The sequence below is a fragment of the Delftia sp. DS1230 genome, from assembly GCF_040112715.1.
Classification (GTDB): Bacteria; Pseudomonadota; Gammaproteobacteria; order Burkholderiales; family Burkholderiaceae_C; genus Comamonas; species Comamonas tsuruhatensis.
On record NZ_CP157763.1, the window covers coordinates 687501 to 744300 of the forward strand.

Consider the following 56800-nt stretch of genomic DNA (forward strand, 5'->3'; position numbering starts at 1 on the left):
TAAGTGGGAAACGAAGTGGGAAGGCTAAAACAGTCAGGATGTTGGCTTAGAAGCAGCCATCATTTAAAGAAAGCGTAATAGCTCACTGATCGAGTCGTCCTGCGCGGAAGATGTAACGGGGCTAAGCCAGTTACCGAAGCTGCGGATTTGCAATTTATTGCAAGTGGTAGGAGAGCGTTCTGTAAGCCTGTGAAGGTGCCTGGTAACGGGTGCTGGAGGTATCAGAAGTGCGAATGCTGACATGAGTAGCGTTAAAGGGGGTGAAAAGCCCCCTCGCCGTAAGCGCAAGGTTTCCTACGCAACGTTCATCGGCGTAGGGTGAGTCGGCCCCTAAGGCGAGGCAGAGATGCGTAGCTGATGGGAAACAGGTCAATATTCCTGTACCGATGTGTAGTGCGATGTGGGGACGGAGAAGGTTAGCTCAGCCAACTGTTGGATATGTTGGTTCAAGCCTGTAGTCGTGCCTGGTAGGCAAATCCGCCGGGCTTAGATGAGGGGTGATAACGAGTCTGCTTGCAGACGAAGTGAGTGATACCCTGCTTCCAGGAAAAGCCACTAAGCTTCAGCTACACACGACCGTACCGCAAACCGACACTGGTGCGCGAGATGAGTATTCTAAGGCGCTTGAGAGAACTCTGGAGAAGGAACTCGGCAAATTGATACCGTAACTTCGGGAGAAGGTATGCCGCAAGTAGGTGAACTTGAACAAAGGGAGCCCAAAGCGGTTGCAAAAAATCGGTGGCTGCGACTGTTTAATAAAAACACAGCACTCTGCAAACACGAAAGTGGACGTATAGGGTGTGACGCCTGCCCGGTGCTGGAAGATTAAATGATGGGGTGCAAGCTCTTGATTGAAGTCCCAGTAAACGGCGGCCGTAACTATAACGGTCCTAAGGTAGCGAAATTCCTTGTCGGGTAAGTTCCGACCTGCACGAATGGCGTAACGATGGCCACACTGTCTCCTCCAGAGACTCAGCGAAGTTGAAATGTTTGTGATGATGCAATCTCCCCGCGGAAAGACGGAAAGACCCCATGAACCTTTACTGTAGCTTTGTATTGGATTTTGAACGGATCTGTGTAGGATAGGTGGGAGGCTTTGAAGTGAGGACGCTAGTTCTCATGGAGCCGACGTTGAAATACCACCCTGGTGCGTTTGAGGTTCTAACCCAGGTCCCTTATCGGGATCGGGGACAGTGCATGGTAGGCAGTTTGACTGGGGCGGTCTCCTCCCAAAGCGTAACGGAGGAGTTCGAAGGTACGCTAGTTACGGTCGGACATCGTGACGATAGTGCAATGGCATAAGCGTGCTTAACTGCGAGACTGACAAGTCGAGCAGATGCGAAAGCAGGACATAGTGATCCGGTGGTTCTGTATGGAAGGGCCATCGCTCAACGGATAAAAGGTACTCTGGGGATAACAGGCTGATACCGCCCAAGAGTTCATATCGACGGCGGTGTTTGGCACCTCGATGTCGGCTCATCTCATCCTGGGGCTGTAGTCGGTCCCAAGGGTATGGCTGTTCGCCATTTAAAGAGGTACGTGAGCTGGGTTTAAAACGTCGTGAGACAGTTTGGTCCCTATCTTCCGTGGGCGCTGCAGATTTGAGGAAGCCTGCTCCTAGTACGAGAGGACCGGAGTGGACACACCTCTGGTGTATCGGTTGTCACGCCAGTGGCATTGCCGAGTAGCTAAGTGTGGAAGAGATAACCGCTGAAAGCATCTAAGCGGGAAACTCGTTTCAAGATGAGATCTGCCGGGGCCTTGAGCCCCCTGAAGAGTCGTTCAAGACCAGGACGTTGATAGGCTGGGTGTGGAAGCGCAGTAATGCGTTAAGCTAACCAGTACTAATTGCTCGTGAGGCTTGACCCTATAACTTTGATGACGTTGATCATCAAGGTGGTTATGCCAAGTAAGGCGCAGTCAAAATACAAAGCTGATTACAGACTCTATGAATTCGTTGTACTGCTCACAAGAGCAGCATGACAACAAGTTATGCCTGATGACCATAGCAAGTTGGTACCACTCCTTCCCATCCCGAACAGGACAGTGAAACGACTTTGCGCCGATGATAGTGCGGGTTCCCGTGTGAAAGTAGGTCATCGTCAGGCTCTTACAGCCCAAGAAACCCCGTAGCCCAAAGCTACGGGGTTTTTTGCATTGGGGTGCAGGAAACGGGGAAACAGGCTGAACCGCCAAAACGGACGGCTCAACGGAACATCCGAAAATGGACAACCCAAAAAAAGAGAGCGCTGACGCGCTCTCTTTTTATTCCTGCCAGGCTTCTTCGTCGCACCCGGATGCAACATCCGGCGCAGTTTCCTGCGGACAATTCCGCTAGCATTGACGTTAACGTCAACGTCGCATTCCCATGGCCGCCGGCTGTGGATGCCGGCGGACTCTCCAGCCATGTCGACCACCTACACCATCAGCGATCTTGCCAAGGAGTTCGATCTCACGACCCGGGCCATCCGCTTCTATGAGGACATGGGCCTGCTTGAGCCCGAGCGTGCCGGGCCTGGCGGACGCAATCGCGTCTACAGCGCGCGTGATCGCACACGTCTTCGCCTGACCTTGCGGGCCAAGCGGCTGGGACTGTCTCTGAACGAAGCCAAGGAGATCATCGATCTCTACGACAGCCCCCGTGACACGGGCGTGCAACTGCGCAAATTCCTGGAGGTGCTGGCTGTGCACCGCCGCCAGCTCGAGGACCGCCTGGCCGATCTGCAGGCCAACCTGGCCGAGGTGCGAGAGCAGGAATCCGAGGCCCGCACTTTGTTGAAACACCTGGATGGGAAAAATGCTTCATAATTGACGTTTACGTAAACGTAATTTGTGAGGCTTGCCTTGACCGTGCTCCGCCTGGAACCTGCCAACAGCGACTTTGCCCGCCGTGTGCAAGACAGTTTTGCACGCCAGGGCGCGATGCACACCCTGGGCGCCGAGCTGTCCTTGCTGGAGCCCGGTGCCGTCAATGTCTGCCTGGACTGGGCGCCCGGGCTGACGCAGCAGCATGGCTTTTTGCATGCCGGCATGGTTTCCGCGGCGCTGGATTCCGCTTGCGGCTACGCAGGGCTGACCCTGATGCCGGCCGATGCTGCCGTGCTCACCATTGAATTCAAGATCAACTTGCTGGCCCCTGCCAAGGGCCAGCGCTTTCGCATGGAAGGCCGTGTGCTCAAGCCGGGCCGCACCATCACCGTGACCGAAGGGCGCGCCTACGCCATCGACGAAGGCCGCGAGAAACTGATTGCCACCATGGGCTGCACGCTGATGTGCGTGCAGGGCCGCGATCTGGCCGATTGAGCCGGGCGGCGTTCTTTCCCCCAATTTCCACAGGAGACATGAGATGAGCCTTTCCAACCTGCCGGGCCTGAACTTCCAACTGGGCGAGGACATCGACGCGCTGCGCGATGCCGTGCGCGAGTTCGCACAGGCCGAGATTGCACCGCGCGCCGGCGAGATCGACCGCGACGACCAGTTCCCCATGGACCTGTGGCGCAAGTTCGGCGACCTGGGCGTGCTGGGCATCACCGTGTCCGAGCAGTACGGCGGTGCCGACATGGGCTACCTGGCCCACATGGTGGCGATGGAGGAAATCTCGCGTGCCAGCGCATCGGTGGGCCTGTCCTACGGCGCGCACAGCAATCTCTGCGTGAACCAGATCAACCGCAACGGCAATGAAGCGCAAAAGGCCAAGTACCTGCCCAAGCTGATCAGCGGCGAGCATGTGGGCGCGCTGGCCATGAGCGAGCCCGGCGCCGGCTCGGACGTGATCAGCATGAAGCTCAAGGCCGAGGACAAGGGCGGCTACTTCCTGCTCAACGGCACCAAGATGTGGATCACCAATGGTCCCGATGCCGACACCCTGGTGGTCTACGCCAAGACCGAGCCCGAGCTGAACGCCCGCGGCGTGACTGCCTTCCTGATCGAGAAGGGCATGAAGGGCTTTTCCATTGCCCAGAAGCTGGACAAGCTGGGCATGCGTGGCAGCCACACGGGCGAGCTGGTGTTCGAGAACGTCGAGGTGCCGGCCGAGAACGTGCTGGGCGGCTTGAACAACGGCGCCAAGGTGCTGATGAGCGGCCTGGACTATGAGCGCGCCGTGCTGACCGGCGGGCCGCTGGGCATCATGCAGTCGGTGATGGACAACGTAGTGCCCTACATCCATGACCGCAAGCAGTTCGGCCAGAGCATCGGCGAGTTCCAGCTCATCCAGGGCAAGGTGGCCGACATGTACACCGTGCTGCAAGCGGGCCGCTCCTTTGCCTATACGGTCGCCAAAAACCTCGATCTGCTGGGAACCGAGCATGTTCGCCAAGTTCGCAAGGATTGCGCCAGCGTCATCCTGTGGTGCGCCGAGAAGGCGACATGGATGGCCGGCGAAGGCGTTCAAATCTATGGGGGTAATGGGTATATCAACGAATACCCACTGGGTCGCCTCTGGCGGGATGCGAAACTCTATGAGATCGGCGCCGGCACCAGCGAGATCCGTCGCATGCTGATCGGCCGCGAGCTGTTCGCAGAGACCTGCTGACCTTTCGCCTGCCTGCTGCGCCGTTCTTGAGTTTGACCCCAACAAAAGGATTGTTTATGAGCACAACCTCCATCGAAGAGCTGTTTGTCCACAACCGCGAATGGGCCCAGCAGGTGGAGCGTGACCGGCCCGGTTTCTTCACTGGGCTGATGGCGCAGCAAAAACCCCGCTACATGTGGATCGGCTGTTCCGACAGCCGTGTGCCCGCGAACCAGATCACGGGCCTGGAGCCCGGCGAGGTGTTCGTGCACCGCAACGTGGCCAACGTGGTCGTGCCCAGCGACCTGAACTGCCTGTCCACCATCCAGTACGCGGTGGACCAGCTCAAGGTCGAGCACCTGATGGTCGTCGGCCACTATGGCTGCGGCGGCGTGCTGGCGGCACTGGAGGATGTGCGCGTGGGCCTGGCCGACAACTGGATCCGCCACGTGAAGGACGTGCGCGACAAGCACCAGGCGCTGCTGGCCAGCCTGTCGCCGCAATGGCGCCATGACGCGCTGTGCGAGCTCAATGCCATCGAGCAGGTGATCAATGTGGCGCAGAGCACGGTGATGCAGGATGCCTGGGCGCGCGGCCAGAAGGTCACGCTGCACGGCTGGTGCTATGGCCTGAAGGACGGCCTGATCACCAATCTGCAGATGACCGTGCCCGGCGTCGGCGGCATCGCCAACATCCATGCCGAGGCTGTCGAGCTGGTCGCCAGCCGCCAGCGCGACTGAGCGGCCATGGCAGGCGGGACCCCGGGAGACTTCATGCCGATGCCTGCCCAGGACACCCTGCTTGCCCATGACATCGCGCGGGCGATGATGGATGGCTTCAACCGCCATTACCGCCTGTTCCGCGCCGAATCGGCCCGCGCCAAGCACCGCTTCGAGACGGCCGACTGGCTGGGCCAGCAGCGCGCGCAGCGCGAGCGCATCGAGTTCTACGACCTGCGCGTGCGCGAATGCGTGCGCCGGCTTGAAAAGGAGTTTTCGGCCGGCGCCCAGCCCATGCCGGTCTGGCAGCAGATCAAGCGCCACTACATCGGGCTCATGGTCAACCACCTGCAGCCGGAGCTGGCCGAGACCTTCTTCAACTCGGTCACCACCAAGATCCTGCACCGTACGCACTTCCACAACGACTTCATCTTCGTGCGGCCGGCCGTCAGTACGGAATACATAGAGAACCAGGAGCCGGCCGCACGCCCGGCCTACCTGGCCTTCTACCCCACGCGCGAGACACTGTCGCAGACGCTGCGCGAAGTCGTGGAGCAGTTCGCGCTGCAGCGCCCCTTTGAAGACCTGGAGCGCGACATCGCCCGCCTGGCCGAGCGCCTGGAGCCCCAGCTGCAGGCCATGCGCCTGTACGCCAACTTCCAGATCCAGGTGCTGTCCAGCCTGTTTTTCCGCAACAAGGGCGCCTACATCGTCGGCAAGATCATCAACGGCTTTGCCGAGCTGTCCTGGGCCGTGCCCATCCTGCATGGGGACAACGGCCGGCTGGTGCTGCATGCGGCCCTGTTCGGCGAGAAGGACCTGCACGGCCTCTTCAGCTTTGCGCGTGCCTACTTCATGGTCGACACCGACGTGCCCAGCGCCTACGTGCAGTTCCTGCGCAGCCTCATGCCGCGCAAGCCGCGCGCCGAGCTGTACAACGCCCTGGGCCTGGCCAAGCAGGGCAAGACGCTGTTCTACCGCGACTTCCTGCACCACCTGCGCCATTCGCGCGACCAGTTCCGCATCGCGCCCGGCATCAAGGGCATGGTCATGCTGGTGTTCGACCTGCCCAGCTTTCCCTATGTGTTCAAGCTCATCAAGGACCGGTTCGCCGCGCCCAAGGAGATCACCCGCGAGCAGGTCAAGGCCAAGTACCGCCTGGTCAAGCAGCACGACCGCGTGGGGCGCATGGCCGACACGCTGGAGTACAGCCTGGTGGCCTTCCCGCGCGAGCGCTTCTCGGAGGCGCTGATCGCCGAGATCCTGGAGCACGCGCCCAGCCAGGTCGAGATCAGCGACCGCGACGGCGATGGCCGGCAGGAGGTCATCATCTCCCACCTCTACATAGAGCGGCGCATGGTGCCGCTGAACCTGCTGCTGCAGGAGTGCTTCGATGACGGGCTGGACCTGCCGGGACCGCGGCAGCGGCTGGAGAGCGCCGTGATCGAATACGGAAATGCCATCAAGGACCTGGTGGCCGCCAACATCTTCCCGGGCGACATGCTGTGGAAGAACTTCGGCATCACGCGCGGCGGCAAGGTGGTGTTCTACGACTACGACGAGATCGAATACCTGACCGACTGCCATTTCCGCCAGGTGCCTGCGCCGCGCAACGAGGAAGACGAGCTCAGCGGCGAGGTCTGGTATCCCGTGGGCCCGCGCGATGTGTTCCCGGAAACCTTCGCGCCCTTTTTGCTGGGCAATCCGGCCGTGCGCGAAGTTTTCATGCGCCACCATGCCGACCTGCTCGATCCCGCCTTCTGGCAGGGGCACCAGCAGCGCATCCGCGAAGGCCACGTGCACGACGTCTATCCCTACGAGCGCAGCCGCTGGCTGGCCTGACCCGTTTGTTTTCCCCTCACCATCACCACATCCAGGAGATAAGCATGCAAGACCCCATCGTCATCGTCGGCGCAGCCCGCACCCCCATGGGCGCATTCCAGGGCGACTTCGCCGATCTCGCGGCCCACGATCTGGGCGGCGCCGCCATCAAGGCCGCCGTGCAGCGTGCCGGCGTGGCGCCGGAGAAGGTGGACGAAGTGCTGTTCGGCAACTGCCTGATGGCGGGCCAGGGACAGGCGCCTGCGCGCCAGGCAGGCTTCAAGGGTGGCCTGCCGCGCAGCACGGGCGCCGTGACCCTGTCCAAGATGTGCGGCGCCGGCATGGAGGCCACCATTCTGGCCCATGACCAGCTGGTGGCGGGCAGCCGCGATGTGGTGGTCTCCGGCGGCATGGAGAGCATGACCAATGCGCCCTACCTGCTCAAGAAGGGCCGTGGCGGCTACCGCATGGGCCACGACAAGGTCTATGACCACATGATGCTCGACGGTCTGGAGGACGCCTACGAGCCGGGCCGCTCCATGGGCACCTTTGGCGAGGACTGCGCCGCCAAATACCACTTCACGCGCGAGCAGCAGGACGCCTACGCCATCGAAAGCGTCAAGCGCGCCCAGGCCGCCACGGAAAGCGGCGCCTTCGCGGCCGAGATCACGCCCGTCACCGTCTCCACGCGCAAGGGCGATGTCACGGTCAGCATCGACGAAGGCCCGGCCAAGGCCAAGCTGGACAAGATCGCCAGCCTCAAGCCCGCCTTCAAGAAGGACGGCACGATCACGGCGGCATCGAGCTCCAGCATCAACGACGGCGCCGCCGCCCTGGTGCTGATGCGCGAGTCCACGGCCAAGGAGCTGGGCTGCAAGCCGCTGGCGCGCATCGTCGCCCATGCCACGCATGCCCAGGAGCCCGAATGGTTCACCACGGCCCCCGTGGGCGCCACGCAGAAGGCCCTCAAGAAGGCCGGCTGGACGGCGGCGGATGTGGACCTGTGGGAAGTCAACGAAGCCTTTGCCGTCGTGCCCATGGCCCTGATGGCCGAGCTGGGCGTGCCGCGCGACAAGGTCAACGTCAACGGCGGCGCCTGCGCGCTGGGCCACCCCATCGGCGCCAGCGGTGCGCGCATCCTGGTCACGCTGCTGCACGCCCTGCAGGCGCGTGGCGGCAAGCGCGGCCTGGCCACGCTGTGCATAGGCGGCGGCGAGGGAACAGCCATGGCGATAGAAATGGTCACCCCCTGAGGCGCTGCGCGCCCTCCCCCTGAAAGGGGGACAACACCCTCGGTGCGGGGCGGCGCGGCCGGCGTAGGCCCTTCCTCGGTGTCTCTGATTTGCATTGCGCCAGTTTTATGGGCAGCGCCACAGACGTCCAGAGAGCTAGACTTGGATCGGCCGATCCGCTATTACTTTGACCTCTCGACCATGATCACCAGCGAAGAACAGTTGCGCAGCCTGTATGCCATGCCGGCCGAAAGGGCCTTGCTCAAGCAGCAGGTGGACCTGGACCGGCATTGCCTGCGCTTCATCGCGCTGTCGCCGCTGTGCATCGTGGCCACGGGGGGCGCAGCGGGCTCGCTGATGGATGCCTCGCCGCGCGGCGGAAAGCCGGGCTTCATCAAGGCGCCCGACAACCAGACGCTGCTGATCCCCGACTCGGGCGGCAACAACCGCCTGGACAGCTTCAGCAACCTGATCGCCGATCCGCGCATCGGCCTGCTGTTCATGGTGCCGGGCTTCGACGAGACGCTGCGCGTCAACGGCGTGGCCAGGCTGCGCGACGAGGCCCACTACACGGCGCTGTTCGCCAACGAAGGCTTCCGGCCCAAGATCGTTCTGGAGATCCAGGTGCAGGAGGCCTATCTGCACTGCGCCAAGGCCCTCATGCGCGCCCGGCTCTGGAAGCCCGAGTCCCAGGTGCCGCGCAACGTCATGCCGTCGGTGAACCAGATGGTCCACCAGCAGATCGGCCTGCCTGCGCCCACCGAGACGCAGGAGGCCATGGTCGAGCGCTACGAAAAACAGATCGCGGGCGAACAGGGCCTCTGACCGCATTCCATTTGAAAGGTCGAAAGACATGGCAGTCACTCTGGTGTTGGGAGCCTCGCGCGGGCTCGGTTTTGCCTTGGTAGAGGCCTATGCGGCCCAGGGCCGCAGCGTGGTCGCCACGGTGCGCAGCGAGGCCGATCGCGAGCGCGTCGAAGCCACGGGCGCCAAGGTGCTGCTGGTGGATGTGGCCGATCCGGCCAGCGTCAGCGGCCTGGCCTGGCAGCTCGATGGCGAGAAGATCGAGCTGGCGCTGTACGTGGCCGGAGTGTGGGATGCCCACAGCTCGGCCACGCCGCCCACGCGCGAGCAGTTCGACCGCGTCATGCACACCAATGTGCTGGGCGCCATGCAGGTGCTGCCCCAGGTGGCGCCGATGGTCGAGGCGGCGGGCGGCGTGTTCGGCCTGTTCTCCAGCGAGATGTCGCTGCTGGCCGGCGCCGAATCCGACGCCTGGCTCTACCGCGTCAGCAAGGCCGCGCTCAACATGGTCGTGGCCAGCGCCCAGCCGCAATGGCCCGGCGCCACCGTGGTCGCGCTGGACCCGGGCTGGGTGCAGACCGACATGGGCGGCGAGTCCGCCACCTTCACCGTGGAGCAAAGCGTGCAGGGTCTGGTCCGCACCCTGGCCGGCGTCACGCCGGCTGATCGGGGCCGCATGCTGCGCCACGACGGGCAGCGCATCGCCTGGTAGCTGCGGCCGGGACAACGAACAACGAAACAATAATCAGGAGACAAGACATGCTGCTCAACGCAGACCAGGAAATGATCCGTGACGCGGTGCGCGACTTCGTGCGCACCGAAATCACGCCCCATGCCGCACGCTGGGACAAGGAACACCACTTTCCCAAGAACGTGCACCAGGGCCTGGCGGCGCTGGGTGCCTACGGCATCTGCGTGCCCGAGGAATACGGCGGCGCCGGCCTTGACTACCTGAGCCTGGCCCTGGTGCTGGAGGAAATCGCAGCCGGCGACGGCGGCACCAGCACGGTGATCAGCGTCACCAACTGCCCCGTCAACGCCATCCTCATGCGCTACGGCAGCGAGGCGCAAAAGCAGCAATGGCTGGCGCCGCTGGCGCGCGGCGAGATGCTGGGCGCCTTCTGCCTGACCGAGCCGCATGTGGGCTCGGACGCCTCGGCGCTGCGCACCACGGCCACCCGCGACGGCAACGACTACGTGATCAACGGCGTCAAGCAGTTCATCACCAGCGGCAAGAACGGCGACGTGGCCATCGTCATCGCCGTCACCGACAAGGCGGCCGGCAAGCGCGGCATGAGCGCCTTCATCGTGCCCACCTCCGCGCCCGGCTACCAGGTGCTGCGGCTGGAGGACAAGCTGGGCCAGCACAGCTCGGACACGGCCCAGATCCAGTTCGAGGGCTGCCGCATCCCCGCCGCCAACCTCATCGGTGCCGAGGGCGAGGGCTACAAGATTGCGCTGTCGGCGCTGGAGGGCGGGCGCATCGGCATTGCCGCGCAAAGCGTGGGCATGGCGCGTGCGGCCTTCGATTGCGCGCTGCAGTACTCCAAGGAGCGCGAGAGCTTCGGCCAGCCCATCTTCAACCACCAGGCCGTGGGCTTTCGCCTGGCCGACTGCGCCACGCAGATCGAGGCTGCGCGCCAGCTGATCTGGCATGCGGCCAGCCTGCGCGATGCCGGCCTGCCCTGCCTCAAGGAAGCGGCCATGGCCAAGCTGTTCGCCAGCGAAATGGCCGAGCGCGTGTGCAGCGCAGCCATCCAGACCCTGGGCGGCTATGGCGTGGTCAACGATTTTCCCGTCGAGCGCATCTACCGCGACGTGCGCGTGTGCCAGATCTACGAGGGAACGAGCGACGTGCAGAAAATTCTCATCCAGCGCGCCCTGGCCTGAGGCCCATCACTATGCTGCGGGTCGGGCCGGATGGCCCCGTCACCCGCAGGGCTTAGCATGGAGCGTCGCCGGGACGGCGCCCGGGAGAGGCGGGCACCGGACTCCGGCAGGTTTGTGACCACCTTCGCAGGAGATCCCGACATGCCCATTGCTTCCGTCAACGGCCAGAACCTTTACTACGAGGACACGGGCGGGCGCGGCCCGGTCCTGGTGTTTTCGCATGGACTGCTCATGGACCACACCATGTTCGTTCCCCAGGTCCAGGCGCTGCAGGATCGCTATCGCTGCATCAGCTGGGACGAGCGTGGCCATGGCCAGACGGCGGACCCCGCGCATTGCGCTCCCTTCGACTACTACGACTCGGCCGACGACCTGGCCGCCCTGCTGGCGCACCTGGGCGTGGAGCGCGCGGTGCTGGTGGGCATGTCGCAGGGCGGCTATCTGTCGCTGCGCTGTGCGCTCATCCATCCCGAGGTCGTGCGTGCGCTGGTGCTGATCGACACCCAGGCCATGCTGGAAGACCCCGAGCAGATGCCCCACCACGAGGCGTTGCTGCGCGCCTGGATGGAGCATGGCCTCAGCGACGACATGGCGGCCACGGTGGAGCGCACCATCCTGGGCCAGGGCTGGAGCGGCGCGGCCGCCTGGCGCGCCAAATGGAAGAAGGCCACGCCCATCAACCTGGGGCAGAGCTTTCTGGCGCTGGCCCAGCGCGATGACATCAGCCCGCGACTGCCCGACATCCACGTACCGGCACTGGTCATCCATGGTACGGAAGACATCGCCATCACGCTCGACCGTGCACGCGCCATGGCCAAGGCCTTGCCCAGGGCGCAGTGGGTGGAGGTGCCGGGGGCCGGCCATGCGGCCAACCTCACGCATCCGCAGCCCGTGAACCTGGCCATCGAGCGCTTCCTGGAGCAGCTCGACTAGGCTCAGACCGGCGGATCGCCGTCGTTCTCGCTGTCGCGGCGGCGCAGGACGACGGTGATGCTGCCGTCGGTCTCCAGCGTGGCGCGCTCCACCTCTCTGAGGTGCAGGCAGCCGCCCGCACGCAGCGCGGCCTCGATATCGTCGCGCGTGATGCGTTCCTCGCGCATCAGATCCTTGTTCAGGTGGCCGTCCGTGATCAGGGCCTGGGCCTTGCCGTCGATGAGCCGCTCCAGCGCGGGAAAACGGAAAGTCAGCCAGGACAGCAGCAGATGGCACAGGATCAGCGTGGAAGCCGAGATCATGCCGCCGATCAGCGAGTTGTCCCCGGCATTCATGGAGTTCTGAACGGCATTCGACAGGATGAGCAGCAGCACCAGGTCAAAGGGCGCGTACTGCCCCGTCTGGCGCCGCCCCGTCAGCCGAAGGAACACCAGCAAGAACAGGTAGACGGCCACGCCGCGCACCACGAACTCCCACCACGGGACCGACATTGAAAACATGGGCTCTCCTTACAGGCCCGAAGGCCCGCGGTCAGTATCATGGCCCGCCTGTCCTCCATCAAGAACCCGGTCGCAGCAAGGCGGCCGTGACTGACATGCACTCCTGCTCCCCCGCCGTCCTCTCCCAGGTTCCGCAAGTTCCGCAGGGCCAGCCGCTATGAGCGCTGCCGCCACCTCCCCGGCCTGTCCCTGTGGCCAGCACGATGCCAAGGGCCGGTCCCTGGCCTTCGATGCCTGCTGCGGCCGCTACCTGGACCATTTCGACGACTGCCCCGCACCCGATGCCCAGGCCTTGATGCGCTCGCGCTACAGCGCCTTCGTGCGTGAGGACGCCGCCTACCTGCTGGCCACCTGGCACGCCAGCCAGCGGCCCGCCACGCTGGACTTCGAGCCCTCGGCGCGCTGGCTGGGGCTGGCGGTCAGGGACTTCCGAAGCACCGGCGAGGACCGCGCCGAGGTGGAATTCGTCGCGCGCTACCGCGTGGCGGGCCGCGCCGTGCGCCTGCATGAGCGCAGCCGCTTCGTGCGCGAAGGCGGGCGCTGGTTCTACGTGGATGGCGACCAGTTCTGAACACGACGGCGGCCCTGCGGAGCCGCTGTGGAAGCTGCAGCAGCGCCAGCGGCTGCTGCTGTCCATCGCATCGCGGGGCTCGTCCGAGGCGGCGGCCCTCATCATCCCCGGCATCGTGGTCTGGCTGCAGCGGCACGAAACGGGTGCCTTCCAGGCGCCGCTGCTGCTGTGGTGGCTGGGCATGGCGCTCATGGCCTGCGTCTTCGTTGGTTTGCGGCGCCAGTTGCGTCGGGACCTGGGCGCTGCCGTGCCCTCGGCCGAGTTGCCAACGCGGCTGCAGCGCTGGGAGCGCGTGATGGGCCGCATGGCCTTGCTCAACGCCGGTTCCTGGGCGCTGGCCATACCGCTGACCCATGGCAGCGGCCATGAATTCCGGCTTTTCATCTACCTGGTGCTGTGCGGCGTCGTGGCCTCGGCCGCCACCTTCCTGGCGCCGGCGGCTGCCGTGTTCAAGCGCTTTTTCGGCGTGCTGTACGGCGCCATGCTGCTGGCCGTGGTCTGGTACTTCCCGAACAGGGGCCTGTACCTGCTGCCTCTGCTCATGCTGTATGGCGCCACCATCGCGCGCCATGCCTGGGGGGCGCGCCAGCTCATGCAGCAGCAATGGGCGCAGGAGCGTGACCGCCAGCTGCTGGCCGAGCGCTACCTGGCGGCCAAGGAGCAGGCCGAACAGGCGCTGGAGGCCAAGAGCCGCTTCCTGTCGGCTGCCAGCCATGACCTGCGCCAGCCCCTGCATGCCCTGGGCCTGCTGGTGGAGACCGCCCGCCAGCGCAATGCCGACGGCGCGCTGGCAGGCGTGCTTGACGATGCCCAGGCCTGTGCCCAGTCGCTGGGCACCATGTGCAACGACCTGCTGGACCTGTCGCGGCTGGAGAACGGCACCTGGGAGCTGCGCGCCCAGGTGATGGACCTGCGCATTCTGCTGGGCGATGCCACGCGCCTGTTCGCGGCCGAGGCCCGCCAGCGTGGGCTGGTGCTGCGCTGGCGCGTGGCGCGCGGCATGGATAGCCTGGTGCGTGCCGACGAGGCCCTGCTGCGCCAGATGGTGTTCAACCTGCTGCACAACGCCCTGCGCTACACCCAGCGCGGCGGCGTGCTGCTGGCCGCCCGCGTGCACGGCGGGGGCTGGCGCATCGAGGTCTGGGATACCGGCCTGGGCATTGCGGCCGAAGACCGGCCCCATGTCTTCGCACCGCACATTCGCGCGCGTTCCGGCCAGGCGGCCCGGCGCGCGGCCCAGCCTGCGGCCGAGCACCTGCCCGGCGTGAGCAGCCAGGGCCTGGGCCTGGCCGTGGTGGCCGCAGCGGCGCGCCGCATGGGCGTGGAGCATGGTCTGCTGTCCACGCCGGGACGGGGTTCGTGCTTCTGGCTGCAGCTGTCGCCCAGCCTGAGCGTGCAAGCGGACCTGCCTCTGGGGCACGCGCAGGCGCAGGCAGGGGCCGAGGCTGCCGCGAATCCGCCAGGCCGCCCCCTGCTGCAGGGCAGGTGCTGGGTGGTCGATGACGATGTGCAGGTGGCACAGGCCCTGGCCGGCCTGCTGCGCGGCTGGGGGCTGACCGTGGACGTGGCGGCTTCGGGCCGCGAGGCGCAGGCCTGGCTGGCGGCGGGGCAGCATCCCGATTTCGTGCTGTGCGACCACCAGCTGGCCCAGGGCGAGAACGGCTTTGCGCTGCTGCAGAACGTGCTGGCGCAATCGCCGCAGGCGGCCGGTGCCCTGCTCAGCGGCGACCCTTCCGCTGCGCTGGAGCAGCAGGCGCAGGAACTGGGCTATCTGCTGCTGCGCAAGCCCGTGGATCCGCTGGCGCTGCTGGCCCTGCTTCAGCGCAGGCTGGCCGTGGCCGGCGCCTGAACCGTATCGGTCGGCGGTACGGAGGGCGGCAGCTCCAGCGCAATGCCCTGCATGCGCGTGATGGCGTCGATGCGGCTGTGCACGCCCAGGCGCTGCAGGGCGCCTGCCACATGCTCCTTGACCGTGTGGGGCGACAGGTGCAGCAACCGGGCAATGCTGGGATTGGGCAGGCCGCGCAGCACCAGGTCCAGCACCTGGGCCTGGCGCGGGGTGAGGCCCAGCTCGGCCGCCGTCATGCGGATGGCATGGGCGCCGCCCGGCGGCTGCGGCGCCAGCGGGGCGGCGGGGAACCAGGTCTCGCCGCGCAGCAGGGCCGCCACGGCCTGCTGCAGCACCTGCGGCGGCTGCGACTTGAGCACAAAGCCATGGGCCCCGGCCGCGCGTGCCTTCAGGGCAATCGCGCCATGCGTGTCGCCGCTGGTCATGAGCACGCGGCAGGCGGGCGCCAGCGTGCGGATTTCGCGCACCACGTCCGTGCCTGCGCTGGCACCCAGCCAGAAATCCACGATGGCCAGATGCGGCGATCCCCTGCCGGCCATGCACTGCAGGCCTTCGCCCGCATCGGCCACGGCATGGACTTCGGACAGGCCGAATTGTTTCAGGAACTCGGACACGCCCATGGCCGTCAGCGGGTGGTCGTCGATCACCAGGGCATAGCGCCCCGATTGGAGACAGGAGGAATCGGTCAGGAGGGAATGGCTGTGCATGGTCCGCGCGAAGGCATGTCGAAAGGGCTGGAGCGCCAGGGCGCGCCCGGATACACCTTGCGCACATCGTAACGATTACCCCCCGGCCGGGGGGTGACCGGATGTCGGCCAACTCCCCAAAATCGCCGCCGATGCCCTGAGATTCCGCATGGAACGGGCATGTATTCAACGAGAAGGGGAGATAGTCATGAAGATGGTACAGCTCACGCGCCGCAGTGCGGCATTGATGCTTCTGGGAACCCTGGCCGCCTGTGGCGGCGGCGGTGGTGGTGGATTGGGAGAGCCGGGCGGCGGAGATCCCGGCAATGGCGGAAATCCTGGCAACCCCGGTACGCCCGGCAACCCCGGCAACCCCGGCGGCACGCCCACGCCGGTGACCGGCCAGTACCGCATGGAGACCGGTGCGGAGAACTTCGACGCGGCCCTGTCCATCATGAACGCGCTGGGGGCGCAGGGCTATGCCTTCACCTACAGCCTGGCCTCGGGCGGTACCGCCTTCCCCGTTCCCATCGGTGACTTCTACGTCACCGACACGGCCCACACCGGCACGCGCCTGGACTACCGCATGGTGCCGGACGTGGCGGGCGTCTCGGCCCTGGTGGCCCAGCTCAACGCACAGGGTGCGCAAGGCTACCTGTACAAGTCGGGCATGGCGTTCCCCAGCAGCACGCAGGACCTGCGCAACCTCTATGTGCGCAGCAGCAGCGCCGCCGCCACCTACAGCTACGAGACGCGCCCCGCCGTGGGTGCGCTGGACACGTCCGGCTTCACGCAGCAACTGGCCGAGATGAGCGGCCGGGGTTTCCGCTACATGGGCCCGCTGATCTCGGGCAACGAGATGTTCAACCTCTACGTCAAGGACTCCAAGGCGCCGGCCTTCGAGTACGCGGTGTTCGCATTGGCCGCGCCCTTCGGCATGGCCAACGGCACGGCGCTGAAGCAGCGCCTGGACGAGATGGGTGCCAAGGGCCACCTGCTGCGTGGCGCCCTGGTGCTGCGCGGCAATACCGAAGGCGTGCAGCTGTACGAAAAGAGCGGCGACCAGCAGGGCGCCATCGAGTACCGCGTCGAACCGGTGTCCCAAAGCGCCAGCCTCGCGCAGCGCCTGGAGCAGTTCAACCGCAATGCGGCCGAAGGCTTCTTCGCCTTCGGCGACGTGGTCACCGACGATGGCCGGTTCCATTCCATCTCGGTGCGCAACGTCCGCCGCATGGTGCATCCGCTGGCCGGTGCCTCCTTCCCCTGAGCAGGGCACAGGCATGCGCGGCCGGCGCATAATCCGGCCATTTTCCGCAGCAAGGGCGCCCCAGGGCGCCCTTGCTCAGTTTGTTTCGAGAATCCATCCATGACTGCTTTCGAGGCCGTGCTCTTCGACTGTGACGGCGTGCTCGTCGACAGTGAATCCATCACCAACCGCGTGCTGTGCACCATGCTCAATGAATCGGGCTGGCCCATCAGCACCGAGGAATGCCTGCGCGAATTCATCGGCAAGACCGTGCGCAGCCAGGCCGCGCTGATCGAGGCGCGCACCGGCAAGCCGCTGACCGACGCATGGATGGCCGCCTTCTACGAGCGCCGCAACGCCGCGCTGCGCGCCGAGCTGGTGGCCATTGACGGCGCGCTGTCCGCCGTCAGCCAATCCCATGCGCTGTGCGCTGGCCGCATCGCCTGCGCCTCGGGCGCGGACCGCGCCAAGGTGGAGATGCAGCTGGCCCAGGTCGGCATGGCCCCCTATTTCGAGGGCCGCGTCTTCAGCGGCCATGAGCTGCCGCGCAGCAAGCCCTTTCCCGATGTGTACCTGGCAGCCGCCGCTGCCCTGGGCGTGGAGCCGGCGCGCTGCCTGGTCATCGAGGACACGGTGACCGGCGTCACCGCCGGCGTGGCCGCAGGCGCCACGGTCTGGGGCTACTTCCCGGCCGACCAGGGCCACGCATCGGCCGAGCAACTGCTCGAGGCCGGCGCCAGCTGCGTATTCGGCGACATGGGCGAGCTGCCCGCCATGCTGCGCGCCATCGGGCAGGCCAGCGTCAGCGCTTGAGCTTGAGCCGGCCCTAGCGCAGCCGCGGCGAAGGCGTCTCGTCCACGGCCTGCGCACGCGCGGCCTGCTGCTCGGCCTGCAGCGCCCGCTGGAAGGCGGGCCGCTGCTGCAGGCGCTGCCAGTAGGCCTGGGTGGCAGGCCCCCATTGCGGCTCCATCTCCAGGTGCGCCGACAGCATCAGCGCATAGCCCACGGCTACGTCGGCAGCGGTGAAGCGGTCTGCCGCGAGCCAGTGGCGCTGCTCCACGGCCTGCTCCACGGCGCGCAGCCGCGCGAGGAACCAGCGCTGGTAGTCCTGGGCCACCTGGGGCTGGCGCCGTTCGGCTGGCTCGAAGTGCGCATAGCGCAGCACCAGGGTCTGCGGGAAGGTCAGCGTGGCATCGCTCATGTGCAGCCAGTTGAGGTAGGCCGCAAAGCCCGCCTCCTGCGGCTGCACGCACAGGCCCGCCCCGGGGTGCAGGGCGGCCAGGTATTCGCAGATGGCGGCTGACTCGGTCAGCCTGGCCTCGCCGTGGCGCAGCAGCGGCACCGTGCCCAGCGGGTTGAGCTCCAGGTAGCTGCGCTGCAGCACGCGCGGCGGAAACGGCAGCATGTGCAGCGTGTAGGGAAGCTGCAGTTCTTCGAGCATCCACAGCGCGCGGAAGGAGCGCGCGCTGACGCAGTGGTGGAGATGGTGCATGCGCAAAGCCTAGGCCAGATGCGCGGACGGCGGCAGTCGCGCAGGATGCAAATCGCGCCAGGATGCGCGCGGCCCTCACTCGGGCCGGGCTCGTGCGCTCTTGCGGAATTCGGAGGGTGACAGCCCCGTCCACAGCCGGAAGGCGCGGATGAAGCTCTTGTCGTTGAGAAACCCGCAGGACTGGGCGATGCGCTTGATGGGCCGGCTGGTGCGCAGCAGCAGGGCCACGGCACGCTCGCGCCGCACCTCGTCCTTGAGCGCCTGCAGCGAGGCGCCTTCTTCCTTGAGCTGGCGGTGCAGGCTGCGCTGGGACAGGTGCAGCTGGCGGGCCAGCGTGTCGGCCGTCTGCAGGCATTCGGCGTCGGCCGCCAGCAGCTGGCGCACGCGCTGCACCAGCTGGCGCTCGCGCCGGTAGGGGCGCACCTGCAGCGGCAGGGCGCGCTGCAGCATGCGCTGCAGCGCGGGCTCGTCGCGCGTCAGCGGCATATCCAGAAAACGCGCGTCGAACTGGAGGCAGGCCCGGGCCGCGCCAAACTCCACCTCGCCCGGCGGGAACAGCAGCGCATACACGCCCGCATGCGGCGGGGGATCGAAGGGAAAGCAGGCGCGCCGCAGCGGCAGCGGCTCGTCGATGAACCAGCTGGCCAGGCCGTGGATATTGCGCAGCACCGACAGCAGGCAGAACTCGCGCATGGCGCCCAGCGTGGACAGCTCCTCGATGGCCAGCGTGGCCAAGCCGTCTTCCTGCGTCAGCGTGAGGCGGATGTCGTCGGCCAGCAGGCCATGGTGGCGGCACCAGCGCGCCAGTGCCAGGCCCAGCTGCTCGCTGCCCATGCTGGCGCGCGCCAGCATGCCGTAGCTGCCCCAGGGCAGGCGCCGGGAGAACCAGCCCAGGGCCTCGTCGTCGAGTTCGCGCATGGCGGCATCGGACAGTGCCTCCATCTGCAGCGCCGTGATGCACTCGTTGCGCTCTTTGACGGAGTCTGGCGCAATTTGTGCCTTCTCCAGGGCGGACAGGGCGCTGATACCCCGGCGTTCGTAGGCCAGCATAATGGCCTGCACAAAGGCCATGGGCGTGACTGCAGGGTGTGCGGAGGCCATGGTGGCGGCCGCCTGGGGCAGGGGGGTCTTGACCAGCGAGGGGGTGAACATGCTGGCAATTATTGCAACCTTCGTGGCCTGTTCTGCTCGGGGTTGGCCCTTATGCTGCCACGCAATAGCTGCCGTGACGGGGCAGGCCACTGCATTTGCCCGTCCCAGGCGCCGCCGACGACACAGGAGACAACGCATGCCCGCCCAGAACGCCCCGCTCGCTTCCAGCCATGCCCAAGGCCGCACCGATGTGCCGCTGATCGAGCAGACCATCGGCGATTTCTTTGCCGACATGGCGGCCCGCCAGCCCGATCGCGAGGCCCTGGTCAGCCGCCATCAGGGCCTGCGCTACAGCTATGCCGGCCTGCACACCGAGGCGCGCCGCCTGGCCAGCGCGCTGCTGGGCCTGGGGCTGGACAAGGGCGACCGCGTCGGCATCTGGTCGCACAACAACGCCGAATGGGTGCTGATGCAGCTGGCCACGGCCCAGGTCGGCCTGGTGCTGGTCAACATCAACCCGGCCTACCGCACCTCCGAGGTGGAGTACGCGCTCAACAAGGTCGGCTGCAAGGCCCTGGTGACCATGGCGCAGTTCAAGACCAGCGACTACCTGGGCATGCTGCGCGAACTGGCCCCCGAGCTGGCCACGGCCGAGCCCGGCCGCCTGCATTGCGCGCGCCTGCCCCAGCTGCGCAGCGTGGTCTGGATCGACGTGGCAGGGCAGGGCGAAGAGCAGCCCGGCATGCTGCGCTTTTCCAGCCTGCTGGCGCGCGGTGATGCGCAGGATGCGCGCATCGACGCCGTGGCCGCCACGCTCAAGAACACCGACCCCATCAACATCCAGTTCACCAGCGGCACCACGGGCTTTCCCAAGGGCGCCACGCTGACCCACCGCAACATCCTGAACAACGGCTTTTTCATCGGCGAGTGCATGCGGCTGACGCCCGAGGACCGGCTGTGCATTCCCGTGCCGCTGTACCACTGCTTCGGCATGGTGCTGGGCAACCTGGCCTGCTTCACGCATGGCTCGGCCATCGTCTACCCGAATGACGGATTCGATCCGCTGCTGGTGCTGGAGACCGTGCAGGCCGAGCGCTGCACGGGCCTGCACGGCGTGCCCACGATGTTCATCGCCGAGCTGGACCACCCGCGCTTCAAGGAGTTCGACCTGAGCACGCTGCGCACCGGCATCATGGCCGGCTCGCCCTGCCCCATCGAGGTGATGAAGCGCGTGGTCAGCGACATGCATCTGTCCGAGATCACCATCGCCTACGGCATGACCGAGACCAGCCCCGTCAGCTGCCAGAGCGATGCCGACACGCCGCTTCAGCGCCGCGTGTCCACCGTGGGCAAGGTGCAGCCGCACCTGGAGGTGAAGATCGTCGACCCGGCCACGGGCGAGGTGGTGGCGCCCGGTGTCTCGGGCGAGCTGTGCACGCGCGGCTACTCGGTCATGCACGGCTACTGGGGGGACGAGGCCCGCACGCGCGAGGCCATCGACGACGATGCCTGGATGCACACGGGCGACCTGGCCACCATGGATGAGCAGGGCTACGTGAACATCGTCGGCCGCATCAAGGACATGGTGATCCGCGGCGGCGAGAACATCTACCCGCGCGAGATCGAGGAATTCCTCTACCGCCATCCGCAGGTGCAGGACGTGCAGGTCGTCGGCGTGCCCGACGTGCGCTATGGCGAGGAGCTGTGCGCCTGGATCATCGTCAAGCCCGGCCAGACGCTGACCGAAGACGGCGTGCGCGACTTCTGCAAGGGCCAGATCGCCCACTACAAGGTGCCGCGCTACATCCGCTTCGTCGAGGCCTTCCCGATGACGGTGACCGGCAAGATCCAGAAATTCAAGATCCGCGACGAGATGATCGCCATGCTGGATCTGCGCCCGGCCAGGACCGCCTGAGGGCTGCTTTCATGCGCTGCCGCCAGCTGTCCACCGCGTGCCGCCTAGGGCGTGCCGCCCTCGGGCGCGGCCATGGCCGAGGCGGCAGCGCGGCGCGCCACGACCAGGCGCTTGCGCAGCGAGATCTCCTGCATGTCCAGCTCGCTGACCAGGCGGCGCAGCGACTCGTCGTTGATACGGTGGGCCTGGCGCTCGGCGTAGAGCGCGTCGCGCTCCTGGTGGATGCAGCGCAGGCGCAGCTCGATCTCCAGCAGGTAGCGCAGCTTGCGCTGGCGCACGACTTCGGGCGCCTCGCGCTGGATCTCGATGCTGGAGGCCGTGCCGCTGCCGTCGTCCAGCAGCTGGACGCGGTTGCGGTACTCCTGCGTCAGGTGGCCCATGACCTCCTGGTGCATGGCCACCCATTCGGGCGTGTGGCCCTGGATCTCTTCCTCGCTCAGCGTCAGCCCGCCAATGGCGGACTGGCAGGCGGCCACGCGCGCCAGGCGCTCCTCGCGCACCGTGGGCGATTCGCCGGGCTGGGGCATGCGGCGCAGGATCAGCGGCAGGGCGATGCTGCCCAGCACCAGGGTGAACAAGATGGTGCCCGTGGCCAGGAAGACCAGCATCTCGCGGCCGGGGAAGGGCTGGCCGTTGTTCAGCAGCATGGGCACGGACAGCGCGCCGGCCAGCGTCACGGCGCCGCGTATGCCGGCCATGGTGGTGGCCAGGTTCAGCAGGTGCGAGGGGCGCTCTGCCATCTTTCCCTGGAAGTGGGCGCGAGCCAGGCTGCGCTGCACGCCCAGCGTCAGCCAGATCCAGCGCATCAGCAGCAGCGCGCTGGAGATGATCACCACATAGCCCACCAGCACCCACCATTCGCTGCCCGCATCGTGCAGCGTCACGCCGATGATGGAGGGCAGCTGCAGGCCCAGCAGCAGGAAGATGGCGCCGTTGAACGAGGCTTCCACCATGCTCCAGGTGCCCTCGGTCTGCAGCCGCTCGCTGATGTAGCTGCTGCGCTCCAGGTCGGCGAAGTTGGTGGCAATGCCCGCGGCCACGGCCGACAGGATGCCCGACACGCCGATCTTCTCGCCCACGATGTAGGCGGCGAAGGGCAGCAGGATCAGCAGCAGCACCATCTGCGTGGCCGCCACGTCGCCCAGGCGGCGCGTGATGGTGCTGCGCGCATAGGAAAAGCCCCAGCCGATCAGCGTGCCCACGCCCAGGCCGCCCAGGGCCATCCACATGAAATCCTTGGCCACCTCGGTCCACGAGAACAGGCCGGTCAGCGTGGCCGCGATGGCGAATTTCAGCGCCACCAGGCCCGAGGCGTCGTTGAGCAGGGACTCGCCCTCGAGGATGTGCATGGTCTTCTCGGGCATGCCCAGGTTGCGCGTGATGGCCGAGACGGCCACGGCATCGGTGGGCGAGACCACGGCGGCCAGCGCAAAGGCCACGGTCAGCGGCATGCCGGGCACCAGCCAGTGGATCAGCCAGCCCAGCCCCACCACCGTGAACAGCACCAGGCCCAGCGCCAGGCGCAGGATGGGGCGGTACAGCGAGAAGAACTCGCGCTTGGGGATGCGCCAGCCGTCGGCGAACAGCAGCGGCGGGATGAACAGCAGCAGGAACAGCTCGGGATCGAAGGCGATGTGCAGGCCCTTTTGCGGCCAGGCGATCAGCGCTCCCAGGGCGATCTGTATCAGCGGCAGCGGGATGGCGCGCACATAGCGCGCGGCAATGCCGGTCAGTGCCCCCAGCAGCAAAACGAGCAAGACGATTTCAACGGTGTGCATACGGCATTTTCCCCAGCCCGGGCCGCCGTTCTTTGCAGCACATTCGAAAAAACCAAGCGCCCGCATCGGGCAAACACAAGAAGAGGCCACACATGAGCATTCTGGGCACCCAACTCAATCCGCGTTCGGCGGACTTCCTGGCCAATGCCGCCGCCATGCGCGCCGTGGTCGAAGACCTGCAGGCCCAGGTGGCCAAGGTCGCCGAGGGCGGCGGCGAGGCCGCGCGCGCCAAGCACGTGGCGCGCGGCAAGCTGCTGCCGCGCGATCGCGTGGCCATGCTGCTGGACCCGGGCACGCCCTTCCTGGAGATCGCCCCGCTGGCCGCGCTCAACATGTACCGCAACGATGCGCCCGGCGCGGGCCTGATCGCCGGCATCGGCCGCGTCAGCGGCGTGGACTGCATGATCGTGTGCAACGACGCCACGGTGAAGGGCGGCACCTACTACCCGATGACGGTGAAGAAGCACCTGCGCGCCCAGGAGATCGCCGCGCAGAACCGCCTGCCCTGCATCTACCTGGTGGACTCGGGCGGTGCCAACCTGCCCAACCAGGACGATGTGTTTCCCGACCGCGAGCACTTCGGTCGCATCTTCTTCAACCAGGCCAACATGAGCGCCCAGGGCATTGCCCAGATCGCCGTGGTCATGGGCTCGTGCACGGCCGGCGGCGCCTATGTGCCGGCCATGAGCGACGAGTCCATCATCGTCAAGAACCAGGGCACCATCTTCCTGGGCGGCCCGCCGCTGGTGAAGGCCGCCACGGGCGAGGTGGTCAGCGCCGAGGACCTGGGCGGCGGCGACGTGCACACGCGCCTGTCGGGCGTGGCCGACCACCTGGCCCACAACGACACCCACGCGCTGGCGCTGGCGCGCCAGTCCGTGGCCAACCTCAACCATGCCAAGCAGCCTTCGGCCGGCGACCTGCCGCCCGAGGCGCCGCTGTTCGACGGCGGCGAGCTGTACGGCGTGATCCCCGTGGACACGCGCAAGCCCTTCGATGTGCGCGAGATCATCGCCCGCGTGGTGGACGGCAGCCGCTTCGACGAGTTCAAGGCTCGCTTCGGTGCCACCCTGGTCTGCGGCTTTGCGCGCATCGAGGGCATGCAGGTGGGCATCATCGCCAACAACGGCATCCTGTTCAGCGAATCGGCGGTCAAGGGCGCGCACTTCATCGAGCTGTGCTGCCAGCGCAAGATCCCGCTGGTCTTCCTGCAGAACATCACGGGCTTCATGGTGGGCCGCAAGTACGAGAACGAAGGCATTGCCCGCCACGGCGCCAAGCTGGTCACGGCCGTGGCCACGGCGGCCGTGCCGAAGTTCACCATCATCATCGGCGGCTCCTTCGGCGCGGGCAACTACGGCATGTGCGGCCGCGCCTACTCACCGCGCTTCCTGTGGATGTGGCCCAACGCGCGCATCTCGGTCATGGGCGGCGAGCAGGCGGCCAGCGTGCTGGCCACCGTCAAGCGCGACGGCATCGAGGCCAAGGGCGGCCAGTGGACGGCCGAGGAGGAAGAGGCCTTCAAGGCCCCCATCCGCCAGCAGTACGAGGATCAGGGCCACCCCTATTACGCGACGGCGCGCCTGTGGGACGATGGCGTCATCGACCCCGCCGACACGCGCCGCGTGCTGGCGCTGGGCCTGGCGGCCACGCGCAACGCGCCCATAGCGGACACGCGCTTCGGCGTGTTCCGCATGTGACGGCGGCCCCTCTTTCCTTGCAGCGAGGTACTTCATGAAAACCACCGCACTGACCCTCGAATTCCAGGGCCCCCTGGCCACCATCACGCTGACCCAGCCCGAAGTGCGCAATGCCTTCAGCGACGAGGTCATTGCCGACATCACCCACGCCTTCCACGCCGTGGGCAAGCGCAGCGACGTGCGCGCCGTGGTGCTGGCCGCCGAGGGGCCGGCCTTTTGCGCGGGCGCCAACCTCAACTGGATGCGCCGCATGGCCGACTACTCGCGCGACGAGAACCGCGAGGACGCCGGCCTGCTGGCCGAGATGCTGCGCGTGATCTACGAATGCCCGCAGCCCACCATCGCGCGCGTGCAGGGCGATGTCTATGCGGGCGGCATGGGCCTGGTCGCGGCCTGCGACATGGCCGTGGCCGCCGAGGGCGCGGGCTTTTGCCTGTCCGAAGTGAAGATCGGCCTCATCCCCGCCACCATCAGCCCCTACGTGATCCGCGCCATGGGCGCGCGCGCCGCCCACCGCTACTTCCTGACCGGTGAGCGCTTCGACGCGGCCGAGGCGCTGCGCATCGGCTTCGTGCACCGCGTCGTGCCCGCCGAAGAGCTGGACAACGCCGTGGACGGCCTGCTCAAGCACCTGGTCAGCGCCGGTCCCGCCGCCGCCCGCGCCTGCAAGCGCCTGGTGATCGACGTGGCCGAGCGCGAGATCAACGAGCAGCTGATCGCCGCCACCGTCGAAGGCATCGCCGACATCCGCGCCAGCGCCGAGGGCAAGGAGGGCGTGCAGGCCTTCCTGCAAAAGCGCAAGCCGGCCTGGCTGGCCTGACACGCGCAGGCTGCCCATTCATCGCGCCACCACCGAGCAACGCCGAGCCAACGCCGAGCCAACACCATGAGCACCCTGACCGACTCCCTCGTCCAGTGGCTGCAGTCCGTGGGCCTGTACCCGGGCCCGGCCGTGCACCACACGGTCAGCGAGGCGGCTGGCGAAGTGGCCGAGCGCGTGGGCCAGGCCACCAGCGGCATGGACATGGCCGGCCTGCTGGCGCTGGCCGCCGCACTGGGCTGGGCCAGCGGTTTCCGGCTCTACGCCGTGGTGTTCGTGACCGGGCTGCTGGGGGCGCTGGGCTGGGTGGTGCTGCCGGGCGGGCTGCATGTGCTGGAGCATCCGGCCCTGCTGTTCGCCAGCGGAGCGCTGCTGTTCGTGGAGTTCTTCGCCGACAAGATCCCCGGGGTGGACTCGGTCTGGGACCTGCTGCAAAGCGTGATCCGCATCCCGGCGGGCGCGGCGCTGGCGGCCGGCGTCTTCGGCGCCGACAGCGCGACCATGGCCACCATGGCGGCCCTGATGGGCGGCTCGCTGGCCCTGTCCAGCCAGGTGGCCAAAAGCACGACGCGCGCGGCCATCAACACCTCGCCCGAGCCGTTTTCCAACGTGGGCGCGAGCCTGGTGGAGGACGGCGCCTCGGTGGGCGCGATCTGGCTGGCGCTCACGCACCCGCTGGCCTTCGCCGCCGTGCTGCTGGTCGTGGTCATCGCGCTGTGGCTGCTGACCTGGGCGCTGTGGCGCTTTCTCAAGGCCGTGGTGCAGCGCCTGCGCGCGCTGTTCGGCGGGTCTCCCGCGATGAATCAAAAACCATAGCCGCCGGTCGCCGAATGACCGGGGCTGCAGAGAAAACACTGGAGATAACGCATGTTCAAGAAGATCCTGATCGCCAACCGCGGTGAAATCGCCTGCCGCGTCGCGGCTTCCGCCCGCCGCATGGGCGTGCGCACCGTGGCCGTGTACTCGGACGCCGATGCCCGCGCCAAGCATGTGCAGGCCTGCGACGAGGCCGTGCACATCGGCGGCAGCGCCCCCAAGGACAGCTATCTGCGCTGGGAACGCATCCTGGAGGCCGCCAAGGCCACGGGCGCCCAGGCCATCCACCCCGGCTACGGCTTTCTCAGCGAGAACGAGGAATTCGCCCAGGCCTGCGCCGATGCCGGCCTGGTCTTCATCGGCCCGCCGCCCTCGGCCATCCGCGCCATGGGCCTGAAGGCGGCCTCCAAGCAACTCATGGAAAAGGCCGGCGTGCCCCTGGTGCCCGGCTACCACGGGGCCGACCAGGACCCGCAGCTGCTGCAGCGCGAGGCCGACCGCATCGGCTACCCGGTGCTGATCAAGGCCAGCGCGGGCGGCGGCGGCAAGGGCATGCGCCTGGTCGAGCGCAGCGAGGACTTCGCCGCCGCCCTGGCCAGCTGCCAGCGCGAGGCCATCAACAGCTTCGGCGACGACGCCGTGCTGGTCGAGAAATACGTGCTGCGCCCGCGCCACATCGAAATCCAGGTCTTTGGCGACACCCAGGGCAACTGCGTCTACCTGTTCGAGCGCGACTGCTCGGTCCAGCGCCGCCACCAGAAGGTGCTGGAGGAGTCCCCCGCGCCCGGCATGACGCCTGCGCTGCGCCAGAAGATGGGCGAGGCCGCCGTGGCCGCCGCCCAGGCCGTGAACTACGTGGGCGCGGGCACGGTGGAATTCATCGTCGAGCAGCCCGGCGGCTACGACCAGCCCGAGGCCATGAAGTTCTACTTCATGGAAATGAACACCCGCCTGCAGGTCGAGCACCCGGTGACCGAGGCCATCACGGGCGAGGACCTGGTGGACTGGCAGCTGCGCGTGGCCAGCGGCCTGCCCCTGCCCAAGCGCCAGGACGAGCTGCGCATCACCGGCCATGCCATCGAGGCGCGCATCTGCGCAGAAAACCCCGACAACGGCTTCCTGCCCGCCACCGGCACCCTGCATGTCTACCGCAAGCCCGACTGCGCCAGCTTCCGTGTCGGCGACGTGCGCGTGGACGACGGCGTGCGCGAGGGCGATGCCATCAGCCCCTTCTACGACTCCATGATCGCCAAGCTCATCGTGCATGGCGACACGCGCGAACAGGCGCTGGCGCGGCTCGATGCCGCCCTGGCCGAGACACGCATCGTGGGCCTGGCCACCAATGTGCAGTTCCTGCGCCAGGTCATCGCCAGCGATGCCTTTGCAACCGCCAAGCTGGACACGGCGCTGATCGAGCGCGAGAAGCAGCATCTGTTCCACCAGCAGCGCCTGCCGCAGGCCCAGGCCGTGGCCGCCGCCGTGGCCCAGGTACTGCAGGCCGAGCGCGCGCAGGAAACCGCCGACCCCTTCAGCCGCCGCGACGGCTGGCGCTCGCACGGCGTGGCCGAGCGGCGCTGGGACTTCCGCCAGGGCGAGGCCGCCGTGCCCGCGCGCCTGCGCTACCTGCATGACGGCGCGCTGCAACTGGCCGTGGGCGAGGGCGAGTCCCTCGCCGAGGGCCTGCTGTCCTGGCAACAGGCCGGGGACGGCGCCTTCGATGTGCAATTCGCGGGCCAGCGCCTGCGCGCCCAGGTCCATGTGCTGGGCGAGCAATGCCATGTGTTCGCTCCCCAGGGCGCGGCCGTGCTGGGCCTGGCCGATCCGCTGGCCCATGCGGGCGATGTGCATTCGGAAGGCGGCCGCCTGACGGCGCCCATGCCGGGCAAGGTGGTCTCCTTTGCCGTCAAGGCCGGCGACAAGGTCAGCAAGGGCCAGCCGCTGGCCGTGATGGAGGCCATGAAGATGGAGCACACCATCGCCGCGCCCGGCGACGGCGTGGTGGCCGAGCTGCTGTATGCGCCCGGCGACCAGGTGACCGAAGGCTCCGAGCTGCTGCGCCTGGAAAGCTGAGCCCGCAGGCAAGACAGTTTTGCGCAAAAGTCGCGCGTGGGCGTCGCCAGGCCGTTAGGCTTGGCCACCTATGCGAGTGACTTTCTGCTGCGAAGACACCAGGCCCGACGCCTGGCTGCAAGGACTGCGCGCGGCCCTGCCGGGCGCCGAGGTGGACATCTGGTCGCCGGGCGCGCCGCAGGCCGACTACGCTCTGGTCTGGGCGCCACCCCAGCGCTTCATCGACGAGCAGCCGGGCCTCAAGGCCCTGTTCAACATCGGTGCCGGCGTCGATGCGCTGCTGCCGCTGCGCCTGCCGCCCGACCTTCCCGTCTACCGCCTGGAGGACGCCGGCATGGCCGTGCAGATGGCCGAATACGTCAGCCAGGCCGTGATCCGCTTCTTCCGCGGCCTGGACGGCTACGAGGCCGACATGGCCGCCGGCCTGTGGCAGCACCGGCCCAATCCCCGGCGTGCCGACTACCCCGTGGGCGTCATGGGACTGGGCCGCATGGGCGAGCGCGTGGCGCGCGCGCTGGCGGTGTTCGATTTCCCCGTCAACGGCTGGAGCCGTACGCCGCATGCCATCGACGGCGTGCGTGGCTTCTGCGGCCCGCAGGACTTCGACGCCTTTCTGCGCGCCACCCGCATCCTCGTCAACCTGCTGCCGCTGACCCCCGAGACCGACAGCATCATCGACGCGCGCAGCCTGGCCCTGCTGCAGCCGGGCGCCTATGTGATCAACGTGGGACGCGGCGGCCATGTGGCGGACGAGGACCTCATCGCCGCCATCGACGGGGGCTATGTGTCCGGCGCGTTGCTCGATGTGTTCCGCACCGAGCCGCTGCCCGACGGCCATGCCTTCTGGCGGCATCCGCGCATCACGCTCACGCCCCACACCTCGGCGCGCACCCTGGCGCGCGACAGCGTGGAGCAGATCGTGGGCAAGGTCGCGGCGCTGAGCCGGGGCGAGGCCGTGAGCGGCCGCGTGGACCTGCGGTGCGGCTACTGACGGGCGCGCTCAGTCCAGCGTCACGCCGGTGCTGCGTACCAGGGCACCCAGGCGCTGGGAGTCGCTCTTGATCAAGGCGCCGAATTCGGCCGCCGTGCCGCCCACGGCCGGCGTGCCTATGGCCTCCCAGCGCGTGCGGAAGGCCGGGTCCTTGAAGATGGCGTTGACCGTGGCATTGAGTTTGTCGATGGCAGCGGGCGGCGTGCCCGCGCGCACGGCAATGCCATGCCAGCCCGTGATCTGGTAGCCGGGCACGCCGGCCTGGGCCATGGTGGGCACATCGGGCAGCACCTTGCTGCGCTCTGCCGAGGTGACGGCCAGCGGGATCAGGCGCCCGCCCTGGATGTGCTGCAGCGAGCTGCCCACGATGTCGAACATCACGCCCACCTGGCGGCCAGCGCCTGCGGAGTGACCGGCAGGGCTCGGTGGTCGGCCGGCTGCTAGTAGGCGCCGTTGGGGGCCACGGTGATGATCAGTGGGTCGTTCCACTGCGACGTGTTTGACGTGGGGACCGGCGTGCTCATGGCGTGTCCTGTGCCTGCTCCGGCACCGGCAGCTCGCTGGCCAGCAGGGCCAGGCCCTGGCGCAGCAGCGCGTCGTAGCGGGCACGCTCGGCCAGGCGGCGGTCTTCGGGCCAGTCGAAGAAGCCCTTGCCGGTCTTCATGCCCAGATCGCCGCGCGCCACGCGATCGCGCAGGGCCTGGGCCGGCACATCGGTGTTGGACAGCGTGGGGTACATGGTGGCGGCCGCCGCGCAATGCACCTCGATGCCCGCATGGTCGCGCTGCAGCACGGGACCGGCTGCCAGGAAGCGGAAGCCGAAGCCGAAGCGCACGGCGGCATCCACGTCCTCGGGCGAGGCAATGCCCTCGTCGATGAGGGCGAAGGCCTCGCGCGACAGCGCATGCTGCATGCGGTTGGCCAGAAAGCCGGGCTTGTCCTTCTTCACCAGCACCGGCACGCTGCCGCAGCCGCGCATGAAGGCGTGCAGCCACTGGCCCAGGGCCGGGTCGCTGCGCTCTCCCAGCACCACCTCCACCAGCGGCACCAGGTGGGCGGGCATGAAGAAGTGCAGGCCCAGCATGCGCTGCGCCGTGGGCAGGCCGCTGGCGATGGCGCTGATGGGAAAGCCCGAGCTGTTGCTGGCCAGCACGGCGTCGGCCGGCGCATGCGCCTGCAGCTCGGCGAACAGCGCCTGCTTGGCGTCCAGCCGCTCGGTGATGCATTCCACCACCAGGGCGACGCCGTCCCAGGCCACATCCTCCAGCGCCGCGCAGACCGAGACCTGGGACGCGCACCGGGCAAAGCCGGCCGTGGCCAGCTCGATGGCAATGTGCTGCAGCAGCAGCTCGCGCCGTGCCGCGCCGGGGTCGACCACGGTCACCAGGGCGCCGCCCCGGGCCAAGACCACGGCCACATCGGCACCCATGGTGCCTCCCCCGACGACCACCGTGCGCGCGTGGCGCGGCGAACTGCTGTGCATGCCGTCTCCTGCTGATCTCATGGATTTGAGGCGCAGTCTAGGCAGACGTCATTGAACGGTAAAGACGCATTTTTCGATAAACTGATCGGCCATGAAGATCAATTGGTCGGCCCGCGAGGTCGATGTCTTTCTGGCGCTGGCCGATTCGCTGAGCTTTCGGCGCACGGCGCTGCAGATGCACCTGTCGCAGTCGGCCGTCTCGGGCACGCTGGCGCGGCTGGAAGAGATGCTGGGCGCGCGCCTGTTCGAGCGCACCACGCGCGCCGTGGAACTGACCCAGGCCGGCGAGGTCTTCGCCGAGCAGGCGCGCATCCTGCGCCACCAGATGGACGAGACCGTGCGCCGCGTGCAGGAGGTGGCCCAGGTGCAGGTGGGGCGGCTGGCGCTGGCGGCCCTGCCTTCGCTGGCCGCGGGCCTGCTGCCCCGCGTGCTGGCGCGCTTTGCGGCCGAGCATCCGGGCGTGCACCTGGAGCTGTTCGACAGCCTGGCCGGGCCGGCCTTCGACATGGTGCGCGCGGGCCGCGTGGACTTTGCGCTCACGGCGGCCAACCCCGCCTATGCCGACCTGGACTACCTGCCCCTGGCCTCCGACCGCTTCGTGCTGCTGCTGGGCCGCGGCCATGCGCTGGCGCGCGGGCGCGGCGATCTGGGCTGGGCCGACGTGGCCCATCTGCCCCACATCTCCATGCCGGCCGGCACCAGCGTGCGGCAGTACGCCGACGAGGCCCTGCTGACCCACGGCATACGCTTTGCGCCCCAGTACGCCGTGGAGCACCTGGCCACCATCGCGGCCATGGTGGCTGCCGATCTGGGCGTGAGCGCGCTGCCGCTGCTGGCCGCGCAGGTGGTGCAGCGGCCGGAGGTGGTGGCGCGCCCGCTGGCACGGCCGGTGCTGCGCCGCCCCATCGGCCTGGTGCGCCTGAGCGGCCGCCGCCTGTCGCCGGCTGCCGCGCGCATGGTGGAGATGCTGCGCGAGGAAATGGCGGCCCTGCCGGGCTGAACGGGGCGCTGGCAGCCGTTGTGCATGGCCCGGCAGGATATGGGGTGGTGCCCGGGCCTGCAAGCCTGGACAATAGGGGCCGTACCCGTCATCCCGGTGAGAACACCCCATGAGCATTCCTTCCCGCGTCAAACTCGTCGATGTAGGCCCCCGCGACGGCCTGCAGAATGAAAAACAGCCCGTGCCCGCCGCCGTCAAGATCGAGCTGGTGCACCGCCTGCAGGAAGCCGGCCTCAAGGAAATCGAGGTCACCAGCTACGTCAGCCCCAAATGGGTGCCGCAGATGGCCGACAACGCCGAAGTCATGGCCGGCATCGTCCGCCGCCCCGGCGTGCGCTACAGCGTGCTCACGCCCAACATGAAGGGCCTGGAGGCCGCGCTGTCGGCGCCGCGCGAACTGTGGCCCGACGAGATCGTGGTCTTCGGCGCAGCCAGCGAGGCCTTCAGCCAGAAGAACATCAACTGCTCCATTGCCGAAAGCATCGACCGCTTCGCCCCCGTGGCCGAGGCCGCACGCGCCCAGGGCATCTACGTGCGCGGCGCCATGAGCTGCACCGTGGGCTGCCCCTACGAAGGCGAGATCGCCCCCGAGCGCGTGGCCTACCTGGCCGGCCTCATGAAGGGCATCGGCGTGCAGCATGTGGGCGTGGCCGACACCATCGGCGTGGGCACACCCGTCAAGGTGCGCAAGGCCATCGAGGCCACGCTGCAGCACTTCGCCATCGACGATGTCTCGGGCCACTTCCACGACACCTACGGCCAGGCCGTGTCCAACACGCTGGCCGCGCTGTCGCTGGGAGTGTGGCAGTTCGACACCTCGGTGGCGGGCCTGGGCGGCTGCCCCTACGCCAAGGGCGCCACGGGCAATGTGGCCACCGAGGACGTGGTCTACATGCTGCAGGGCATGGGCATAGAGACCGGCATCGACCTGGACAAGCTGATTGACGCTGGCCAGTTCATCAGCGACCACCTGGGCCGCCCCACGCAATCGCGCGTGGCCAAGGCACTGCTCACCAAGCGCGCCAGCGCGTCTGCATGCGAGGCGGTGTGAGCATGTGCGGATCTGAACTCCACCATCTTCCCGAAGGCGTGCAGCGCGTGGCGGCCTTCCTGCAGCAGGCCGGCCATGGCGAGGGGCCGCGCATGTTGGACGGCGCGGCGCGCACGGCCCAGGAAGCGGCCGACCAGCTGGGCATCCTCGTGGGCCAGGTGGCCAAGAGCATCATCTTCCGCCGCCGCAGCGACGGCGTGGCCGTGCTGGTCGTGGCCTCGGGCGACCGCCGCGTGGACGAGAAGAAGGTCGCCGCCCTGGTCGGCCCCGTGGGCCGTGCCGATGCCGACTTCGTCAAGGCGCAGACGGGCTTTTCCATCGGCGGCGTCAGCCCCGTGGCCCATGCCAACACGCCCGTGACCCTGGTGGACCGGGAACTGCAGCGCTTCGACACCGTCTGGGCGGCCGCCGGCCATCCGCATGCGGTGTTCGCGGCCACGCCGGCCGCGCTGCAGGCCCTGGCCGGTGCGCCCTGGGCCGACGTGGTGCAGGAGGTGGCGGCATGATGGGCCCCAAGGAAATGCTGGCCCACAAGGCCGGCGCAGCCTTCGCTGCGCGCGCTGACGACGAGCCCGTGCCATCGCCCTGCATCTCGGTCTGCCGCATGACGCCGGACCGCAGCCATTGCGAAGGGTGCTTTCGCACCATCGACGAGATCCGTGCCTGGTCCAAGTCCGATGCGTCGCAGCGCCTGGTCATCTGGAACGCGCTGCTCGAGCGTGCGGGCATCACGGTCGCCGTCCCCTAGACCCCCCTGGACTGCACTGCAGGAGCCTGCCGCCATGAAGCAGATCACCTTCCATCTCGACTTCGTCTCGCCCTATGCCTGGCTGGCCTTCGAGCAACTGCCTCAGGCCCTGCAGGGCATCAGCCACCACATGCAGTACCGCCCCGTGCTGCTGGGCGCGCTGCTGCAGCGCCATGCCAACCCGGGGCCGGCCGGCATTGCGGGCAAGCGCGAGTGGACCTACCGCCATGTGAGCTGGCTGGGCCATGCCACGGGCGTGGGGCTGGACATGCCGGCCCGCCATCCGTTCAACCCGCTGCCGCTGCTGCGCCTGGCGCTGGAATGCAGCGACGACGGCACGGTCAACCGCTTTGTCGCGGGCACGGTGCTGCGCCATGTCTGGCTGGGCGGCGCCGACGCGCTGGACCCTGCGCGGCTCGACGCCCTGCGCGCCACGCTGGCGCCACAGCTGCGCACGGATGCGGCGGACAACGCCAAGCGCCTGCTGCGCGAGAACACCGACGCCGCGGCCGCGCAAGGCCTGTTCGGCGTGCCGGCCTGGGAAGTCGACGGCCGCCTCTTCTGGGGCCTGGACAGCCTGCCCATGCTGCGCGCCTACCTGGAAGGCGACAGCTGGTTCGACAGCGGCTGGGACGCGGCTGCAAGCGTGGAGCAAGGCCTGAAGGTTTGAATGGCGGGGCTGGAACAACGGCCCCGCCCCATGCCCAACGCCTTCAACTTCGCCGCCTCGCCCTTCGACTGCCTCACGCCCGACGAACAAGCGCTGGTGCGCGATGGCGTGGACATCGCCTACTTCCCCGAGGGCGCCGTGGTGCTGGACGCCGGCTCGGCGCCCACCCACCTCTTCGTCATCATCAAGGGCCATGTGGTGCAGACCGAGGGCGACGAGGTGCTGGCCAGCTACGGCCCCGACGACAGCTTCGACGGCCGCGCCCTGGTGGCCGGCCGCACGGGCAGCCGCTTCACCGTGGCCGAGGAGCTCATCGCCTACCAGCTTGCGCGCGAAACCGTGGGCGAGCTGATCGCGCGCAACACGGCCTTTGGCGCCCTGCTGTTCTCCGACCTGGGCCACAAGCTGGGCACATTGGCCCAGCGCGCCGACCGGCACGAATTGCAGTCGCTGACGCTGGCGCGCGTGGACCAGGCCTATCTGCGTGCCGCCCATGTGGTGGATGCGGCCACCGACATCGTCTCCGTGGTGCGCCTGTTCCATGCCGAGCGCACAACCTGCGTGCTGGTCTCGGGACTGCCGCAGGGCGGCCTGGGCATCTTCACGGGCACCACGCTGCAGCGCGCCATCCTTGACGGCCGCCCGCTGGAGCGGCTGGCCGTGGGCGAGTTCGCCAGCCAGCCCGTGTTCACCGTGCGCGCCGACGACCAGCTGGGCGATGCCCTGGTCGTGCTGCTGCGTGCGCGCGTGCACAGGCTGGCCGTGCTCGATGCACAGGGCCAGGTGCTGGGCATCCTGGAGGCGCTGGACCTGTTCAGCTTCCTGGCCAACCACTCCCACCTGATCACGGTGCAGATCGAGCAGGCCGCCGACCTGCAGGCGCTGGAGCAGGCGGCTGCCCAGATCACGCGCCTGGTGGCCGCCCTGCACCGGGGCGGCACGCGCATTGCCCTCATGGCGCGCCTGGTGCAGCAGCTCAACGCCCGTTTGTTCGAGCGTGCCTGGCAGATGCTGGCGTCGCCGGACCTGGTGGCCCACAGCTGCCTCTTCGTCATGGGCAGCGAGGGGCGCGGCGAGCAATTGCTCAAGACCGACCAGGACAACGGCCTGCTGCTGCGCGACGGCTATGTGCCGCCCCAGGACCTCGATGCCATCTGCGCGCGCTTTTCCGCGCAGCTGCAGCGCTTCGGCTACCCCGAATGCCCGGGCGGCATCATGCTCAGCAATCCGCTGTGGCGCGGCACGGTGGCCGACTTTGGCCGTCGTGTGCGCGAATGGCTGATCCTGCCCAGCCCGCAAGGGCTGATGCACCTGGCCATCTTTCTGGATGCCCACGCCGTGGCAGGCGATGCAGCCTTGCTGGCGCAGGTTCGGCGGGACCTGATGGCGCTGGCCCTGGACAGCGACGCCCAGGTGGCGCGCTTTGCCTCGGCCGTCGACGCCTTCGCGCACGAGCCGGGCAGCTGGTGGGAGCGGCTGCTGGGCCGTGGTGACGAGGGGGCGCCCGTGCACCTCAAGAAGGCCGGCATCTTTCCCATCGTCCACGGCGTGCGCAGCCTGGCGCTGGCCCACCACATCGCCGCCACGGGAACGGCCGAGCGCCTGGCGGCCCTGGTGGCCGAAGGCGTGCTCGATGAAGTCCAGGGCCGCGAACTGCTTGAAGGACTGCACTTTCTCATGGGCCTGCGCCTGCAGGCGGGCCTGGCCGAGATCGACCTGGGCCGGCCCGTCACCGGCCATGTGGACCCGGCGCGCCTGAGCAGCCTGGAGCGCGACCTGCTCAAGGACACGCTGGCCGTGGTGCGGCGCTTTCGGGAACTGCTGCGCCAGCGCCTGCGGCTGGACGCGGTATGAGCGCGGCACCCCTGTCGAAATGGGTGGCGGGCCTGCGGCGCAACTGGCAGCGGCGCAGGCTGGCGGACCCCGCCTATGACTTCCTTTTCGATGCGCCGCCGCCCGGCGAATGGGTGGCGCTGGACTGCGAGACCACGGGCCTGGACGTGCGCAGCGACGAGATCGTCTCCATCGGCGCCGTGCGCATCGTGGGAGAGCGCATCCTGTCCAGCGAGCGCCTGGAGCTGCTGGTGCGCCCCTCGCGCAGCGTGCCAGCGGACAGCGTGCGCATCCACCGCCTGCGCGAGCGCGACCTGGCCCGGGGCCTGGCCATCGAGGACGCGCTCGCGCAGCTGCTGCGCTTCATCGGAAGCCGGCCGCTGGTCGGCTACTACCTGGAATTCGACGTGGCCATGATCGAGCGCGTGCTGCGCCCCTGGCTGGGCACGGGCCTGCCCAACGAGCGCATCGAAGTCTCGGCCCTGTACTACGACCACCGCTTCCGGCAGCTGCTGCCCTGGCAGCAGCAGGCGCCCGAGATCGACCTGCGCTTTGCCACGCTGATGGCCGATCTGGGCCTGCCCCGGCGCGAGGCCCACGACGCGCTCAACGACGCCGTGATGGCAGCGCTGGCCTTCATCAAGCTGCGCAGGCTGGCTGGCGGGACGCCGGCCGCGCTGCATCAGCGCAAGGCGGACGGCGAATAGCCGAAGCGCGCACGGAAGCGCTCCGAAAAGCGCGCACGCGACTGGTAGCCACAGGCCTGGGCGATGTGTTGCAGGCTCCAGCCGGTGGTCTGCACCAGCAGCATGGCGTGGTGCATGCGCGTGTCCACCAGCAGTTCCTCGAAGCGGACGCCCTCGCCGGCCAGGCGCCGGCGCAGCGTGGCCTCGCTCATGGCCAGCGCGCTGCCGGCGCTGTGCGCTGTCCAGTGCTGCTGGGGCGCCTGGGCAATGAGGGTGCGCAGGCGCGAGGCCGTGCCGGGCGGGCCCGCGCGGCGCAGGATGTGGCCGCGCTCCGCGAGCGCGGCGAGCAGGTCCATCAGCCGGTAGCGCAGCCGTTCGTCGCTGAGAGTCGGCGACGGCACGCTGGCCAGCACCTGCCGCAGAGCGTCTTGCAGGTCATCGTCCAGCGGCAGTTGCCGAAAGGCCTGCTCGTCCTGCGGCAGCGCTGCGGGCTGGGCGCGTGTGCGGTGGAACGCCTCCAGCAGCTCGGGCGACAGTGCCAGCAGCACGGAGCGAAAGGGCTGTCCGCCGCTGCCCGGTGTCTTCATCAGATCGGCGCTGGTATGCGCCTGCACCAGCAGCAGGCAAGAGGGCGTGTCCACCGTGGTCTGGTGGCTGCCGTCGTGCAGGTCCAGCCTGCCTGCCGCCACCAGCAGCAGGCAGGCTTCATGGAACAGGAAGCGCGGCGTATGCCGGGCCTGGCGCAGGCTGGGCTGCGCCAGGCTGCACAGGCCGGCCCGCACCACGGGGGCGGCAGAAGGCAGCAGCCAGTGGCTGCCGGGCACCGGGTCGCCGTTCAGGTTCAAGCGGCGCAGACCGCAGGGTTCAGGCTGTACAGGCCGGTAATGCTGGCCTTGCCCAGCACCTGGCCGGCTTGCAGCGCCGCGCGCACATTGGCGCCGGTCAGTTCGCCGGAGACCGCCAGCGTGGGCGTGGCCAGCGCATAGACGGTGAAGACGTAGTGGTGGACGATGCTGTCGTTCCACGGGGGGCAGGGGCCGTCGTAGCCGTAGTAGTCGCCCTTCATCTGCTCGTCGCCCGCGAACCAGCCCGTGTAGTCGTTGATGCCGTGGCGCAGGCCGCCGGGGGCGGCCGGGCCGCTCTTGCCGCGCGGCGTGACGCCGTCGGACTGGGCACCTGCCGCGATCTCGGTGGTGGCGGCCGGAATGTCCAGCAGCAGCCAGTGGAAGAAGTCCACGCGCGGCAGGCTGGCCGGCACTTCGCGGCCTTCCTGGTTCACATCGTCGCCGCGGCTGGGCACGTCGGGATCGTGGCAGACCACGACGAAGGACTGCGTGCCCGCCGGTGCGCCGCTCCAGGCAAGGTGCGGATTGCGGTTGGACGACAGCGCCACGTGGGATGCCGCATCGGGCACGGCGAACGCGAATTCGCCGGGGATGGCCTGGCCGTCCTGGAAGCTTTGGCTGGTGAGTTGCATGTCGGATGGATCCTGTGCGTTGAAGAGAGAAGTCATGCTGCACGAAGCGCTCGGCAGACCCCCGAGTCTAGGGGCGGGGAAAATGCAGGACATCGCCCATCCGCTCAAAAGGCTTCTCCAGCCGATCAAACTGAGTGTCTCTGGTGTGGCGAGGGATGAAAAAAAGCCGGGCGCATGGCCCGGCTTGTGCGTGGTTGCCGCTTCGGCAGCTCAGTGGCCGGAGGCGCCCGAAGCTCCCAGACCCGTTTCCGAACGCACCTGCTGCGCGGGGAACACGGCGCGTTCCCTGGCGGCCTGGGCACTCTTGTCGAGCACCGAGAACAGCCACACGCCCACGAAGCCGATGGTCATGGAGAACAGCGCGGGCGATGCATAGGGGAACCAGGCCGAGCCTGCAGGGTTGCCCAGCGTGGCTTCCCAGACCGGGGGCGAGACGATGGTCAGGCCCACCGAGGACGCCAGGCCCATGAAGCCGCCGATCACGGCGCCCTTGGTCGTGCAGTCCTTCCACAGCACCGACAGCAGCAGCGGGGGGAAGTTGGCCGAGGCCGCGACCGCGAAGGCCAGCGACACCATGAAGGCGATGTTCTGCTTCTCGAACACGATGCCCAGCAGCACGGCGATGGCGCCCAGCGTCAGCGTGGTGATGCGCGAGACGCGCAGCTCGGCGGCGCTGTCGGCCTTGCCCTTCTTGATCACGGTGGCGTACAGGTCATGCGACACGGCCGAGGCGCCCGACAGCGTCAGGCCCGCGACCACGGCCAGGATGGTGGCGAAGGCCACGGCCGAGATGAAGCCGTAGAACACGTCGCCGCCAACGCTCTTGGCCACCAGCACGGCCGCCATGTTGGCCGTGCCCGCGCCGCCGTGGATCACGCCCTTGACCGTGTCGGCCATCTCGGGGTTGGTCAGCACCAGGGTGATGGCGCCGAAGCCGATGATGAAGATCAGCACGTAGAAGTAGCCGATCCAGGTCGTGGCCCAGAACACGCTCTTGCGCGCTTCCTTGGCGTCGGGCACGGTGAAGAAGCGCATCAGGATGTGGGGCAGGCCCAGCGTGCCGAACATCAGCGCCATGCCGAAGCTGATGGCCGAGATCGGGTCCTTGATGAAGCCGCCCGGGCCCATGATGGCCAGGCCCGCCTTGGCGGCGGCCGAGGGGTCGGCGCCGTTGTTGGCAGCGATCTCGGAGCGCACGCGCACGCCTTCGGCGAACAGCGCCTCGGGGCTGAAGCCGTACTTGGCCAGCACCATGAAGCCCATGAAGGTCACGCCGGCCAGCAGCATGCAGGCCTTGATGATCTGCACCCAGGTCGTGGCCGTCATGCCGCCGAACAGCACGTAGATCATCATCAGGCCGCCCACCAGCACCACGGCGATCCAGTAGTCCAGGCCGAACAGCAGCTTGATCAGCTGGCCCGCGCCCACCATCTGCGCGATCAGGTAGAAGGCCACCACCACCAGCGTGCCGCTGGCCGCGAAGGCGCGGAACGGCGTCTGGGAGAAGCGGTAGCCGGCCACGTCGGCGAAGGTGAACTTGCCCAGGTTGCGCAGGCGCTCGGCCAGCAGGAAGGTCAGGATGGGCCAGCCCACCAGGAAGCCGATGGAGTAGATGAGGCCGTCATAGCCGCTGGCCATGACCGAGGCCGAGATGCCCAGGAAGGAGGCGGCCGACATGTAGTCGCCCGCAATCGCCAGGCCGTTCTGGAAGCCCGTGATGCCGCCTCCGGCCGTGTAGAAATCGGCCGCCGACTTGGTGCGGCCCGCGGCCCACTTGGTGATCCACAGCGTGGCCACGACGAAGGCCGTGAAGAGAATGATGGCGGTCCAGTTGGTGGCCTGCTTGGCGGCCACGCCGACATCGCCGCCGGCGGCCAGCACGGGCCCCGTCAGGGCCAGCGCCACGGCGGGCGCCAGCAGCATGCGTTGTGCGGAATTCTTCATTTCGTGGCGTCCTTCAGGATGTCCTGGGTGAGCTTGTCGTACTCGCCATTGGCACGGCGCACGTAGAGGCCGGTGACGATCACCGAGAACACGATCACGCCCATGGCGATAGGAATGCCCAGTGAGGTCACGCCCGCGCCAATGGGCTGGGCCAGAAAGGATTTGTCGAAGGCAATCAGCGCGATATAGCCGTAATAAACGACCAGCATCAGCAGCGTCAGAAAAAGGCCCAGGCGATTGCGTCTGGACCGCAGCTCCTGGTATTTGGGATGGCGCTGTATTTTGTCTACCACCGGATCGGTCATGGTTTGTCTCCTGAAGTTGGAATCGCGGCGGCAGCCCCATGGATCTGCAGCCTTGCGGCGCATTCTGGAAACTGCTTCTGACCGAGTGCTTACGCAGTGCAGCATGGTTTGCCAGGGTTTTTACGGTGCTTTTCACATGGAAAAAGACGGCATCAGGGTTGCTGCTGAGTTAGTAAGAAATCGTTCAGTTCGCCGTCAATTTCTGTAAGAGGTGAGTCAGATTCGCGTCAGCAGGCAGGCGGATAGTGAATCGGCGGGCCTATGGCAAGCCCGCTAAATATTCAATAAATCAAGGAGACAGACATGGCTATCAACGCATCGCAAGGCGCGGGGGTCAAGGCGACCCCGCGGCCCATGACTCCGGAAGAACGCAAGGTGATCTTCGCCTCGTCGCTAGGCACGGTATTCGAGTGGTACGACTTCTATCTCTACGGATCGCTGGCGGCCATCATCGCCAAGCAATTCTTCAGCGGGCTCGATGCGGGATCGGCCTTCATCTTCGCGCTGCTGGCCTTCGCGGCCGGCTTCATCGTGCGGCCCTTCGGCGCACTGGTGTTCGGGCGGCTGGGCGACATGATCGGCCGCAAGTACACCTTCCTCGTGACCATCCTGATCATGGGCCTGTCGACCTTCATCGTCGGCATCCTGCCCACCTACGCCAGCATCGGCGTGGCGGCGCCGGTGATCCTCATCGGCCTGCGCATGCTGCAGGGCCTGGCCCTGGGCGGCGAGTACGGCGGTGCGGCCACCTATGTGGCCGAGCACGCGCCGCACGGCAAGCGCGGCGCCTACACCTCGTGGATACAGACCACGGCAACGCTGGGCCTGTTCCTGTCGCTGCTGGTGATCCTGGGCGTGCGCACCTCCATCGGCGAGCAGGCCTTCGCGGACTGGGGCTGGCGCATTCCCTTCCTGCTGTCCATCGTGCTGCTGGGCATCTCGGTGTGGATCCGCATGACGCTGTCCGAGTCGCCAGCCTTCCAGAAGATGAAGGCCGAGGGCAAGGTCTCCAAGGCTCCGCTGTCCGAGTCCTTCGGCCAGTGGCGCAACCTCAAGATCGTGATCCTGGCGCTGATCGGCCTGACCGCCGGCCAGGCTGTCGTCTGGTACACGGGCCAGTTCTATGCGCTGTTCTTCCTGACCCAGCAGCTCAAGGTCGATGCGGTGACGGCCAACCTGCTGATCGCGGCGGCACTGATCATCGGCACGCCGTTCTTCGTGATCTTCGGTTCGCTGTCCGACAAGATAGGCCGCAAGCCCATCATCATGCTGGGCTGCGTGCTGGCCGTGGTGACCTACTTCCCCGTGTTCAAGGCGCTGACCGAAGCGGCCAACCCCGACCTGGCCGCGGCCCAGGCCAAGAGCAAGGTGGTGATCGTTGCCGATCCCAAGGAATGCTCGTTCCAGTTCAATCCCACGGGCACTTCCAAGTTCACCAGTTCCTGCGACGTGGCCAAGCAGCTGCTGGCCGCCGGCTCGGTCAGCTATGACTCCGAGGACGCAGCGCCCGGCAAGACGGCCTTCATCCGCATCGGCAGCACCGAGATCCCCTCGTTCTCCGTCAAGGGCCTGAGCCCCGAGGAAGCCAAGGCCAAGGACGCCGAGTTCAAGAAGACCGTGGCCAAGGTGCTGGCCGAGGACGGCTATCCCACCAAGGCCGACCCCACGAAGATGAACAAGGTGATGATGGTCGCCATCCTGACCTACCTGGTCATCCTCGTGACCATGGTCTACGGCCCCATCGCCGCCATGCTGGTGGAGCTGTTCCCCACCCGCATCCGCTATACCTCCATGAGCCTGCCGTACCACATCGGCAATGGCTGGTTCGGCGGCCTCCTGCCCACCATGTCGTTCGCCATCGTGGCCCAGACCGGCAACATGTACAGCGGCCTCTGGTATCCCATCGTCATCGCGGGCGCCACGGCCATCATCGGCACGCTGTTCCTGCGCGAGACCAAGGATGTGGATATCTACGCGAATGATTGAGGGCTCCCCCTGAGGCGCTGACGCGCCTTCCCCCGTATGCACGGCGCCTTCTCTCGCTTCGCGGGAGGGGGACGACGCCATCGCCGCGAGGCGGCTCTTGCTCGGCGTCTCTGAGTTGGGGCCGCGCCGGTTGCATGCGGTGTGCGCAGTATCCGACTGTGTTTTGTGGCGCTGCATTGACGAAAGCCCATGGCGGTTTGCCATGGGCTTTTTTCGTATGGCGCTTCTACTGGTTTTCCATGTCATGCCTGTGGCAGCAAAGCATCAGATCGCGCATTTTCAGAGGCGGCCGTACATTTTTTGACATGCCCGCACCTAGAATTCGCAGCAGCCGCAAATGGCACTGATCTAGAGCCGGAGTCGGCCCTGAGATTTCAAGAATACCCACTCAACAATCCCAAGGAGATGCCGAGATGATCAAGATGAACCGCGTTGCCCTGGCCGTGCTGGCCGTGCTGGGTTCCACCACCGTGATGGCGCAAAGCAGCGTCACGATCTATGGCCGTATCAACACCACGATCGAGCGCCAGAAGATCGGTGACGAAAGCGTCAGCAAGATGGAGAACAACTCCTCGCGTTGGGGCATGCGCGGTGTCGAAGATCTGGGCGGCGGCCTGAAGGCCGGCTTCGTGCTGGAAAGCGGCTTCGCTTCCGACACCGGCATGGGCTCCTCCTCCACCGGCGCGCTGACCTTCGGCCGCCAGAGCGAAGTGAACCTGTCGGGCAACTTCGGTATGCTGCGCCTGGGCAACTTCTTCCCCGGCTCGTACTTCGCCACGGCCGACTACGTGAGCATGCACAACCATGACACGGGTTCGTCCTCCGACGCGCTGTACTTCGATCCCGTCTGGTTCGCCAGCGGCCTGGGCACCGCCAACAAGATCTCCTACACCACGCCCAACTTCGGCGGCCTGACGGTGGAAGGCTCGGTCTCCATGCACGAGAAGGCCACCGCCCTGGCCAAGAAGAAGAACGGCTACGACCTGGCCGCCAACTACAACGTGGGCCCCCTGGCCCTGGGCGCCGGCTACAGCCAGTTCGACGAAGACAAGCAGCTGGCCTTCCGCGCTGCCTACACTCTCGGCCAGTTCGTGCTGGGCGGCTACTACCAGCGCAACGACGAAGAAATCCGCGGCACGCGCAACAACTTCCGTCTGTCGGGCATGTACACCCTGGGCGCTTCCGAGTTCCACGTGAACCTGGGCCACGCCAACAAGTGGAGCAACATTGCCGACTCCGGCGCCAACCAGTGGACCCTGGGCTACAACTACAACCTGAGCAAGCGCACCAAGGTCTACGGCTACTACACCAAGGTGGACAACAAGGCCGGCGCCAACTACATGACCGGCGTGAAGGGCGCGGACTTCTCGTCCTTCGCCGTCGGCGTGCGCCACGCATTCTGATCGCCGCGCGGCGTAAGCCGCGAGCAAAGCAGGTCTGTTCCAATCAGCACCTGCCTGCCATCAGGCCTCGTACCGAAAGGTGCGGGGCCTTTTTGTCTGGGCCCGTCTTGTCACAGCCTGATCAAGGAAATACCCATGAGGATCATCGCGGCCGGTTGCCTGGCCTTTGTTGTCGTGTCGCTGCTGGCCATCACCCAGGTGAAGGGCGTGCCGGACGGGCAGGCCATGCCTGCCTCCGTGCAGATGGCCAAGTAAGACCTTGAAAGAGGCACGAGCCCCGGACTGGTTCCGGGGTTTTTTTATGGTCGCGCGGATTTGTTGAGGAGGCGTTTTGTGTTTAACCTGTATGAAAATACAGGTATTGAGAAGCGTCCGATGCCTGACGCATGGACTGCCTAGAATGTTTGGCTCCCACTGACCACACAACATCCATGACGCACGGTCTGATTCGAATTCGCGGCGCACGCCAGCACAATCTCCAGAACCTGGATCTCGACATCCGTACCGGCGAGCTGACCGTGGTCACGGGGCCCAGCGGCTCGGGCAAGTCCAGTCTGGTGTTCGATACCCTGTATGCCGAAGGCCAGCGCCGCTATGTCGAGACCTTCTCGGCCTATGCGCGGCAGTTCCTGGACCGCATGGACAAGCCGGCCGTGGACCGTGTGGAAGGTGTGCCGCCGGCCATCGCCATCGACCAGACCAATCCCGTCCGCAACTCGCGCTCCACCGTGGGCACGATGACCGAGCTCAACGACCACCTGAAGCTGCTGTTCGCGCGCGCAGCCCAGCTGTTCGACCGCGACACCGCCGTGCCCGTGCGCCACGACACGCCCGACAGCGTGCTGGAGGAGCTGGCCGAGCGTTGCCGGCAGGCCGGTGATCCGCGCATCGCCATCACCTTCCCCGTCGAGCTGCCCGCCAACACCACGGCCGCCGAGGTGGAGCAATGGCTGTCGGCCAGCGGCTTCACCAAGGTCCAGGCCGAGCGCGAGGCCGAGAAGGCCGGCGCCGTGGAGCCTGCCGCAGACGCCAAGGGCAAGAAGGCCAAGGCGGCGGCGCCGCTCAAGGTCAAGATGCTGGACGTGGTGGCCGACCGCTTCCGCCTGGGCAACGTCGAGCGTGCCCGCGCCTACGAGGCCATCGAGGTGGCACTCAAGCGCGGCAGCGGCCACATGACGGTCTATGTGCTGCCTGAATCCGCCGTGGAAGCCGCAGGTGCCCAGCCCACCGAGCCCCAGCTGTGGAAGTTCTCGCTGGGCCTGCACTGCCCCGAAAGCGGCCTGAGCTACCAGGAGCCGATTCCCTCGCTGTTCTCCTTCAACTCCGCCGTGGGCGCCTGCGAGGCCTGCCGGGGCTTTGGCCGCGTGATCGGCGTGGACTGGGGGCTGGTCATCCCCAACGACAAGCTCACCCTGCGCACGGGTGCCATCAAGCCCGTGCAGACACCGGCCTGGAAGGAGATCCAGGACGACATGATGCGCCACGCCGAGGCCGAAGGCATTCCGCGCGACACGGCCTGGGCCAAGCTCACCGACGCGCAGAAAAGCTGGGTGCTGGACGGCTCGCCCAACTGGAATGGCAAGTGGACCCAGACCTGGTACGGCATCAAGCGCTTCTTCGAATACCTGGAGAGCAAGGCCTACAAGATGCACATCCGGGTGCTGCTGTCCAAGTACCGCAGCTATACCGAATGCCCCACCTGCGGCGGCGCGCGGCTGAAGACCGAAAGCCTGCTGTGGCGCCTGGGCGGCAAGCAGGCCGCCGATGCCGTGCTGCCGCCCGGCGACGAAGGCCGCTACCGCCGCTTCATGCCGAAGGGCGTGGCCTGGAGCCGCGAGCAGCTGGACGCGCTGCCGGGCCTGTGCCTGCACGACCTGATGCAGCTGCCCCTGGTGCGGCTGCGTGATTTCTTCCAGCAGCTGGCGCCGGCTGCCGATGCCCCGCTGCATGACGGCGAGGCCCAGGCCCTCAAGATGCTGCACGCCGAAATCATGGCGCGCGTGCAGTACCTGTGCGACGTGGGCATCGGCTACCTCACGCTGGACCGCCAGAGCCGCACGCTGTCGGGCGGCGAGGTGCAGCGCATCAACCTGACCACGGCCCTGGGCACCTCGCTGGTCAACACCCTGTTCGTGCTCGACGAGCCCAGCATCGGCCTGCACCCGCGCGACATGGAACGCATCACCGAGGCCATGCAGCGCCTGCGCGATGCAGGCAACACCCTGGTCGTGGTCGAGCACGACCCGGCCGTGATGTTCGCGGCCGACCGCATGATCGACATGGGCCCCGGCCCCGGCGCGCGCGGCGGCCAGATCGTCTTCGACGGCACGCCCGACGACCTGCGACATGCCGACACGCTGACCGGCGCCTACCTGGGCGGCCGCAAGCAGGTGGGCTTCGGCCTCAAGCGCATGGTGACCGAGTCCACGCCGCGCCTCATCCTCGAAGGCGCGCGCGAGCACAACCTGCGCAGCATCGACGTGGACTTTCCGCTGCAGCGACTGGTCACCATCACCGGCGTCAGCGGCTCGGGCAAGTCCACGCTGATCCAGGACGTGCTGGTGCCCGCGCTGATGCGCCACTTCGGCAAGCCCACGGATGCGGCCGGCGCCTTCGAGCGCCTGCTGGGCGCCGACCACCTGAGCGACGTGATGTTCGTGGACCAGTCGCCCATCGGCAAGACGGCGCGCTCCAACCCGGCCAGCTACGTGGGCGCCTGGGACTCCATCCGCGAGCTGTTCGCCATTGCGCCGCTGTCGCGCCAGCGAGGCTATACGGCCGCCAAGTTCAGCTTCAACAGCGGCGATGGCCGCTGCCCCACCTGCGGCGGCTCGGGCTTCGAGCATGTGGAGATGCAGTTCCTCTCCGATGTCTACCTGCGCTGCCCCGACTGCAACGGCACGCGCTACCGCCCCGAGATCCTGGAAGTCACGATCGAGCGCCACGCGGCCGGCGAGTTGCAGCCGCGCAAGCTCAACGTGGCCGATGTGCTGGAGCTCACCGTGGCCGAGGCGGCCCTGCTGTTCGCCCAGGACCGCGAGGTCATCCGCGCCCTGCAGCCCATCGTCGATGTGGGCCTTGAATACGTGAAGCTGGGCCAGCCCGTGCCCACGCTGTCGGGCGGCGAGGCCCAGCGCCTCAAGCTCGCGGGCTTCCTGGCGGAGGCCGCCAAGGCCCAGGCCAAGTCGAAGCAGGCGCTGGGCAAGAAGGGCACATTGTTCCTGTTCGACGAGCCCACCACGGGCCTGCACTTCGACGACATCGCCAAGCTCATGCGCGCGCTGCGCAAGCTGCTGGAGGCCGGCCATTCGCTGATCGTCATCGAGCACAACCTGGACGTGATCCGTGCCAGCGACTGGCTGATCGACCTCGGTCCCGAAGGCGGCGACGGCGGCGGCGCCATCGTGGCCCAGGGCACGCCCGAGGAGGTGCGTCAGGTGCCTGGCTCGCACACGGCCCAGGCGCTGCGCGAGTACGACCTGGCCATGGGCGTGGGCGGCGAGGCCGTGCGCGAGGTCGCCCCCATGCTCTACAAGAGCCAGCGCAAGGCGCATGCCATGTCGGGGGCGGCCGCCAGGAATGCCATCGAGATCGTCAACGCCAAGGAGCACAACCTCAAGCAGCTGTCGGTGGAGATCCCGCGCGGCAAGTTCAACGTGGTGACGGGCGTCTCGGGCTCGGGCAAGTCCACGCTGGCCTTCGACATCCTGTTCAACGAAGGCCAGCGCCGCTACCTGGAATCGCTCAACGCCTATGCGCGCTCCATCGTCCAGCCTGCGGGCCGGCCCGAGGTGGATGCGGTCTACGGCATTCCGCCCACCGTGGCCATCGAGCAGCGCCTGTCGCGCGGCGGGCGCAAGTCCACCGTGGGCACGACCACCGAGGTCTGGCACTTCCTGCGCCTGCTCTACGTCAAGCTGGGCACGCAGCACTGCATCCACGACGGCGCCGCGGTGCAGCCGCAGACGGAGGAAAGCATCGCGGCCCAGCTGCTCACGCAGTTCCGGGGCCAGACCATCGGCCTGCTGGCGCCGCTGGTGGTCAACCGCAAGGGGGTCTACACCGAGCTGGCCGACTGGGCTCGGCCACGCGGCTACACCCATCTGCGCGTGGACGGCGAATTCCTGCCCACCACGGGATTCCCGCGCATCGACCGCTTCAAGGAACACACCATCGAGCTGCCCGTGGCCAGCATCACCGTCACGGCGGCCAGCGAGCGCGAGCTGCGCGGCCACTTGGCGCAGGCGCTGGAAACAGGCAAGGGCGTGCTGCATGTGCTGTCCGGCCTGGACAACCTGGCCGATGCCATGGCCGGCGGCCGGAGCACGGCCGGCATCGGCAGCCTGCAGGTGTTCTCCACCCAGCGCGCCTGCCCGGTCTGTGCCACCAGCTATGCCGAGCTGGACCCGCGCCTGTTTTCCTACAACAGCAAGCACGGCTGGTGCCCTGACTGCGTGGGCACGGGCGTCAAGCTCACCAAGGACCAGCGCAAGGTCTATGACGACACCCTGCTGGTCGAGGACAACCGGGGCCGCGAAGTCAAGTTCGAAGGCCAGGAAATCGAAGACTTGGCCGAAGTGACCTGCCCCACCTGCCAGGGCACACGCCTGAACGCCACGGCACGCGCCGTGCGCTTCCATGGCGTGGGCATTGCCGAGATCGCCCAGCTGTCGGTCAACGACGTGCGCCAATGGGTGCAGGCGCTGGCGATGTCGGGCCGCGAGGCCGACATTGCCCGCGACCTCATTCCCGAGATCCAGAGCCGCCTCGAATTCCTCGAGGAAGTGGGACTGGGCTACCTGACGCTGGACCGTGGCGCGCCCACGCTGTCGGGCGGCGAGGCCCAGCGCATCCGCCTGGCCGCGCAACTGGGCAGCAACCTGCAGGGCGTGTGCTATGTGCTGGACGAGCCCACCATCGGCCTGCATGCGCGCGACAACCAGATCCTGCTCAACGCCCTGCACAAGCTGGGCGACAAGGGCAACACCCTGGTCGTGGTCGAGCATGACGAAGACACCATCCGCCGCGCCGACCACATCATCGACATCGGCCCCAGCGCCGGCATACGCGGCGGCCGCCTAGTGGCCCAGGGCACGGCGGCCGACATCATGGCGGCCGAGGACTCCATCACGGGCCGCTACCTGCTGCATGCCATGCGCCACCCGTTCCAGCCGCGCCGCTGGGTGGGCGAAGGCCAGCCGCCGCAGGCGGCCGCCGAGCTTGCCGCCGTGGCCGAACCGGTGCCGGAACCTGCGCCTGTCAAGGTATCCAAATCCAAAAAGAAGGCCGCGCCTGTCGTTGTCGACGCCGAACCCGCCTCCGACGCGCTGGGCTGGCTGACCGTGCGCGGCGCCCATTTGCACAACCTGCAGAACGTGGATGCGCGCGTGCCGCTCAAGCGCCTGGTGGCCGTCACGGGCGTCAGCGGCTCGGGCAAGTCCACGCTGGCGCGCGACGTGATGCTGGCCAATGTGGCCGCCTGGGTGGGCCAGCGCGCCACCAAGGCCGGGCGCGATGCCATGGACGCGGGCAAGGCGCCTGCGCTGTCGGGCTGCAAGGGCCTGCAGGGCTTCGAGGGCATTGACCGCGTGCTGGAAGTGGACCAGACCCCCATCGGCAAGACCCCGCGCAGCTGCCCGGCCACCTACATCGGCTTCTGGGACACCATCCGCAAGCTCTACGCCGAAACGCTGGAGGCCAAGGCGCGCGGCTACGCGGCCGGCCGCTTCTCGTTCAACACCGGCGAAGGCCGCTGCCCGGCCTGCGAGGGCCAGGGCATGCGCACCATCGAGATGAGCTTCCTGCCCGACGTGAAGGTGCCGTGCGAGGTCTGCCACGGCGCGCGCTTCAACCCCGAGACCCTGGCCGTCTCCTGGCGCGGCAAGAGCATTGGCGACGTGCTGCAGATGGAGGTGGACGAGGCCGTCGAGTTCTTCGCCAGCATGCCCAGCATCGCCCACCCGCTGCAACTGCTCAAGGACGTGGGCCTGGGCTATCTCACGCTGGGCCAGCCCTCGCCCACGCTGTCGGGCGGCGAGGCCCAGCGCATCAAGCTCGTCACCGAGCTGACCAAGGTGCGCGACGACGTGACCCGGCGCGGCAACAAGGCGCCGCACACGCTCTATGTGCTGGACGAACCCACGGTGGGCCTGCACATGGCCGATGTGGACAAGCTCATCCGCGTGCTGCACCGCCTGGTCGATGCGGGCCACAGCGTGGTCGTCATCGAGCATGACCTGGACGTGATCGCCGAGGCCGACTGGATCATCGACCTCGGCCCCGAAGGCGGAAAGGACGGCGGCCGCATCATCGCGGCCGGCATGCCCGAGGATCTGGTGGCTGCGGGCACGCACACGGGCAAGGCGCTCAAGCCCGTGCTGGCCCGTTGAGCCTCAGGCGCAGGCCACGCCTGCGCTGCGTGCGGAGCCTGCGGGCAGGCGGCTGCTCCAGAAGACCAGCACCAGGCCCACGGCCGTCAGCGCGGCGGCGGCCCAGCCCAGGTTGACCAGGCCCAGGCCACCGGCCAGGGCCAGGCCGCCGACCCAGGCACCCAGGGCATTGCCCAGGTTGAAGGACGCAATGTTCAGGCTGGAGACCAGGTTGGCGCCCTGGGGGCCGGCCTGGTCCAGCACGCGCATCTGCATGGGGGCCACCGTGGCGAAGGCCACGACGCCCAGCACGATCACATAGGCCATGGCCACGGCCTGGTTCCCGAAGGCCCAGCGGCCTGCCGCCAGCACCACCATCAGCGCCGCAATGCTCCACACCAGGGCGCGCATCACGCCCCGGTCGGCCAGCTTGCCGCCCAGCAGATTGCCTGCGGCCAGGCCCGCGCCGAACAGCAGCAGGGTCAGCGCCACCAGGCTGTCGCCCATGCGGGTCACCTGGGTCAGCAGCGGCTCCACATAGGTGTAGAGCGCGAACACGCCCGCAAAGCCGAAGGCCGTGATGCCCAGGCCCAGCCAGACCTGGCCGTTGGCCAGCACGGCCAGCTCCTGTGCCAGCGGCGTGACCTCGGGGCGGCCCTGGTCGCGCGGCACGAAGGCGGCCAGGATGGCAAAGGCCAGCACGCCGATCGCGGCCACGGCCAGGAAGGCGCTGCGCCAGCCGAACATCTGGCCGATCCAGGCACCGGCAGGCACGCCCAGCAGGGTAGCCAGGGTCAGGCCCGAGAACATCAGCGCAATCGCCGACGCCTTCTTGTCCACCGGCACCAGGCCCGTGGCCACCACGGCGCCCACGCCGAAGAAGGTGCCGTGGGTCAGAGAGGTCAGCACGCGCGCCGACATCAGCCATTCATAGCTGGGCGCGAACGCGGCGGCCAGGTTGCCGGCGATGAAGATCAGCATCAGCGCCAGCAGCAGGCGCTTGCGCGGCCATTGGCGCGTCAGCAGCGTGAGCACCGGCGCGCCCACGGCCACGCCGATGGCGTAGCCCGAAATCAGCGAGCCCGCCGTGGGAATGCTGATGTGCAGATCCTGGCTGACCTGTGTCAGCAGGCCCATGATGATGAATTCCGTGGTGCCGATGCCAAAGGCACCGGCCGCCAGGGCGAGTAGGGAAAGAGGCATGGACGGATTCCTTGTGATCCTTGGTGTGATGTCCAGTAATGTCGCACTGCAACATACCTTTGTGTAGATGGAATAATGGAAACGGATCTGTTCCTGTGTGGAATAGATGATCCTTTTCTCGGAGACACCATGCCCGCACTTGTTCCTCTCGCCGCCGCCGACACGGGCAGCGCCGATGCCAACCGCTTTGCCGAGCTGGAAATGCTGATCCTGGTCGCCGAGCGCGGCAGCCTCTCGGCCGCGGCACGCCACCTGGGTATCTCGCCCTCGGCTGTCAGCAAGAGCATGTCGCGGCTGGAGGCACGGCTGGGCGTGCAGCTGCTGCAGCGCAGCACGCGCCGCCTGCATCTCACGCCCGAAGGCTGCCAGCTGTTCGAGCGCGGCAAGCGCGTGCTGGCCGATCTGGAGGAGCTGGAAGCCTGCGTGGCCGTGCGCAGCGAACCACGCGGCCTGGTGCGCATCAACACCAGCTCATCGACCGGAAAAATGCTGCTCGTGCCCCTGGTGCCGCAATTGCTTCAGTGCCATCCCGGGCTGAGCCTGGAACTGAGCTTCACGGACCAGATCGTGGACCTGGTCGAGGCCGGCACCGACATCGCCGTGCGCTGGGGCCAGCTTCCGCCCTCGGACATGGTCGCGCGCTTGCTGGGCCGCACGCGCCAAGTCATCCTGGCCTCACCGGAGTACCTGGCCCGCATGGGCCGGCCCCTGCATCCAGACGAGCTGGGCCACCATGTGCGCCTGGGCTGGAGCTACCAGCGCGCCATACCGCACTGGCCGTTTCTGGTGGACGGCCAGCGCGTGGCCGTCGATATCGGGGAGGTGGTGCGCGTCAACGACGGCGATGTGATGCGCGAGCTGGCGCTGCACGGCACGGGCCTGGCCCGCCTGTCGCTGTACCACGCCTGGGCCGACGTGCTCGCCGGCCGGCTGGTGCCCGTGCTGGAGGAATTCAACACGGGCGACCTGGAACCCATCCACGCCGTCTACCTGGGCAAGCCCGATCGCCTGCCCCCGCGCACGCGCGCCGTGCTCGACTTTCTGCAGGCGCATGTGGACCTGCGGCATGCGGAGCAGCTGCCGGCGCTGCCCTGAGGGGGAGCCGGCAGTGGGGGCGTCACTCCTGCTCAGCTGGCAGAGGTGCGGCGTTGAAGGATAGGTTTTCGATGTGCTCGTGCAGCGCGGTATACACAGGCTCCGCAGGCGCCGAATTCTCGTAGACGATGCCCGTGCCCACATCTTGGGGCGTGGTCAACCGCTTGATGACCAGGCGCTGGTTGGGGCGGTTGCCATTGGTGCTGGACGTGCCCTCGCCATCGTTGACGCTGTAAACGAAGCGGTAGCTGCGCAGGATCTGGCCAGAGCTGTTGATCCACACACACAGCGTTTCACCTGCCAGTGCGCCGCGGACCTGGTGCTCGCAGCCGAACAGGCCATCTCCGCTGGTCATGAGGCCGTTGCCGTTGGAAGTGGCGCTGGTCTGGCGTGTCAATTCCACGCCCAGGGTCTGAAGCCCCTCGGAACCGATCGAAGTCATGGTCCAGATGCCCCGTAGACTGGATGCCACGGCGGGGTAACCGAAGTTGAAACGCGAAATCGCCACTTCCTGCTCACCGGGCAGCGTGATGAAACCCGAAACGCCGCTGGTGAAGCGCATGCTGACCTGGCCCATATTGCGGTCTTCGGTGCCCGACAGAGGGCCGCTGCCCAGATAGCGGCCACCCGTATAGCGCATCAGCGGCGCTGAAAAACGGTTGTTGGTCAAGGCGCCCGACGTCATGTAGAAGCTCGGCTGCCCGCTGGGCTCGTAGGCATACATCTGCATGACCAGGGTGCCGTTCTGCGCATCAAGGGCGAGTCCGCGACCCGGCTTGCCGTTGAGTTCGGAAGTCACGACCCAGGTGCCATTGCTGGGCATGAATGCGTGCGCCAGGCCGCAGCCCAGCAAGATGGCTGCTGCCAATGCTTTCTTGAACATGGTCCCTCTCTGTCTGATTAAGAAAATGCATGGGCATTCTAGCCATCGTCTTTACAAAGAGAAACAGTGCGATGGTTTTGAGTGGTTTTTTGCTGGAGTCCCTGAAATGGGTTCGTACGCCGGAAATGTGTTTTCCGGCGTGCGTATTCAACTTTCTTGAAAGCGCCCGAGTTCCATCCATTCACAGGCCTGCCCTGGCATTGCCCACGGGCCGAAAGGCGCGGGCACCCTGCCCATCCCGCCCTATTGCCCAGGCACACCAGGCCGATACCGCTCCCGCAAACACCACATACAGGCACACCAGCCACGGGCTGCCACCGGCCGTCTTGACCAGCGCCGTCGCAATGATGGGCGTGATGCCGGACGCGAAAATGCCCGAGAACTGGTAGACAAAGGAAATGCCGGTGTAGCGCACCTTGGCGTCGAACAGGTCGCAGAAGAGGGCGGCTTCGGGGCCGTAGACCGCCGCGTAGAGAATGCCGAAGGGCACGACGATGGCGATCCATATCAGCAGCACATTGCCGCCGCTGTGGGCCATGAGCCAGAAGGCCGGGAAGGCAGAGACCGCGGTGATCAGCGATCCCCACAGATACACGCGGCTGCGGCCCATGCGGTCGGACAGGCGGCCGAACAGCGGAATCGTGAAGCACATCACCACGGCGGCGACCATCACGCCGATCAATGCATCGGTGCGGCTGATCTGCAGGGTGGAGGTCAGGTAGCTGATCGAGAACACGCCGAAGACGTTGAAGAAAACGCCGTCGATATAGCGTGCGCCCATGCCCTTGAGCACATTGCCGGGGTAGCGCCGCATCATGTCCATGAAGGGAATCGCGGTCTCGGCATTGCGTGCCTTGACGGCCGCGAATTCGGGCGTCTCCTTCACATGCAGGCGGATGTACATGCCCACGGCCACCATCAGGCCCGAGATCAGGAACGCGACGCGCCAGCCCCAGGCCATGAATTGCTCCTCGGTGCACAGCCAGGACAGCAGGGCCACCACGCCCGAGGCCATGAACAGGCCGATGGCCAGGCCCACCTGGGGCAGGGAGGCATAGAAGCCCCGCTTTTCCTTGGGCGCGTATTCGTAGGCCATGAGCACGGCACCGCCCCATTCGCCGCCCAGGCCTATGCCCTGGGCCACGCGCAGCAGCAGCAGCAGGATGGGCGCGGCCACGCCGATCTGCGCATGCGTGGGCAGCAGGCCGATCAGGAAGGTGGACACGCCCATGATCATCAGCGTGACCACCAGGATGCTCTTGCGTCCCACGCGGTCGCCGAAGTGCCCGAAGATCACCCCGCCCAGCGGCCGCGTGACAAAGCCCACGGCAAAGGTGGTGTAGGCCAGCAGCGTGGAGATCAGCGGATCGTCGCTGGGAAAGTACAGCTTGCTGAACACGATGCCGGCGACCACGCCGTACAGGAAGAAGTCATACCACTCGATGGTTGCGCCGATGAGCGCGGAGGTCACCACCTTGCGGATGACCCTGGGATCGGTTGCCGTCGTCATGCTGTCTCCTGGTTGTCTGTCGCATTGCCGGGATGCAGGAACGGGCAGTCATGCGACCTTGAGCTGCCCTGTCTCTCCGTGCCTGTCTTCGCGAACCATGTCGGCGGCCTTCTCGGCCATCATCACCACGGGCGCATTGGTGTTGCCCGAGACCAGGGTGGGCATGACCGAGCAATCGACCACGCGCAGCCCGGCCATGCCATGCACGCGCAGCCGCGCATCGACCACGGCCAGGGCATCGCTGCCCATGCGGCAGGTGCCGCTGGGGTGGAAGATGGTGGCGCCGTGGTTGCGGCAGAACTCCAGCAGCTCCGCATCGCTGTGCGCATCGGGGCCGGGCTTGACCTCGCGCTTCACGAAGGGGCGCATGGCCGGCGTGTCGGCAATGGCGCGTGCCGCGCGCACGGCCGCCACGTTGGTGCGGCGGTCCAGGTCGGTGGCCAGGTAGTTGGGCTGGATGGAAGGCGGCTCGAAGGCATCGCGCGAGCGGATGCGCAACTGCCCGCGTGACTCGGGCCGCAGCTGGCAGACCGACATGGTGAAGCCCGAGTACGGATGGACCTGCCCCCCTGCCATGTCGGCCGACAGCGTGGAGACGTGGAACTGGATGTCGGGCGTGGCGGCCACGGGCCGGCCCTGCTCGTCCCTGAGCGCACGCATGAAGCAGCCGCCCTGGTTGATGCCCACGGCCAGCGCGCCCGAGCGGAACAGCAGCCATTCCAGCCCCAGCCTGGTCCTGCCCACCCAGGAATTGAGCTGGTCATTGGTGGTGATGGGCTGGCTGCATTCGTAGCCCAGGCGTATCTGAAGATGGTCCTGCAGGTTCTCGCCCACGCCCGGCAGATCGTGCACCACGGGAATCCCCAGGGACTGCGACAGCGCGGCCGGGCCTATGCCCGACAGTTGCAGCAGCTGCGGCGACTGGATGGCGCCTGCCGACAGAATCACTTCGGCCCGCGCCTGGGCCTGGCGCTCCTGCCCGCCTTGCCGGTAGCGGATGCCGGTGGCGCGCCGGCCGCGCAGCACCAGCTGCGTGGCCATGGCATCGGTCTCTATGCGCAGATTGGGGCGGCGCCGGGCCTCGCCCAGATAGGCCTTGGCCGTGCTGCAGCGCAGGCCCTTGTGGGTGGTGAGCTGGTAGTAGCCTGCGCCCTCCTGGTCGCGGCCGTTGAAATCCTCGGTGCGGGGCACGCCGACCTGGCCTGCCCCGGCAATGAAGGCCTCGATCAGCGGATGCTGTGCGCCGATGTCCGAGACCTTGAGCGGCCCGTCCGCGCCATGGCCCGGGAAGGCGCCGCGCGCATTGCCTTCGGACTTCACAAAGTAGGGCAGCACCTCCTCATACGACCAGCCCGCATTGCCCAGCGCCGCCCAGTGGTCGTAGTCCTCGCGCTGGCCGCGCACGTAGATCAGGCCGTTGATCGAACTGCTGCCGCCCAGCGTGCGGCCGCGCGGCCAGTAGATGCGCCTGCCGTTCATGTTGGGGTCCGGGTCGGTCTCGAACTTCCAGTTGTAGACGGGGCTCCACATGGTCTTGCCGTAGCCGATGGGCAGGTGGATCCAGGGCGAGCGGTCCGGCGGGCCTGCCTCCAGCAGCAGCACCCGCGTGGCCGGGTCCTCGGACAGGCGCGCGGCCAGCACGCAGCCGGCAGAGCCTGCTCCCACGATCACGTAGTCATAGCTGTCGATGGGGTCCGGCATGCAGTGGCTCCTTTTG

The 56800-nt window shown here is 67.4% G+C and carries 46 protein-coding genes and 2 rRNA genes (1 of these 48 running past the window's edge); 33 read left to right on the forward strand and 15 right to left on the reverse strand.

The genetic code is table 11. The features are described from left to right. The 12 genes from AAN986_RS03135 to AAN986_RS03190 form a co-directional block, all read left to right on the forward strand. Positions 1-1869: ribosomal RNA gene (locus tag AAN986_RS03135) — 23S ribosomal RNA — on the forward strand (it extends 1007 nt beyond the left edge of the window). Between the two features lie 126 nt (positions 1870-1995). Next, a 5S ribosomal RNA gene (rrf, locus tag AAN986_RS03140) occupies positions 1996-2108 on the forward strand. A gap of 298 nt (positions 2109-2406) precedes the next feature. After that, complete coding sequence (locus tag AAN986_RS03145) at positions 2407-2808, forward strand: MerR family DNA-binding transcriptional regulator (protein WP_013800379.1); 402 nt, start codon at positions 2407-2409, stop codon at positions 2806-2808. 36 nt (positions 2809-2844) lie between these two features. Further along, positions 2845-3303, forward strand: coding sequence for a PaaI family thioesterase (locus tag AAN986_RS03150; RefSeq protein ID WP_047218425.1), 459 nt, complete (start codon positions 2845-2847; stop codon positions 3301-3303). A 43-nt stretch (positions 3304-3346) separates the two neighbouring features. After that, on the forward strand, positions 3347-4534 hold the full coding sequence (locus tag AAN986_RS03155; RefSeq protein WP_013800381.1) for an isovaleryl-CoA dehydrogenase: 1188 nt from the start codon (positions 3347-3349) through the stop codon (positions 4532-4534). A gap of 56 nt (positions 4535-4590) precedes the next feature. After that, on the forward strand, positions 4591-5253 hold the full coding sequence (can, locus tag AAN986_RS03160; protein WP_016450015.1) for a carbonate dehydratase: 663 nt from the start codon (positions 4591-4593) through the stop codon (positions 5251-5253). Between the two features lie 33 nt (positions 5254-5286). Continuing rightward, a complete protein-coding gene (gene aceK, locus AAN986_RS03165) occupies positions 5287-7074 on the forward strand; it encodes a bifunctional isocitrate dehydrogenase kinase/phosphatase (RefSeq protein ID WP_026063009.1) in 1788 nt (595 codons plus the stop codon). Positions 7075-7118: 44 nt separating this feature from the next. Next, complete coding sequence (locus tag AAN986_RS03170; RefSeq protein ID WP_016450017.1) at positions 7119-8306, forward strand: acetyl-CoA C-acyltransferase; 1188 nt, start codon at positions 7119-7121, stop codon at positions 8304-8306. 180 nt (positions 8307-8486) lie between these two features. Then, entirely contained in the window at positions 8487-9110 is a 624-nt protein-coding gene (locus tag AAN986_RS03175) for a pyridoxamine 5'-phosphate oxidase family protein (protein ID WP_017406486.1), read from the forward strand. 28 nt (positions 9111-9138) lie between these two features. Beyond that, a complete protein-coding gene (locus AAN986_RS03180) occupies positions 9139-9801 on the forward strand; it encodes an SDR family oxidoreductase (RefSeq protein ID WP_017406485.1) in 663 nt (220 codons plus the stop codon). A 47-nt stretch (positions 9802-9848) separates the two neighbouring features. Then, positions 9849-10979, forward strand: a complete 1131-nt coding sequence (locus tag AAN986_RS03185; RefSeq protein ID WP_017406484.1) for an acyl-CoA dehydrogenase family protein — start codon at positions 9849-9851, stop codon at positions 10977-10979. Positions 10980-11120: 141 nt separating this feature from the next. Continuing rightward, on the forward strand, positions 11121-11912 hold the full coding sequence (locus AAN986_RS03190; RefSeq protein ID WP_349335571.1) for an alpha/beta hydrolase: 792 nt from the start codon (positions 11121-11123) through the stop codon (positions 11910-11912). Positions 11913-11914: 2 nt separating this feature from the next. On the opposite strand, the gene AAN986_RS03195 is transcribed toward AAN986_RS03190, so the two are convergent. After that, positions 11915-12412, reverse strand: a complete 498-nt coding sequence (locus AAN986_RS03195) for a YetF domain-containing protein (RefSeq protein WP_016450022.1) — start codon at positions 12410-12412, stop codon at positions 11915-11917. A gap of 157 nt (positions 12413-12569) precedes the next feature. On the opposite strand from AAN986_RS03195, the gene AAN986_RS03200 reads away from it, so the two are divergent. Together AAN986_RS03200 and AAN986_RS03205 are read left to right on the forward strand one after the other, a co-directional pair. After that, positions 12570-12983, forward strand: coding sequence for a YchJ family metal-binding protein (locus AAN986_RS03200; RefSeq protein ID WP_043790439.1), 414 nt, complete (start codon positions 12570-12572; stop codon positions 12981-12983). Then, on the forward strand, positions 12967-14832 hold the full coding sequence (locus tag AAN986_RS03205; protein WP_047218426.1) for a hybrid sensor histidine kinase/response regulator: 1866 nt from the start codon (positions 12967-12969) through the stop codon (positions 14830-14832). The genes AAN986_RS03200 and AAN986_RS03205 overlap by 17 nt, the downstream gene beginning before the upstream one ends. On the opposite strand, the gene AAN986_RS03210 is transcribed toward AAN986_RS03205, so the two are convergent. Continuing rightward, positions 14802-15539 (reverse strand): response regulator transcription factor, encoded by a 738-nt coding sequence (locus tag AAN986_RS03210; protein ID WP_126312715.1) that lies wholly within the window; start codon positions 15537-15539, stop codon positions 14802-14804. The two genes, AAN986_RS03205 and AAN986_RS03210, sit on opposite strands and share 31 nt — an antisense overlap. 187 nt (positions 15540-15726) lie before the next feature. On the opposite strand from AAN986_RS03210, the gene AAN986_RS03215 reads away from it, so the two are divergent. Further along, positions 15727-16785, forward strand: a complete 1059-nt coding sequence (locus AAN986_RS03215; RefSeq protein WP_047218428.1) for a hypothetical protein — start codon at positions 15727-15729, stop codon at positions 16783-16785. A gap of 99 nt (positions 16786-16884) precedes the next feature. Next, entirely contained in the window at positions 16885-17577 is a 693-nt protein-coding gene (locus tag AAN986_RS03220) for an HAD family phosphatase (RefSeq protein ID WP_047218429.1), read from the forward strand. Between the two features lie 13 nt (positions 17578-17590). Here the strand turns inward: AAN986_RS03220 and AAN986_RS03225 are convergent, their stop codons facing one another. Both AAN986_RS03225 and AAN986_RS03230 read right to left on the reverse strand, forming a co-directional pair. Further along, entirely contained in the window at positions 17591-18256 is a 666-nt protein-coding gene (locus AAN986_RS03225; RefSeq protein ID WP_047218465.1) for a glutathione S-transferase family protein, read from the reverse strand. A gap of 75 nt (positions 18257-18331) precedes the next feature. Next, positions 18332-19408, reverse strand: a complete 1077-nt coding sequence (locus AAN986_RS03230) for an AraC family transcriptional regulator (protein WP_016450029.1) — start codon at positions 19406-19408, stop codon at positions 18332-18334. 136 nt (positions 19409-19544) lie between these two features. Here AAN986_RS03230 and AAN986_RS03235 point away from each other — a divergent pair, with 136 nt between their 5' ends. After that, entirely contained in the window at positions 19545-21263 is a 1719-nt protein-coding gene (locus AAN986_RS03235) for an AMP-binding protein (RefSeq protein WP_047218430.1), read from the forward strand. A 44-nt stretch (positions 21264-21307) separates the two neighbouring features. On the opposite strand, the gene AAN986_RS03240 is transcribed toward AAN986_RS03235, so the two are convergent. After that, on the reverse strand, positions 21308-23041 hold the full coding sequence (locus tag AAN986_RS03240) for a Na+/H+ antiporter (protein ID WP_047218431.1): 1734 nt from the start codon (positions 23039-23041) through the stop codon (positions 21308-21310). A 92-nt stretch (positions 23042-23133) separates the two neighbouring features. Between AAN986_RS03240 and AAN986_RS03245 the strand changes: the two genes are divergently transcribed. From AAN986_RS03245 to AAN986_RS03265, 5 genes are all read left to right on the forward strand, one after another. Then, positions 23134-24741, forward strand: coding sequence for a carboxyl transferase domain-containing protein (locus AAN986_RS03245; protein ID WP_047218432.1), 1608 nt, complete (start codon positions 23134-23136; stop codon positions 24739-24741). Positions 24742-24775: 34 nt separating this feature from the next. Beyond that, complete coding sequence (locus tag AAN986_RS03250) at positions 24776-25561, forward strand: enoyl-CoA hydratase/isomerase family protein (RefSeq protein WP_034363212.1); 786 nt, start codon at positions 24776-24778, stop codon at positions 25559-25561. Between the two features lie 66 nt (positions 25562-25627). Continuing rightward, complete coding sequence (locus AAN986_RS03255; protein WP_034363214.1) at positions 25628-26377, forward strand: DUF4126 domain-containing protein; 750 nt, start codon at positions 25628-25630, stop codon at positions 26375-26377. A 51-nt stretch (positions 26378-26428) separates the two neighbouring features. Further along, the gene (locus tag AAN986_RS03260; protein ID WP_034363217.1) at positions 26429-28447 is read left to right on the forward strand and encodes an acetyl/propionyl/methylcrotonyl-CoA carboxylase subunit alpha; all 2019 of its coding nucleotides are present in this window, start codon (positions 26429-26431) and stop codon (positions 28445-28447) included. Between the two features lie 70 nt (positions 28448-28517). Then, complete coding sequence (locus AAN986_RS03265; protein ID WP_047218433.1) at positions 28518-29438, forward strand: glyoxylate/hydroxypyruvate reductase A; 921 nt, start codon at positions 28518-28520, stop codon at positions 29436-29438. 9 nt (positions 29439-29447) lie between these two features. Here the strand turns inward: AAN986_RS03265 and AAN986_RS03270 are convergent, their stop codons facing one another. Beyond that, entirely contained in the window at positions 29448-29816 is a 369-nt protein-coding gene (locus AAN986_RS03270; RefSeq protein WP_074922559.1) for a tripartite tricarboxylate transporter substrate-binding protein, read from the reverse strand. Between the two features lie 142 nt (positions 29817-29958). Further along, a complete protein-coding gene (locus AAN986_RS03275; protein WP_046241420.1) occupies positions 29959-30921 on the reverse strand; it encodes a 3-hydroxyacyl-CoA dehydrogenase NAD-binding domain-containing protein in 963 nt (320 codons plus the stop codon). A gap of 91 nt (positions 30922-31012) precedes the next feature. On the opposite strand from AAN986_RS03275, the gene AAN986_RS03280 reads away from it, so the two are divergent. The 7 genes from AAN986_RS03280 (at position 31013) to AAN986_RS03310 (ending at position 36930) form a co-directional block, all read left to right on the forward strand. After that, positions 31013-31921, forward strand: a complete 909-nt coding sequence (locus AAN986_RS03280) for a LysR family transcriptional regulator (protein WP_012207762.1) — start codon at positions 31013-31015, stop codon at positions 31919-31921. 109 nt (positions 31922-32030) lie between these two features. Continuing rightward, positions 32031-32972, forward strand: coding sequence for a hydroxymethylglutaryl-CoA lyase (locus AAN986_RS03285; RefSeq protein WP_017404202.1), 942 nt, complete (start codon positions 32031-32033; stop codon positions 32970-32972). 2 nt (positions 32973-32974) lie between these two features. Beyond that, the gene (locus AAN986_RS03290; RefSeq protein WP_016452780.1) at positions 32975-33478 is read left to right on the forward strand and encodes a YbaK/EbsC family protein; all 504 of its coding nucleotides are present in this window, start codon (positions 32975-32977) and stop codon (positions 33476-33478) included. Further along, positions 33478-33720, forward strand: a complete 243-nt coding sequence (locus AAN986_RS03295) for a DUF1289 domain-containing protein (protein ID WP_017404204.1) — start codon at positions 33478-33480, stop codon at positions 33718-33720. The genes AAN986_RS03290 and AAN986_RS03295 overlap by 1 nt, the downstream gene beginning before the upstream one ends. Positions 33721-33754: 34 nt before the next feature. Beyond that, positions 33755-34390: a DsbA family protein gene (locus tag AAN986_RS03300; protein ID WP_034363224.1), complete on the forward strand. Its 636-nt coding sequence runs from the start codon at positions 33755-33757 to the stop codon at positions 34388-34390. Beyond that, complete coding sequence (locus tag AAN986_RS03305; RefSeq protein WP_047218434.1) at positions 34391-36244, forward strand: putative nucleotidyltransferase substrate binding domain-containing protein; 1854 nt, start codon at positions 34391-34393, stop codon at positions 36242-36244. Further along, complete coding sequence (locus AAN986_RS03310) at positions 36241-36930, forward strand: 3'-5' exonuclease (protein WP_047218435.1); 690 nt, start codon at positions 36241-36243, stop codon at positions 36928-36930. The genes AAN986_RS03305 and AAN986_RS03310 overlap by 4 nt, the downstream gene beginning before the upstream one ends. Here AAN986_RS03310 and AAN986_RS03315 read toward each other — a convergent pair. The 4 genes from AAN986_RS03315 to AAN986_RS03330 all read right to left on the reverse strand — a co-directional run bounded on the left by AAN986_RS03315 (position 36906) and on the right by AAN986_RS03330 (position 40635). After that, a complete protein-coding gene (locus AAN986_RS03315; RefSeq protein WP_016452776.1) occupies positions 36906-37754 on the reverse strand; it encodes an AraC family transcriptional regulator in 849 nt (282 codons plus the stop codon). The genes AAN986_RS03310 and AAN986_RS03315 overlap by 25 nt on opposite strands. Continuing rightward, positions 37751-38386 carry a YbhB/YbcL family Raf kinase inhibitor-like protein gene (locus AAN986_RS03320; protein WP_016450045.1) on the reverse strand — a complete coding sequence of 212 codons (636 nt, stop codon included), beginning with the start codon at positions 38384-38386 and terminating at the stop codon, positions 37751-37753. Before AAN986_RS03320 ends, AAN986_RS03315 begins: the two co-directional genes overlap by 4 nt. A gap of 210 nt (positions 38387-38596) precedes the next feature. Beyond that, the gene (locus AAN986_RS03325; RefSeq protein WP_016450046.1) at positions 38597-40330 is read right to left on the reverse strand and encodes a cation acetate symporter; all 1734 of its coding nucleotides are present in this window, start codon (positions 40328-40330) and stop codon (positions 38597-38599) included. Beyond that, on the reverse strand, positions 40327-40635 hold the full coding sequence (locus AAN986_RS03330) for a DUF485 domain-containing protein (RefSeq protein ID WP_012207753.1): 309 nt from the start codon (positions 40633-40635) through the stop codon (positions 40327-40329). Before AAN986_RS03330 ends, AAN986_RS03325 begins: the two co-directional genes overlap by 4 nt. Before the next feature lie 303 nt (positions 40636-40938). On the opposite strand from AAN986_RS03330, the gene AAN986_RS03335 reads away from it, so the two are divergent. From AAN986_RS03335 to uvrA, 3 genes are all read left to right on the forward strand, one after another. Then, positions 40939-42621, forward strand: coding sequence for an MFS transporter (locus tag AAN986_RS03335; RefSeq protein WP_047218436.1), 1683 nt, complete (start codon positions 40939-40941; stop codon positions 42619-42621). A gap of 413 nt (positions 42622-43034) precedes the next feature. Beyond that, positions 43035-44024, forward strand: a complete 990-nt coding sequence (locus AAN986_RS03340) for a porin (RefSeq protein WP_016450048.1) — start codon at positions 43035-43037, stop codon at positions 44022-44024. A 431-nt stretch (positions 44025-44455) separates the two neighbouring features. Continuing rightward, a complete protein-coding gene (uvrA, locus tag AAN986_RS03345; RefSeq protein ID WP_047218437.1) occupies positions 44456-50413 on the forward strand; it encodes an excinuclease ABC subunit UvrA in 5958 nt (1985 codons plus the stop codon). Between the two features lie 3 nt (positions 50414-50416). Here uvrA and AAN986_RS03350 read toward each other — a convergent pair whose 3' ends face one another. Further along, a complete protein-coding gene (locus AAN986_RS03350; protein ID WP_016450051.1) occupies positions 50417-51595 on the reverse strand; it encodes an MFS transporter in 1179 nt (392 codons plus the stop codon). A gap of 129 nt (positions 51596-51724) precedes the next feature. On the opposite strand from AAN986_RS03350, the gene AAN986_RS03355 reads away from it, so the two are divergent. Continuing rightward, entirely contained in the window at positions 51725-52690 is a 966-nt protein-coding gene (locus AAN986_RS03355) for a LysR family transcriptional regulator (RefSeq protein WP_047218438.1), read from the forward strand. A gap of 22 nt (positions 52691-52712) precedes the next feature. Here the strand turns inward: AAN986_RS03355 and AAN986_RS03360 are convergent, their stop codons facing one another. The 3 genes from AAN986_RS03360 to AAN986_RS03370 form a co-directional block, all read right to left on the reverse strand. Further along, positions 52713-53573, reverse strand: a complete 861-nt coding sequence (locus AAN986_RS03360) for a hypothetical protein (protein ID WP_047218439.1) — start codon at positions 53571-53573, stop codon at positions 52713-52715. Positions 53574-53754: 181 nt separating this feature from the next. Continuing rightward, positions 53755-55083, reverse strand: coding sequence for an MFS transporter (locus AAN986_RS03365; protein WP_047218440.1), 1329 nt, complete (start codon positions 55081-55083; stop codon positions 53755-53757). A gap of 48 nt (positions 55084-55131) precedes the next feature. Next, entirely contained in the window at positions 55132-56784 is a 1653-nt protein-coding gene (locus AAN986_RS03370; protein WP_047218441.1) for a choline dehydrogenase, read from the reverse strand. Positions 56785-56800 lie beyond the last annotated feature (16 nt).

Excerpts from the sequence above, each read along its gene's own strand:
- AAN986_RS03350 (WP_016450051.1), bottom strand. The coding sequence starts at position 51,595 with ATGCCTCTTTCCCTACTCGCCCTGGCGGCCGGTGCCTTTGGCATCGGC.
- AAN986_RS03195 (WP_016450022.1), bottom strand. The coding sequence starts at position 12,412 with ATGTTTTCAATGTCGGTCCCGTGGTGGGAGTTCGTGGTGCGCGGCGTG.
- AAN986_RS03205 (WP_047218426.1), top strand. The coding sequence starts at position 12,967 with ATGGCGACCAGTTCTGAACACGACGGCGGCCCTGCGGAGCCGCTGTGG.
- AAN986_RS03225 (WP_047218465.1), bottom strand. The coding sequence starts at position 18,256 with ATGCACCATCTCCACCACTGCGTCAGCGCGCGCTCCTTCCGCGCGCTG.
- AAN986_RS03370 (WP_047218441.1), bottom strand. The coding sequence starts at position 56,784 with ATGCCGGACCCCATCGACAGCTATGACTACGTGATCGTGGGAGCAGGC.
- AAN986_RS03275 (WP_046241420.1), bottom strand. The coding sequence starts at position 30,921 with ATGCACAGCAGTTCGCCGCGCCACGCGCGCACGGTGGTCGTCGGGGGA.
- AAN986_RS03240 (WP_047218431.1), bottom strand. The coding sequence starts at position 23,041 with ATGCACACCGTTGAAATCGTCTTGCTCGTTTTGCTGCTGGGGGCACTG.
- AAN986_RS03310 (WP_047218435.1), top strand. The coding sequence starts at position 36,241 with ATGAGCGCGGCACCCCTGTCGAAATGGGTGGCGGGCCTGCGGCGCAAC.
- AAN986_RS03320 (WP_016450045.1), bottom strand. The coding sequence starts at position 38,386 with ATGCAACTCACCAGCCAAAGCTTCCAGGACGGCCAGGCCATCCCCGGC.
- can (WP_016450015.1), top strand. The coding sequence starts at position 4,591 with ATGAGCACAACCTCCATCGAAGAGCTGTTTGTCCACAACCGCGAATGG.
- AAN986_RS03175 (WP_017406486.1), top strand. The coding sequence starts at position 8,487 with ATGATCACCAGCGAAGAACAGTTGCGCAGCCTGTATGCCATGCCGGCC.
- AAN986_RS03245 (WP_047218432.1), top strand. The coding sequence starts at position 23,134 with ATGAGCATTCTGGGCACCCAACTCAATCCGCGTTCGGCGGACTTCCTG.
- AAN986_RS03180 (WP_017406485.1), top strand. The coding sequence starts at position 9,139 with ATGGCAGTCACTCTGGTGTTGGGAGCCTCGCGCGGGCTCGGTTTTGCC.
- AAN986_RS03230 (WP_016450029.1), bottom strand. The coding sequence starts at position 19,408 with ATGTTCACCCCCTCGCTGGTCAAGACCCCCCTGCCCCAGGCGGCCGCC.
- AAN986_RS03285 (WP_017404202.1), top strand. The coding sequence starts at position 32,031 with ATGAGCATTCCTTCCCGCGTCAAACTCGTCGATGTAGGCCCCCGCGAC.
- aceK (WP_026063009.1), top strand. The coding sequence starts at position 5,287 with ATGCCGATGCCTGCCCAGGACACCCTGCTTGCCCATGACATCGCGCGG.
- AAN986_RS03325 (WP_016450046.1), bottom strand. The coding sequence starts at position 40,330 with ATGAAGAATTCCGCACAACGCATGCTGCTGGCGCCCGCCGTGGCGCTG.
- AAN986_RS03355 (WP_047218438.1), top strand. The coding sequence starts at position 51,725 with ATGCCCGCACTTGTTCCTCTCGCCGCCGCCGACACGGGCAGCGCCGAT.
- AAN986_RS03145 (WP_013800379.1), top strand. The coding sequence starts at position 2,407 with ATGTCGACCACCTACACCATCAGCGATCTTGCCAAGGAGTTCGATCTC.
- AAN986_RS03155 (WP_013800381.1), top strand. The coding sequence starts at position 3,347 with ATGAGCCTTTCCAACCTGCCGGGCCTGAACTTCCAACTGGGCGAGGAC.
- AAN986_RS03200 (WP_043790439.1), top strand. The coding sequence starts at position 12,570 with ATGAGCGCTGCCGCCACCTCCCCGGCCTGTCCCTGTGGCCAGCACGAT.
- AAN986_RS03190 (WP_349335571.1), top strand. The coding sequence starts at position 11,121 with ATGCCCATTGCTTCCGTCAACGGCCAGAACCTTTACTACGAGGACACG.
- AAN986_RS03260 (WP_034363217.1), top strand. The coding sequence starts at position 26,429 with ATGTTCAAGAAGATCCTGATCGCCAACCGCGGTGAAATCGCCTGCCGC.
- uvrA (WP_047218437.1), top strand. The coding sequence starts at position 44,456 with ATGACGCACGGTCTGATTCGAATTCGCGGCGCACGCCAGCACAATCTC.
- AAN986_RS03235 (WP_047218430.1), top strand. The coding sequence starts at position 19,545 with ATGCCCGCCCAGAACGCCCCGCTCGCTTCCAGCCATGCCCAAGGCCGC.
- AAN986_RS03360 (WP_047218439.1), bottom strand. The coding sequence starts at position 53,573 with ATGTTCAAGAAAGCATTGGCAGCAGCCATCTTGCTGGGCTGCGGCCTG.
- AAN986_RS03170 (WP_016450017.1), top strand. The coding sequence starts at position 7,119 with ATGCAAGACCCCATCGTCATCGTCGGCGCAGCCCGCACCCCCATGGGC.
- AAN986_RS03305 (WP_047218434.1), top strand. The coding sequence starts at position 34,391 with ATGGCGGGGCTGGAACAACGGCCCCGCCCCATGCCCAACGCCTTCAAC.
- AAN986_RS03185 (WP_017406484.1), top strand. The coding sequence starts at position 9,849 with ATGCTGCTCAACGCAGACCAGGAAATGATCCGTGACGCGGTGCGCGAC.
- AAN986_RS03210 (WP_126312715.1), bottom strand. The coding sequence starts at position 15,539 with ATGCACAGCCATTCCCTCCTGACCGATTCCTCCTGTCTCCAATCGGGG.
- AAN986_RS03215 (WP_047218428.1), top strand. The coding sequence starts at position 15,727 with ATGAAGATGGTACAGCTCACGCGCCGCAGTGCGGCATTGATGCTTCTG.
- AAN986_RS03340 (WP_016450048.1), top strand. The coding sequence starts at position 43,035 with ATGATCAAGATGAACCGCGTTGCCCTGGCCGTGCTGGCCGTGCTGGGT.
- AAN986_RS03290 (WP_016452780.1), top strand. The coding sequence starts at position 32,975 with ATGTGCGGATCTGAACTCCACCATCTTCCCGAAGGCGTGCAGCGCGTG.
- AAN986_RS03220 (WP_047218429.1), top strand. The coding sequence starts at position 16,885 with ATGACTGCTTTCGAGGCCGTGCTCTTCGACTGTGACGGCGTGCTCGTC.
- AAN986_RS03270 (WP_074922559.1), bottom strand. The coding sequence starts at position 29,816 with ATGTTCGACATCGTGGGCAGCTCGCTGCAGCACATCCAGGGCGGGCGC.
- AAN986_RS03280 (WP_012207762.1), top strand. The coding sequence starts at position 31,013 with ATGAAGATCAATTGGTCGGCCCGCGAGGTCGATGTCTTTCTGGCGCTG.
- AAN986_RS03255 (WP_034363214.1), top strand. The coding sequence starts at position 25,628 with ATGAGCACCCTGACCGACTCCCTCGTCCAGTGGCTGCAGTCCGTGGGC.
- AAN986_RS03250 (WP_034363212.1), top strand. The coding sequence starts at position 24,776 with ATGAAAACCACCGCACTGACCCTCGAATTCCAGGGCCCCCTGGCCACC.
- AAN986_RS03295 (WP_017404204.1), top strand. The coding sequence starts at position 33,478 with ATGGGCCCCAAGGAAATGCTGGCCCACAAGGCCGGCGCAGCCTTCGCT.
- AAN986_RS03365 (WP_047218440.1), bottom strand. The coding sequence starts at position 55,083 with ATGACGACGGCAACCGATCCCAGGGTCATCCGCAAGGTGGTGACCTCC.
- AAN986_RS03265 (WP_047218433.1), top strand. The coding sequence starts at position 28,518 with ATGCGAGTGACTTTCTGCTGCGAAGACACCAGGCCCGACGCCTGGCTG.
- AAN986_RS03300 (WP_034363224.1), top strand. The coding sequence starts at position 33,755 with ATGAAGCAGATCACCTTCCATCTCGACTTCGTCTCGCCCTATGCCTGG.
- AAN986_RS03330 (WP_012207753.1), bottom strand. The coding sequence starts at position 40,635 with ATGACCGATCCGGTGGTAGACAAAATACAGCGCCATCCCAAATACCAG.
- AAN986_RS03335 (WP_047218436.1), top strand. The coding sequence starts at position 40,939 with ATGGCTATCAACGCATCGCAAGGCGCGGGGGTCAAGGCGACCCCGCGG.